At 44.8% G+C, this 54,541-nt stretch carries 61 protein-coding genes, 1 tRNA gene and 1 pseudogene (2 of these 63 only partly in view); 42 read left to right on the top strand and 21 right to left on the bottom strand.

Annotation, left to right across the window (positions count from 1 at the left end; translation table 11 throughout):
* Both EIZ58_RS24655 and EIZ58_RS24650 read right to left on the bottom strand, forming a co-directional pair.
* On the bottom strand, window positions 1-170 hold the 5' portion of the coding sequence (locus EIZ58_RS24655; protein WP_134703592.1) for a hypothetical protein. It extends 43 nt beyond the left edge of the window; 170 of the gene's 213 nt are visible here — the first part of the coding sequence; it begins with the start codon at window positions 168-170; its stop codon lies beyond the left edge, outside the window.
* A gap of 137 nt (window positions 171-307) precedes the next feature.
* Window positions 308-571, bottom strand: a complete 264-nt coding sequence (locus EIZ58_RS24650; RefSeq protein ID WP_134703591.1) for a hypothetical protein — start codon at window positions 569-571, stop codon at window positions 308-310.
* A 213-nt stretch (window positions 572-784) separates the two neighbouring features.
* Here EIZ58_RS24650 and EIZ58_RS24645 point away from each other — a divergent pair, with 213 nt between their 5' ends.
* Both EIZ58_RS24645 and EIZ58_RS24640 read left to right on the top strand, forming a co-directional pair.
* Entirely contained in the window at window positions 785-1,090 is a 306-nt protein-coding gene (locus EIZ58_RS24645) for a hypothetical protein (protein ID WP_134703590.1), read from the top strand.
* A gap of 65 nt (window positions 1,091-1,155) precedes the next feature.
* A complete protein-coding gene (locus EIZ58_RS24640; RefSeq protein ID WP_167577936.1) occupies window positions 1,156-1,455 on the top strand; it encodes a 3D domain-containing protein in 300 nt (99 codons plus the stop codon).
* Here EIZ58_RS24640 and EIZ58_RS24635 read toward each other — a convergent pair.
* Window positions 1,430-2,080 (bottom strand): M23 family metallopeptidase, encoded by a 651-nt coding sequence (locus EIZ58_RS24635; RefSeq protein WP_134703588.1) that lies wholly within the window; start codon window positions 2,078-2,080, stop codon window positions 1,430-1,432. The genes EIZ58_RS24640 and EIZ58_RS24635 overlap by 26 nt on opposite strands.
* A 241-nt stretch (window positions 2,081-2,321) precedes the next feature.
* On the opposite strand from EIZ58_RS24635, the gene EIZ58_RS24630 reads away from it, so the two are divergent.
* The 6 genes from EIZ58_RS24630 to EIZ58_RS24605 all read left to right on the top strand — a co-directional run bounded on the left by EIZ58_RS24630 (window position 2,322) and on the right by EIZ58_RS24605 (window position 9,970).
* Window positions 2,322-2,459 (top strand): anti-repressor SinI family protein, encoded by a 138-nt coding sequence (locus tag EIZ58_RS24630; protein ID WP_134703587.1) that lies wholly within the window; start codon window positions 2,322-2,324, stop codon window positions 2,457-2,459.
* 125 nt (window positions 2,460-2,584) lie between these two features.
* Complete coding sequence (locus tag EIZ58_RS24625; protein ID WP_134703586.1) at window positions 2,585-2,842, top strand: DUF3243 domain-containing protein; 258 nt, start codon at window positions 2,585-2,587, stop codon at window positions 2,840-2,842.
* 100 nt (window positions 2,843-2,942) lie between these two features.
* Window positions 2,943-5,681: a response regulator gene (locus EIZ58_RS24620; RefSeq protein WP_134703585.1), complete on the top strand. Its 2,739-nt coding sequence runs from the start codon at window positions 2,943-2,945 to the stop codon at window positions 5,679-5,681.
* A gap of 8 nt (window positions 5,682-5,689) precedes the next feature.
* Window positions 5,690-6,553: a CheR family methyltransferase gene (locus EIZ58_RS24615; RefSeq protein ID WP_205672327.1), complete on the top strand. Its 864-nt coding sequence runs from the start codon at window positions 5,690-5,692 to the stop codon at window positions 6,551-6,553.
* A 1-nt stretch (window position 6,554) separates the two neighbouring features.
* On the top strand, window positions 6,555-8,486 hold the full coding sequence (locus tag EIZ58_RS24610; protein WP_134703583.1) for a PAS domain S-box protein: 1,932 nt from the start codon (window positions 6,555-6,557) through the stop codon (window positions 8,484-8,486).
* A gap of 101 nt (window positions 8,487-8,587) precedes the next feature.
* Window positions 8,588-9,970 (top strand): MATE family efflux transporter, encoded by a 1,383-nt coding sequence (locus EIZ58_RS24605; RefSeq protein WP_134703582.1) that lies wholly within the window; start codon window positions 8,588-8,590, stop codon window positions 9,968-9,970.
* A 95-nt stretch (window positions 9,971-10,065) separates the two neighbouring features.
* On the opposite strand, the gene EIZ58_RS24600 is transcribed toward EIZ58_RS24605, so the two are convergent.
* Window positions 10,066-10,272, bottom strand: a complete 207-nt coding sequence (locus EIZ58_RS24600) for a hypothetical protein (protein WP_134703581.1) — start codon at window positions 10,270-10,272, stop codon at window positions 10,066-10,068.
* Window positions 10,273-10,454: 182 nt separating this feature from the next.
* Between EIZ58_RS24600 and EIZ58_RS24595 the strand changes: the two genes are divergently transcribed.
* Window positions 10,455-11,936 (top strand): alanine/glycine:cation symporter family protein, encoded by a 1,482-nt coding sequence (locus tag EIZ58_RS24595; RefSeq protein ID WP_134703580.1) that lies wholly within the window; start codon window positions 10,455-10,457, stop codon window positions 11,934-11,936.
* A gap of 50 nt (window positions 11,937-11,986) precedes the next feature.
* Here EIZ58_RS24595 and EIZ58_RS24590 read toward each other — a convergent pair whose 3' ends face one another.
* Window positions 11,987-12,628 carry a spore coat protein gene (locus tag EIZ58_RS24590; protein ID WP_134703579.1) on the bottom strand — a complete coding sequence of 214 codons (642 nt, stop codon included), beginning with the start codon at window positions 12,626-12,628 and terminating at the stop codon, window positions 11,987-11,989.
* A 126-nt stretch (window positions 12,629-12,754) separates the two neighbouring features.
* Between EIZ58_RS24590 and EIZ58_RS24585 the strand changes: the two genes are divergently transcribed.
* The 4 genes from EIZ58_RS24585 (at window position 12,755) to EIZ58_RS24570 (ending at window position 14,282) form a co-directional block, all read left to right on the top strand.
* A complete protein-coding gene (locus EIZ58_RS24585) occupies window positions 12,755-13,066 on the top strand; it encodes a hypothetical protein (RefSeq protein WP_134703578.1) in 312 nt (103 codons plus the stop codon).
* Window positions 13,067-13,135: 69 nt separating this feature from the next.
* Window positions 13,136-13,570, top strand: a complete 435-nt coding sequence (locus EIZ58_RS24580; protein WP_134703577.1) for a Dps family protein — start codon at window positions 13,136-13,138, stop codon at window positions 13,568-13,570.
* Between the two features lie 4 nt (window positions 13,571-13,574).
* Window positions 13,575-13,919 carry a DUF2512 family protein gene (locus tag EIZ58_RS24575; protein WP_134703576.1) on the top strand — a complete coding sequence of 115 codons (345 nt, stop codon included), beginning with the start codon at window positions 13,575-13,577 and terminating at the stop codon, window positions 13,917-13,919.
* A 288-nt stretch (window positions 13,920-14,207) separates the two neighbouring features.
* Window positions 14,208-14,282: transfer RNA gene (locus tag EIZ58_RS24570), tRNA-Gln, on the top strand.
* 39 nt (window positions 14,283-14,321) lie between these two features.
* Here the strand turns inward: EIZ58_RS24570 and EIZ58_RS24565 are convergent.
* Complete coding sequence (locus EIZ58_RS24565) at window positions 14,322-14,921, bottom strand: hypothetical protein (RefSeq protein ID WP_134703575.1); 600 nt, start codon at window positions 14,919-14,921, stop codon at window positions 14,322-14,324.
* A gap of 87 nt (window positions 14,922-15,008) precedes the next feature.
* Window positions 15,009-15,125, bottom strand: coding sequence for a GapA-binding peptide SR1P (locus tag EIZ58_RS24560; RefSeq protein ID WP_134703574.1), 117 nt, complete (start codon window positions 15,123-15,125; stop codon window positions 15,009-15,011).
* 215 nt (window positions 15,126-15,340) lie between these two features.
* On the opposite strand from EIZ58_RS24560, the gene EIZ58_RS24555 reads away from it, so the two are divergent.
* The gene (locus EIZ58_RS24555) at window positions 15,341-16,180 is read left to right on the top strand and encodes an alpha/beta fold hydrolase (protein ID WP_134703573.1); all 840 of its coding nucleotides are present in this window, start codon (window positions 15,341-15,343) and stop codon (window positions 16,178-16,180) included.
* Window positions 16,181-16,469: 289 nt separating this feature from the next.
* On the opposite strand, the gene EIZ58_RS24550 is transcribed toward EIZ58_RS24555, so the two are convergent.
* Window positions 16,470-16,574, bottom strand: a complete 105-nt coding sequence (locus tag EIZ58_RS24550) for a sporulation protein YjcZ (protein ID WP_134703572.1) — start codon at window positions 16,572-16,574, stop codon at window positions 16,470-16,472.
* A gap of 155 nt (window positions 16,575-16,729) precedes the next feature.
* On the opposite strand from EIZ58_RS24550, the gene glcT reads away from it, so the two are divergent.
* From glcT to ptsP, 3 genes are all read left to right on the top strand, one after another.
* Window positions 16,730-17,575: a glucose PTS transporter transcription antiterminator GlcT gene (glcT, locus tag EIZ58_RS24545; RefSeq protein WP_134703571.1), complete on the top strand. Its 846-nt coding sequence runs from the start codon at window positions 16,730-16,732 to the stop codon at window positions 17,573-17,575.
* 102 nt (window positions 17,576-17,677) lie between these two features.
* Window positions 17,678-18,358, top strand: a complete 681-nt coding sequence (locus EIZ58_RS24540; protein ID WP_134703570.1) for a PTS sugar transporter subunit IIAB — start codon at window positions 17,678-17,680, stop codon at window positions 18,356-18,358.
* 19 nt (window positions 18,359-18,377) lie between these two features.
* On the top strand, window positions 18,378-20,111 hold the full coding sequence (gene ptsP, locus EIZ58_RS24535) for a phosphoenolpyruvate--protein phosphotransferase (RefSeq protein ID WP_134703569.1): 1,734 nt from the start codon (window positions 18,378-18,380) through the stop codon (window positions 20,109-20,111).
* A 52-nt stretch (window positions 20,112-20,163) separates the two neighbouring features.
* On the opposite strand, the gene EIZ58_RS24530 is transcribed toward ptsP, so the two are convergent.
* Entirely contained in the window at window positions 20,164-20,343 is a 180-nt protein-coding gene (locus EIZ58_RS24530; RefSeq protein ID WP_134703568.1) for a small acid-soluble spore protein H, read from the bottom strand.
* 162 nt (window positions 20,344-20,505) lie between these two features.
* Between EIZ58_RS24530 and EIZ58_RS24525 the strand changes: the two genes are divergently transcribed.
* Window positions 20,506-20,610, top strand: a complete 105-nt coding sequence (locus EIZ58_RS24525; RefSeq protein WP_134703567.1) for a sporulation protein YjcZ — start codon at window positions 20,506-20,508, stop codon at window positions 20,608-20,610.
* A 46-nt stretch (window positions 20,611-20,656) separates the two neighbouring features.
* Here EIZ58_RS24525 and EIZ58_RS24520 read toward each other — a convergent pair whose 3' ends face one another.
* Complete coding sequence (locus tag EIZ58_RS24520) at window positions 20,657-22,027, bottom strand: aldehyde dehydrogenase (RefSeq protein WP_134703566.1); 1,371 nt, start codon at window positions 22,025-22,027, stop codon at window positions 20,657-20,659.
* A 145-nt stretch (window positions 22,028-22,172) separates the two neighbouring features.
* Between EIZ58_RS24520 and EIZ58_RS24510 the strand changes: the two genes are divergently transcribed.
* From EIZ58_RS24510 to EIZ58_RS24500, 3 genes are all read left to right on the top strand, one after another.
* Complete coding sequence (locus EIZ58_RS24510) at window positions 22,173-22,757, top strand: peroxiredoxin (RefSeq protein ID WP_240689370.1); 585 nt, start codon at window positions 22,173-22,175, stop codon at window positions 22,755-22,757.
* Between the two features lie 23 nt (window positions 22,758-22,780).
* Window positions 22,781-24,178: an MFS transporter gene (locus tag EIZ58_RS24505; RefSeq protein ID WP_240689368.1), complete on the top strand. Its 1,398-nt coding sequence runs from the start codon at window positions 22,781-22,783 to the stop codon at window positions 24,176-24,178.
* 110 nt (window positions 24,179-24,288) lie between these two features.
* On the top strand, window positions 24,289-24,753 hold the full coding sequence (locus EIZ58_RS24500) for a CBO0543 family protein (RefSeq protein WP_134703563.1): 465 nt from the start codon (window positions 24,289-24,291) through the stop codon (window positions 24,751-24,753).
* A 24-nt stretch (window positions 24,754-24,777) separates the two neighbouring features.
* On the opposite strand, the gene EIZ58_RS24495 is transcribed toward EIZ58_RS24500, so the two are convergent.
* Window positions 24,778-25,671 carry a DMT family transporter gene (locus EIZ58_RS24495; RefSeq protein ID WP_134703562.1) on the bottom strand — a complete coding sequence of 298 codons (894 nt, stop codon included), beginning with the start codon at window positions 25,669-25,671 and terminating at the stop codon, window positions 24,778-24,780.
* Between the two features lie 244 nt (window positions 25,672-25,915).
* Between EIZ58_RS24495 and EIZ58_RS24490 the strand changes: the two genes are divergently transcribed.
* The 8 genes from EIZ58_RS24490 (at window position 25,916) to EIZ58_RS33815 (ending at window position 37,086) form a co-directional block, all read left to right on the top strand.
* Window positions 25,916-26,272, top strand: coding sequence for a DUF4870 domain-containing protein (locus EIZ58_RS24490; protein ID WP_134703561.1), 357 nt, complete (start codon window positions 25,916-25,918; stop codon window positions 26,270-26,272).
* 1,351 nt (window positions 26,273-27,623) lie between these two features.
* Window positions 27,624-28,487 (top strand): class II fructose-1,6-bisphosphate aldolase, encoded by an 864-nt coding sequence (gene fba, locus EIZ58_RS24485; RefSeq protein WP_134703560.1) that lies wholly within the window; start codon window positions 27,624-27,626, stop codon window positions 28,485-28,487.
* Between the two features lie 99 nt (window positions 28,488-28,586).
* Entirely contained in the window at window positions 28,587-31,556 is a 2,970-nt protein-coding gene (locus tag EIZ58_RS24480; protein ID WP_134703559.1) for a PD-(D/E)XK nuclease family protein, read from the top strand.
* On the top strand, window positions 31,553-35,032 hold the full coding sequence (locus EIZ58_RS24475) for a UvrD-helicase domain-containing protein (RefSeq protein WP_240689400.1): 3,480 nt from the start codon (window positions 31,553-31,555) through the stop codon (window positions 35,030-35,032). The genes EIZ58_RS24480 and EIZ58_RS24475 overlap by 4 nt, the downstream gene beginning before the upstream one ends.
* Before the next feature lie 25 nt (window positions 35,033-35,057).
* On the top strand, window positions 35,058-35,618 hold the full coding sequence (locus EIZ58_RS24470; RefSeq protein WP_240689367.1) for a DUF1802 family protein: 561 nt from the start codon (window positions 35,058-35,060) through the stop codon (window positions 35,616-35,618).
* A gap of 40 nt (window positions 35,619-35,658) precedes the next feature.
* Window positions 35,659-36,612: a bile acid:sodium symporter family protein gene (locus tag EIZ58_RS24465; RefSeq protein ID WP_134703556.1), complete on the top strand. Its 954-nt coding sequence runs from the start codon at window positions 35,659-35,661 to the stop codon at window positions 36,610-36,612.
* Window positions 36,613-36,668: 56 nt separating this feature from the next.
* Window positions 36,669-36,920 carry a hypothetical protein gene (locus tag EIZ58_RS24460; protein WP_134703555.1) on the top strand — a complete coding sequence of 84 codons (252 nt, stop codon included), beginning with the start codon at window positions 36,669-36,671 and terminating at the stop codon, window positions 36,918-36,920.
* Between the two features lie 4 nt (window positions 36,921-36,924).
* Window positions 36,925-37,086 carry a hypothetical protein gene (locus EIZ58_RS33815; RefSeq protein ID WP_167577935.1) on the top strand — a complete coding sequence of 54 codons (162 nt, stop codon included), beginning with the start codon at window positions 36,925-36,927 and terminating at the stop codon, window positions 37,084-37,086.
* Between the two features lie 118 nt (window positions 37,087-37,204).
* On the opposite strand, the gene EIZ58_RS24455 is transcribed toward EIZ58_RS33815, so the two are convergent.
* Window positions 37,205-37,894 (bottom strand): tetratricopeptide repeat protein, encoded by a 690-nt coding sequence (locus EIZ58_RS24455; protein WP_134703554.1) that lies wholly within the window; start codon window positions 37,892-37,894, stop codon window positions 37,205-37,207.
* A 126-nt stretch (window positions 37,895-38,020) separates the two neighbouring features.
* On the opposite strand from EIZ58_RS24455, the gene EIZ58_RS24450 reads away from it, so the two are divergent.
* The 3 genes from EIZ58_RS24450 to EIZ58_RS24440 all read left to right on the top strand — a co-directional run bounded on the left by EIZ58_RS24450 (window position 38,021) and on the right by EIZ58_RS24440 (window position 39,956).
* Window positions 38,021-38,653, top strand: coding sequence for an S-layer homology domain-containing protein (locus EIZ58_RS24450; RefSeq protein ID WP_134703653.1), 633 nt, complete (start codon window positions 38,021-38,023; stop codon window positions 38,651-38,653).
* A gap of 89 nt (window positions 38,654-38,742) precedes the next feature.
* A complete protein-coding gene (gene nfsA, locus EIZ58_RS24445) occupies window positions 38,743-39,492 on the top strand; it encodes an oxygen-insensitive NADPH nitroreductase (protein ID WP_134703553.1) in 750 nt (249 codons plus the stop codon).
* 17 nt (window positions 39,493-39,509) lie between these two features.
* A complete protein-coding gene (locus tag EIZ58_RS24440) occupies window positions 39,510-39,956 on the top strand; it encodes a GNAT family N-acetyltransferase (protein WP_134703552.1) in 447 nt (148 codons plus the stop codon).
* A 40-nt stretch (window positions 39,957-39,996) separates the two neighbouring features.
* Here EIZ58_RS24440 and ric read toward each other — a convergent pair whose 3' ends face one another.
* From ric to EIZ58_RS24425, 3 genes are all read right to left on the bottom strand, one after another.
* Window positions 39,997-40,701, bottom strand: a complete 705-nt coding sequence (gene ric / locus EIZ58_RS24435; protein ID WP_134703551.1) for an iron-sulfur cluster repair di-iron protein — start codon at window positions 40,699-40,701, stop codon at window positions 39,997-39,999.
* 86 nt (window positions 40,702-40,787) lie between these two features.
* Window positions 40,788-41,897: an ethanolamine utilization protein EutH gene (gene eutH, locus EIZ58_RS24430; RefSeq protein WP_134703550.1), complete on the bottom strand. Its 1,110-nt coding sequence runs from the start codon at window positions 41,895-41,897 to the stop codon at window positions 40,788-40,790.
* Window positions 41,898-41,999: 102 nt separating this feature from the next.
* On the bottom strand, window positions 42,000-42,542 hold the full coding sequence (locus EIZ58_RS24425; RefSeq protein ID WP_134703652.1) for a peroxiredoxin: 543 nt from the start codon (window positions 42,540-42,542) through the stop codon (window positions 42,000-42,002).
* 154 nt (window positions 42,543-42,696) lie between these two features.
* Between EIZ58_RS24425 and EIZ58_RS24420 the strand changes: the two genes are divergently transcribed.
* Both EIZ58_RS24420 and EIZ58_RS24415 read left to right on the top strand, forming a co-directional pair.
* Window positions 42,697-43,242: a hypothetical protein gene (locus EIZ58_RS24420; RefSeq protein ID WP_167577934.1), complete on the top strand. Its 546-nt coding sequence runs from the start codon at window positions 42,697-42,699 to the stop codon at window positions 43,240-43,242.
* 6 nt (window positions 43,243-43,248) lie between these two features.
* A complete protein-coding gene (locus EIZ58_RS24415) occupies window positions 43,249-43,455 on the top strand; it encodes a cysteine-rich CWC family protein (protein ID WP_134703548.1) in 207 nt (68 codons plus the stop codon).
* On the opposite strand, the gene EIZ58_RS24410 is transcribed toward EIZ58_RS24415, so the two are convergent.
* Window positions 43,439-43,705 carry a hypothetical protein gene (locus EIZ58_RS24410; protein WP_134703547.1) on the bottom strand — a complete coding sequence of 89 codons (267 nt, stop codon included), beginning with the start codon at window positions 43,703-43,705 and terminating at the stop codon, window positions 43,439-43,441. The two genes, EIZ58_RS24415 and EIZ58_RS24410, sit on opposite strands and share 17 nt — an antisense overlap.
* Window positions 43,706-43,744: 39 nt before the next feature.
* On the opposite strand from EIZ58_RS24410, the gene EIZ58_RS24405 reads away from it, so the two are divergent.
* Window positions 43,745-44,047 (top strand): hypothetical protein, encoded by a 303-nt coding sequence (locus EIZ58_RS24405; RefSeq protein ID WP_134703546.1) that lies wholly within the window; start codon window positions 43,745-43,747, stop codon window positions 44,045-44,047.
* A 752-nt stretch (window positions 44,048-44,799) separates the two neighbouring features.
* Here EIZ58_RS24405 and EIZ58_RS24400 read toward each other — a convergent pair.
* Window positions 44,800-46,158 (bottom strand): MATE family efflux transporter, encoded by a 1,359-nt coding sequence (locus EIZ58_RS24400; protein ID WP_134703545.1) that lies wholly within the window; start codon window positions 46,156-46,158, stop codon window positions 44,800-44,802.
* Between the two features lie 81 nt (window positions 46,159-46,239).
* The gene (gene spoVB, locus EIZ58_RS24395) at window positions 46,240-47,790 is read right to left on the bottom strand and encodes a stage V sporulation protein B (RefSeq protein ID WP_134703544.1); all 1,551 of its coding nucleotides are present in this window, start codon (window positions 47,788-47,790) and stop codon (window positions 46,240-46,242) included.
* A gap of 124 nt (window positions 47,791-47,914) precedes the next feature.
* Between spoVB and EIZ58_RS24390 the strand changes: the two genes are divergently transcribed.
* The 3 genes from EIZ58_RS24390 (at window position 47,915) to EIZ58_RS34580 (ending at window position 50,117) form a co-directional block, all read left to right on the top strand.
* Window positions 47,915-49,345 carry an amidase gene (locus tag EIZ58_RS24390; RefSeq protein WP_134703543.1) on the top strand — a complete coding sequence of 477 codons (1,431 nt, stop codon included), beginning with the start codon at window positions 47,915-47,917 and terminating at the stop codon, window positions 49,343-49,345.
* Window positions 49,346-49,427: 82 nt separating this feature from the next.
* Window positions 49,428-49,898: a hypothetical protein gene (locus EIZ58_RS24385; RefSeq protein WP_167577933.1), complete on the top strand. Its 471-nt coding sequence runs from the start codon at window positions 49,428-49,430 to the stop codon at window positions 49,896-49,898.
* Window positions 49,899-49,919: 21 nt separating this feature from the next.
* Window positions 49,920-50,117, top strand: a complete 198-nt coding sequence (locus EIZ58_RS34580) for a hypothetical protein (protein WP_240689365.1) — start codon at window positions 49,920-49,922, stop codon at window positions 50,115-50,117.
* Window positions 50,118-50,221: 104 nt separating this feature from the next.
* On the opposite strand, the pseudogene EIZ58_RS35240 reads toward EIZ58_RS34580, so the two are convergent.
* Together EIZ58_RS35240 and EIZ58_RS24375 are read right to left on the bottom strand one after the other, a co-directional pair.
* Window positions 50,222-50,359, bottom strand: a pseudogene (locus EIZ58_RS35240) (Gfo/Idh/MocA family oxidoreductase); the annotation flags it as partial.
* Window positions 50,360-50,603: 244 nt separating this feature from the next.
* Entirely contained in the window at window positions 50,604-51,518 is a 915-nt protein-coding gene (locus EIZ58_RS24375) for a C40 family peptidase (RefSeq protein WP_134703540.1), read from the bottom strand.
* A 154-nt stretch (window positions 51,519-51,672) separates the two neighbouring features.
* Here EIZ58_RS24375 and EIZ58_RS24370 point away from each other — a divergent pair, with 154 nt between their 5' ends.
* The 3 genes from EIZ58_RS24370 (at window position 51,673) to EIZ58_RS24360 (ending at window position 53,373) form a co-directional block, all read left to right on the top strand.
* Entirely contained in the window at window positions 51,673-52,341 is a 669-nt protein-coding gene (locus tag EIZ58_RS24370) for a 3'-5' exonuclease (RefSeq protein WP_134703539.1), read from the top strand.
* 63 nt (window positions 52,342-52,404) lie between these two features.
* Window positions 52,405-52,791, top strand: coding sequence for a lecithin retinol acyltransferase family protein (locus EIZ58_RS24365; protein WP_134703538.1), 387 nt, complete (start codon window positions 52,405-52,407; stop codon window positions 52,789-52,791).
* A gap of 84 nt (window positions 52,792-52,875) precedes the next feature.
* Window positions 52,876-53,373, top strand: a complete 498-nt coding sequence (locus tag EIZ58_RS24360) for an acyl-CoA thioesterase (RefSeq protein WP_134703537.1) — start codon at window positions 52,876-52,878, stop codon at window positions 53,371-53,373.
* 51 nt (window positions 53,374-53,424) lie between these two features.
* Here the strand turns inward: EIZ58_RS24360 and EIZ58_RS24355 are convergent, their stop codons facing one another.
* Complete coding sequence (locus EIZ58_RS24355) at window positions 53,425-53,904, bottom strand: CarD family transcriptional regulator (RefSeq protein WP_134703536.1); 480 nt, start codon at window positions 53,902-53,904, stop codon at window positions 53,425-53,427.
* A 223-nt stretch (window positions 53,905-54,127) separates the two neighbouring features.
* On the opposite strand from EIZ58_RS24355, the gene EIZ58_RS24350 reads away from it, so the two are divergent.
* On the top strand, window positions 54,128-54,541 hold the 5' portion of the coding sequence (locus EIZ58_RS24350) for a PstS family phosphate ABC transporter substrate-binding protein (protein WP_240689363.1). Its footprint extends 579 nt past the window's final position; only the first 414 of its 993 coding nucleotides appear in the window; the start codon lies at window positions 54,128-54,130; its stop codon lies beyond the right edge, outside the window.

Below are 54,541 nucleotides of genomic sequence, written 5' to 3'. Positions count from 1 at the left end.
TTTCGTAGAATAGGCTTGCCGTCTACTTTGGGGATGATCAGTTTTCCTTTGCTTAACTTACTTACAATCTTGCCTCTTTTAGCCGCTTTTTTTATGCTTTCTCGTTCTTTTTTAAGTTTTTTTAGTTTCTCTCTTCTTTGCTTTTCCTGTTTATCATTTTTTTCCGTCATATTATCCTCCTAAGGGCATTGCTTAACTAATATTATAATCAAAATCACAATGTGAATATATTACCATAAAAGGGATGGAACTCATAAGAGGGACGAAGTAAAAGGCTCTCTACTTCTCGAGAGCCTTTTATTATGGTTTAACCGTTTATCCGATTATAAACATCGTTTTCCTGTTCACTTAGATCTTCCATAAATCTTCCTAGCTCCAGAGCTTTTTCCCAAGTCAGTTCTTCTTTCAAGCGTACGTTTCCAACCTGATGAAGGACCCTGCATTCCAACCCTATATCTTCTAACCCTTCTTTGATTTGTAGAGCAACGCTTGGATGCCAGGTTTTCGCCATCTCAACCCAATCTTGCGTATCATGATTCGATACGGAAATGATCCAATTCATCTTCTCCATTATCATCCCTCCTAGGAGTAGTATGTCCATTACGACAATCCTAATCGACAAGAAGTCGGAATTAATTCATTGAATTTTTCGATAAATGGGCCTATTCTACAAAAAAAGTGGAATTTCTCCTTCGTCAATCGACACCATTTCTGGAAGGATGTTGGTAAAATCTAAACTAGCTTTTCCAAATAGAGACGATCTAACGTCACCAGGAGGGATAACTTGGATAAACGTGTCGTTTGGTTCATGATGTTCATTTGTTTCGGACTTGTTGGGAGTATGGGAGCCGCAGGGTATAACATGCACGATAAACAAACGGAAAAAATTATGGAGTTGGAAAGGAAATTTGAAGCAAAGAAGCAGGAGCTTCAAGAGCTTCAACAAAATGTAACGGAAAGCCATAAGAAAATAGATGAATATGAGATGCAAATTGCAAAGCATGTAGGTGAAATCAGCGAATTGAAGGAAACCATTAAGAATCAAGATAAGACCATTCAGGAGGTTAAAAAGAATCAGGCAAATTTTTAGCTAGCCGAACGAGTAAGAAAAATTCGATACAGCTTGCCTCTCGTTCGGCCAAGGAAGGCCCATGGTTGGATTTTACAGCAACATGGTATACCCCAGCAGGAGGGGTCGGGAATGGACTAACAACAGCCAGTGGTTTAAAGGTTTCAGAAGAGGTCGTTGCTGTTGATCCATCTGTTATTCCATTAGGAACAGTGATTGAGGTAAAATTTGAAGACGGCAGTATCGAACGTAAGATTGCCGCTGATACGGGCGGTGCTGTAAAAGGTCAGAAGGTTGATATCTTCTGTTGGAATCATCAAGAAGCGATTCAAAACGGAAGGCAGAAAGTTCAGCTTCGCATCATTGGGCATGCTCCTCTAGGCTAAGCTCAGCAATTTGTTCGAAAGGATCATGGTAAAAGAATTTTTGTGGATTAACAGGTACTCCGTTTAGCAAAAAGGCCAAATGTAAATGGGGGCCTGTAGAAAAACCTGTACTTCCAACAAAGCCGATGACGTCACCTTTCTGAATGGGATCGCCTTCTTTGACATTGAGTTCCTTCAGATGACTATAGGAGGAAACGAGTCCCATGCCATGATCAATCATCACGCGTTTTCCTGAGAGATAGAGCTCTTCGGCCATAATGATCTTTCCTGAATTGGCTGCAAGAATAGGCGTCCCTTGTGGAGCGGCTATATCAATGGCGTTATGGCGTGAAGCCCGTTTTCCGTTTACATAACGCGTGTAAGCATAAGGGGTGGTAATTCTACCCTCAACAGGCATAAGGAATAGGCCCTGAAATAAGGGATCAGCATGCAACGCTTGGGTTACCTTTGCCACTTTCGCATGGTCAGAAGCAATTTTCTCCTTGTTCTTTGTCATTTGTTCTTGTTGTTCGCTTACTTGAATATATTGAGCAGATTCTATCATTTCAGCATGTGCTGCAGGAATGGACAAGGGCAAGCCCAATAAAAAAGGCATAACGCTGCAAATTCTTGTGAAGTTTTTCATCTACTATCTCCCTCATTATTGCTTGGCTCAAGGCCAAGCTTTTTTCCATTCTTTATTTTGGTCGGTATAGGGATGTTCATCCATTTTAGAGTTTAGTTTTTATTTAAAAAAAATTTTTTTCTCTTCAAATTGTGACAAAATTCCAATAAATATTATGATACATTACTATTAATACTTCCTTCGGTCAGCTGAAAAAAGTCGAGTCTAGTTGAATTATTATTAATGGGGAGATGAGTGGAAGATGGATCAGGTGCTTGATCAAGAATGGGTAGAACTACTGATAATGGCAAAAGAGTTGGGTTTGACTACAGAAGAAATTCGGGATTTCCTTCAATCATCCACTGCCTTTATCTCCGGCGAACAGAAAATGGCAATCTAAACTGACCTGATTCGTTCTCTCCTCAGATTGGCCAGCTACTACCCTGGAATAGGATTGCTGAGAATGGGTATCATAATATTGACACATACGCTCCCTCCCTGAAAAATTTAAGGAGGTTTTAATTAATGTCAGTATTAGATAATTTTAACGACTGGAAATCCTTCTTAAATGAGCGTATCGATCAAGCTCAGTCTGCAGGTCTGGATGATACTACGATCTCAAACATTGCCTATCAGATGGCAGACTACCTTGCGGACAAGGTAGAACCAAGAAACGATGAAGAACGCCTTCTGAAGGAATTATGGGAGAGTGCAAGTCCAGAGCAACAGAAGACGTTGGCTTCCGTTCTTGTACAATACATGGACAGAAGACCAGGACAGTAATGAAAAAAGCCTCCTTTGGAGGCTTTTTTCTATTTGGGGGAGGAATTGGAAAACAAAAGGAGAAATAGTTTGATTGACCAAATAAATAAGGGGAAAAATCATGTCATTTAAAACAAGATTGTTTATTGGGTTTGGGTTCATCATCATGTTGATGATTATTTTATTGTATTCGATCATCAGTATGCTGAATAACCAAAATCGAACGATGAACGAGATCGTGGAGGATCGCTACCGTAAAATTCACTTGGCCCATGAGGTTCGATATGGTGTTAGTACCATAGGAAAAGAGATTAACGAGAGTGTTTTTCTCTCTAGTAATCGATCCGCCAGTCAGCGCTTAGAATTGATTGAGGCAGGTAAGCAGCAGGCAGCGTACGCTCTACAGGAACTCAAACAAATTATCGTGATTCCTCAAGCCAAGCAAATGTTAACGAGATTAAACGGAGAGTACCTAGCGTATGTGGCTACTGTCGATCAACTCATGATCCTGGATGGAACGGAACTAAATGAACAGATTCAAGAAAAACTGAAACTAGCGGAAAGTCAGAGAATAAACTTAATCAACACCGCTGAGAATATTGTGGAGTTTCAGGAACAAGTAATGGACCAGTCACTTCTTGATTTCAAGGAAGCGTATAGGAATGCGGTAAAATTAATTATCCTGGTCTCAGGTTGCGGCGTCTTAGTTGGCATTTTGATAGCCGTGTGGATTGTTCGCGGGGTGACAGCACGCCTCTATCGCGTGAAAGACGTCATGGCAAGTATTGTGACGGGGGAAGAGCAGCTTCCTCGAGCGGAGGTCTCTGTCAAAGACGAGATCGGTGAAATTGCCATTGCGTTTAATGAAATGGCGCAAGCTCTCGAGGATCATACAAGACTCGAGAGGGAGTATCAAGAGGGTATTAAAGAACAAGGCTGGCTGAAGGCTAAGCTTGCCGAGTTTTCGGTGCTCACTCAAGGTTTGAACGATCGTAATGTTCTAGGGTGTCAGTATTTGTCGGCATTAATCCCAACAGTGAACTCTTGCTACGGTGTTATTTATGTTAAGGAAAAGAAGAATCATCGTTTGTTTAAATTAGCTTCCTACGCGGATCCGAAAGCTTCAGAGAATGAAAAAGTCATGGATACAATTGGTTTAGGAGAGGGGCTCATCGGTCAGTGTGCAGTAGAAAACAAGTTTGTCTACATCGAGAATTTACCCGAGAACTACATTCGGATCAAATCAGGTCTAGGCTCTGCCAAACCTACCAGCTTGTTTATTTTGCCAATAGCTTTTGAGGGAGAGGTTTTGGCTGTTATTGAGGTTGCTTCTTTTAATAAGATGACCTCCCTCCATCAGTCTCTTCTTGAACAGGCTTCCTATCAGCTGGGCATTGCTTTTAATCGGATTGAACAATATACGCAGGTTCAAGAGCTTTTAAAGGAATCTCAGACTTTGAACGAGGAATTGCAAAGTCAATCTGAAGAATTACAGTTACAGCAGGAAGAGCTTCGAACGATGAATGAAGAGCTCGAAGCCCAGTATAAGAACTCTGAGCAAAAAACGAAGGAGCTAGAAGAGATCAAGCTTGCTTTGGAGGAAAAGGCCAGAGCGGTGGTTCTGGGGTCGAAGTATAAGTCCGAGTTTTTAGCAAATATGTCTCATGAGCTCAGAACACCGCTTAATAGTTTACTGATCTTAGCGCATATGCTGTTAGAGAACAAATACGGAAATCTAACCGAAAAACAACTCGAGTATGTGGGGACCATTTATTCCTCAGGCAATGATTTGCTCCAGCTTATCAATGATATTCTGGATTTGTCTAAGATTGAATCCGGGAAGATGGATATACAGCACGGAGAAGTAGACCTAGCAGAAATAATGGAGTTTGCAGAACGGCAGTTTCTTCCGGTAGCCAGACAAAAAGGGATCGACTTTACAATTGGGATAGACGAATCTCTGCCAGGGATCATTTATACGGATGAACAGCGACTCTGTCAAATATTAAAAAACTTGTTATCTAACGCGTTTAAATTCACAGAGAGAGGTAACGTGCATCTCCAAATTGCAAAGGCTTCTCAAAGAGGGGACCAGCATGGCTTTTTACAGCATGAGCTGTTGTTAGCTTTCTCTGTTACAGATACCGGTGTGGGAATTAGTCCTGATAAACAAGATCTTATTTTTGAAGCGTTTCGTCAGGCTGATGGTACTACAAGCAGAAAATACGGGGGAACTGGGCTCGGGTTATCTATATGTAAAGAACTAGCTCAATTGTTGGGAGGCTTTATCGAGGTCCAAAGCGTTGAAGGAAAAGGGAGCACGTTTACCTTCTTCCTGCCTAGTCAACCAGCTGAAAGCGTCATTGAGATTACCTCAAGCGAGAGAGAATCGGCTGTAGGGTGGACCGCTCACGTAGAAGAGCAAGCTCTTTCTCTTTCTGAAGAGCGCACCTTGGAGGTAGAGGTATCCCACGTTAATGAAGTGCTAAAGGGTAAAAAGGTTATGGTTGTAGACGATGATATGCGCAATATATTTGCTCTTAGCAGTGCACTTGAGGGTGCAGGCATGGACGTGATATTTGCCGAGAACGGACGCGAAGCTCTTGAGCTGCTAATGGAACAGCCAGATGTGGGTATTATCCTTATGGATATTATGATGCCGGAAATGGATGGATATGAGGCCATGCAAGCGATTCGGCATATTCCGGAATATCGAGGGTTGCCTATCATTGCATTGACCGCCAAGGCGATGAAGAACGATCGGCAGAAATGTATGGATGCAGGAGCCTCAGATTATATTAGTAAGCCTGTTAATCTCGACCAGTTATTTTCGTTGTTGAGAGTATGGCTTTATCAATAGGTGAATTTATGGAAGAACATAACCAAGGCTGTAGTGAGTTGGAAAAACTTGAAATGGAATTGTTGTTGGAAGGAATCTATCGATACTACGGGTTCGATTTTCGGAATTACGCTTTTTCGTCGATCCGAAGGAGGGTTTGGCATCGCATTCAAGCAGAAGGCTTGCGAACTGTAACCTCCCTGCTAGATCGAATTCTGCATGATCCTCACATGATGGAAAAGCTGTTTTCGGACTTCTCTATTAATGTAACTGAGATGTTTCGTGATCCTAGTTTTTTCAAAGCGTTTCGTAGGCAAGTGGTTCCCCAACTGAGGGAATTACCGTTAATACGAATTTGGCATGCTGGCTGCTCCACAGGGGAGGAAGCTTATTCGATGGCTATCTTACTCCATGAGGAGGGTTTGTATCATAAGACAAGGATCTATGCTACGGATATTAATGATCGGGTATTGGAAAAAGCGAAGCTAGGTGAGTTTCCAATCAATCGTATGCAAGGATACACTAGCAATTATGTTAAATCGGGTGGTCATAAATCTTTTTCAGAGTATTATCAGGCGCATCGGGATTTTGTTCGTTTTCATCCGTTCCTGGCAGAAAATATTGTTTTTGCCCAGCATAATCTAGTTACAGATGGATCCTTTAATGAGTTTCATGTGATTATTTGTCGTAATGTCATGATTTATTTTAATCGAGAGCTCCAGGAACGAGTTCAAGAACTTTTTTATGAAAGCTTATGCTCTGAAGGCTTCCTCGGGTTGGGAAGCAGGGAAGGACTATCTTTTACCCGGTATGCGGAATATTACGAAGAGGTGGATAGCAATGAGAGGATCTATCGCAAGATGACATATAAATCTAGGCAGAGGCGAGGATGATATGGATCAAATTGTAAACATCTTAATGGTAGATGATCGACCGGAAAATTTAGTGGCTTTGGAGGCAGTTCTTTCGTCCCCTCCATACCGTTTAATTAAAGCCAGTTCGGGGGAAGAAGCGCTCAAGTGGGTCCTTAAGCTAGAGTTTGCTGTTATTCTATTGGATGTGCAGATGCCGGGTATTGATGGGTTTGAGACAGCGAGGTTAATTAGGGCGAGAGAGAAATCGAAAGATGTGCCGATTTTATTTATTACAGCGTTAAGTCAGACCCTCGATCACGTGATGCATGGATACTCAGTTGGTGCCATAGATTATATCTTTAAGCCTTTTCATCCGGCTGTCTTGAAAAGCAAAGTGGCGGGCTTCGTTGATATTTATCTCAACCAGAAACAGCTGAGGGAGCAAAAAGAACTGCTGAAATCCAGAACGGAGGAGCTTGAGATAGCTTACAGTCACCTGCGGAGGAGCGAAGCGTTGGCCCGCGCAATTGCCGACTCTTCTCTCGATACGATCGTAACCCTTAGCGAAACGGGAAAAGTTCATACGATTAATCCAGCTGCACTTCAGATGTTTGGTTATTCAGAAGCGGATCTAGCAGATTTATATATTTCAAACCTGCTGCCTGTGTTAACGCTGCAATCCCTATTCGAGTTTAAGGAGGGAGTCACCGTAGAAAGCGAGGGGCTCCGTAAGGACAGGAGCTTGTTTCCTGTTGAAGTACAAATCTGTGGGGCTACGGTTCAAAATGAATCTGTACTGGTTTGCTCCATTCGAGATATCACGGAACGTAAGAATCAGTACCAGATGTTAAAGCGTTTAGTTGAAGAGCGTACGCAGGAATTAACGTTGAGCAACCAGACCTTGCAAAAAATGGTGAATCTGGTTCAGGAAAGCGAGCGGCGTTATCGAGAGCTGGTTGAAGAATCTCCGGAATCCATCTTTGTGCGGCTAGTTGATGCTGAGCACTTTACATTTGTAAATGAAACCGGCCTTAAGCTGCTGGGAGCTAAATCCAAAGAAGACGTGATTCCAAGAAGTATCTTTGATATTATTCACGCGGATTATCATCATCAGGTATATTACTTGAACGGTGAGATAAAAAAAGGAAAAAAGCCTGGTGTGCTCGAGGAGCAATGGGTTCGTTTAGATGGAGAAATCATCGATGTTGAGATAAAGGCTATCCCGTTCCTTTACTTAGATGAACCATCGTTACATATCGTTGTTCGGGATATTACAGAGTTGAAAAGAAGCAGAGAAATCATCCAGCATTCCGATAAGTTAACGGTAGTAGGAGAGTTAGCTGCGGGTATCGCTCATGAAATTCGTAACCCGCTTACAAGCTTGAGAGGGTTTGTGCAGTTGCTAGGTTTAGGCCATGACTTCGGCAAAGAATATAGTCATATCATGTTATCGGAGATCGATCGGATTAACTCGATCGTGAGTGAACTCCTTCTTCTGGCTAAGCCGAGAAATCTCGATTTTGCCCATCGGAATCTAAGGGAAATGCTCGACGATGTGATTACGTTGCTCAACGCGCAAGCCAATCTCCATGGAGTGCAAATCGTAACCTCCTATATAGAGCAATCTAATTCTATTATCTTTTGTGAAGAAAACAAGATAAAGCAAGTTTTTATTAATATCTTGAAAAATGCGATAGAAGCCATGACCGATGGAGGCCAAGTGACCATTGAAGTTGTTCCTACCCACCAAGAAGTTTGTATCTCTTTTGTGGATGAAGGATGTGGCATTCCGGAAGAACTTTTGCCTAAGATTGGTCAGCCATTCTATACAACGAAGGAAAAAGGAACAGGATTAGGGATGATGATTAGTCATAGCATCATTCAAAGTCACCAAGGAACGCTCAATATACATAGTCAGCTAGGGAAAGGGACGGTTGTAGAAATTACTCTGCCTGCGACGACGGAGGCTTGAGGAACGCTTTCCAGTATACAAATTTGTAGGTATTCTTGTATAATGTCAGATATGCCCGACCTAGTAAGGTCGGGTTTTTAGTGAGGAAAGGATCTATTTATATGAATCCAACAGGAACATGGAAACAAAAAACAAGACAATTTGGTACGATCTTGCTGCCCATCCTGATCACGCAGCTTGCGCTTTTTGCCATGACTTTTTTTGATGTGGTGATGTCAGGGCATGCGGGCCCGGAGGATTTAGCAGGAGTCGCGATAGGGTCGAGTATATGGGGGCCTGTGTTTACAGGTCTTAGCGGAATTCTCCTTGCCATCACACCGATCGTTGCTCATTTGATTGGAGCACAGAAGAAGGAAGAAGTTCCGTTTCAAGTGAACCAAGGCATCTATCTAGCCACAGGTCTGGCTTTAGTGGTCATTCTTGCTGGTTTTTTTGTAATTGATCCTATTTTGCATGCAATGAGTCTTGAAGACTCAGTCCGAAGGATTGCCACACATTATTTGATGGCCTTAGCCTTTGGGATTGTTCCCGTTTTTATTTACAGTGTGGTTCGATGCTTCATTGATGCTCTTGGGCAAACAAGAATAACAATGTATATTACTCTCTTATCTGTGCCTGTTAATATTGCTCTAAACTATGTACTGATCTTTGGTAAGTTTGGTTTTCCCAGACTCGGGGGTGTGGGGGCGGGTTACGCTTCTTCTATTACGTACTGGTTGATTTTACTGATCTCTTTTATTGTCATCTTTAAGATAAGCCCATTCAAGGAATATCAGATTTTGAAAAGATGGTCAGGAGTTTCCCTCATAACTTGGGGCGAACAGCTGAAAATTGGAATCCCGATCGGATTTGCTATTTTCTTTGAAACAAGTATTTTTGCGGCTGTTACCTTATTGATGAGCGAGTTTAATACGGCCACGATAGCGGCACATCAAGCGGCCCTTAATTTTGCTTCTTTTGTCTACATGATTCCGATGAGCATTGCGATGGCCCTGACTATAGCGGTTGGCTTCGAGGTGGGGGCAAGGAGATATGATGATGCAAAGAAGTATTGTGTTCTTGGGATTGGGGTTTCTTTGGTCCTGGCTTTATTTACTGCTTTAGGACTGTTCGCATTTAATGAAGAGGTAGCCCGATTGTACACGACGGATGCAACGGTTCTCGAGTTGACGAAGGTTTTCTTGGTCTATGCTATCTTCTTCCAATTATCAGATGGAATTGCTGCTCCCATTCAAGGCGCTCTAAGAGGGTATAAAGACGTCAATATCACTTTAATTATGGCTTTCATTTCCTACTGGGTACTAGGTCTCCCTGTTGGCTATGCTCTTGCCAAATGGACTAGTATCGGGGCTTACGGTTATTGGATTGGCTTGATAGCTGGACTCGCCTTTGGGGCGATATTATTATCTATTCGATTAGTAAGAATACAAAGAAGACAAAGAAGACAACTTCATACGATACAAGAGCCTAAGCTTGTTGGATGAAAAAAGGGGTATCCCACGTAGTCGCAGGCGGTCTTACCGGCCTTTTTGGGACACCCTCAACATGAGTAGTTGCATGGATTTATCACAGGCAACGCTTATCGGACGTTATTATCTGTCAGGCTTGGATTGCTTCCGGCTTTCTTAGCCTGGGCCTGTGATTCCAAGCTCCCTGTAATGCTTGAAATTCTTTGGATATCGGCCTGAAGTTCATCGGGAGAGTTCACATGTTCCTTAATATCTTTCGCGATCCCTTCAAGTTGATCTGCTAGCCTGTGAATGAGGGAGATATCAAATGGTTTCATAAAAAATGTCCTCCTTATCTTTTGCTCATGGTATGTACTCGCCATTTAATATAGCCAAAAGTGACAAAAATCATAAATCTGATTAATAATTTTCGCAATTTACTAATAAGATAGAGTTGGGGAACTTTGGTGCTATAATATATTTCAGATAATTACTAAAAACATTGAAGGGGGTACAATTTTTGGAAGCGCTTATAAATGGTCTTAATGACCTTATCTGGAGTCAGGCATTGATTTATCTTTGCTTGGGAACGGGGATTTTTTACACTCTTGCGACTCGGTTCCTTCAATTAAGACACCTAAAAGATATGGTGAAGCTCATGTTTCAGGGCAAGAGCTCGGATGCAGGAGTATCCTCATTTCAAGCCTTATCTTTAGCCCTTTCTGGAAGAGTAGGAACAGGGAACATCGCAGGAGTAGCTACCGCTATTGCATACGGTGGTCCTGGTGCTGTGTTTTGGATGTGGTTAATTGCCTTTCTAGGATCCGGTTCAGCGTTCGTAGAGGCTACCTTAGGACAGGTATATAAAACGAAGCAAGACGGGCAATTTCGTGGAGGTCCGGCGTACTATATTGAAAAAGGCTTAAAAATGAAGTGGTATGCGGTGTTATTTGCCATTGTAACCGTGATTGCAACGGGGGTATTGCTCCCTGGCGTACAAGCAAACAGTATCGCAGCTGGGATGAATAATGCATTTGGTATTAGCACGACAGTGACAGGAATTGTTTTAATTCTCGTGTTAGCAGCTATTATTTTTGGTGGTATTAAGAGAATAGCGGGCGTTGCCCAAGTTGTCGTACCTTTTATGGCAATTGGTTATATCATTGTTGCACTTATTGTTGTTATTGCTAACTTCTCCCAATTGCCAGACGTCATCTCCTTGATTTTTAGTAGTGCATTTGGAACAGATGCGGCTTTTGGGGGAATTTTGGGTGCGGCCATCGCGTGGGGAGTCAAGCGCGGAATCTACTCGAATGAAGCGGGTCAAGGTACGGCTCCGCACGCTGCAGCGGCAGCAGAAGTTTCCCATCCGGCTAAACAAGGCTTGGTTCAAGCGTTCTCCGTCTATATTGATACCTTGTTCGTTTGTACCGCAACAGCCTTTATGATTTTGGTCACGGGCATGTACAATGTCAAGCCAGATGGTATGGATCCGATTGTGAATAATCTCGGGGATTTGAAGCCAGGCCCTGGCTACACGCAACAAGCAGTTGAATCCGTCATTCCTGGTTTCGGTGCGCCCTTTGTAGCGATTGCCCTATTGTTCTTTGCTTTTACTACGATTATGGCCTATTACTACATGGCTGAGACCAACCTAGCCTATATTAACCAGAAGGTCAAACGTGTGTGGACTGAACATGTACTAAAAATTGCAATCTTGGTTGTCGTATTCTACGGAAGTGTGAAAACGGCTGAATTTGCTTGGACGCTAGGGGATATCGGGGTAGGTGGCATGGCTTGGCTTAACTTGATTGCCATCCTTCTTCTGACGAAGCCAGCCCTTAAAGTGTTAAAAGATTATGAAATGCAGAAAAAAGAAGGAAAAGACCCGGTGTTTGATCCTGTGAAACTCGGCATCACGGATGCGGAGTTCTGGGAAAAAGAATACCAATATCAGCCCGATCCAAAAGCAACGAAGTCAGGGAAGAGCATATCTTCCTAATAATAACAAAAAGGTGACCCTCGAAATAGGTAGGGTCACCTTTTTGTTATTTAGCTAGACAAATACTTCATGGTATTCATATTGTTCGGGTCATGCGTCATCATACGGGGGTCGATATGATTCTGACCTCCAAAAGTCATTGGATTCATTTGTTGTTGTTGACCATAGCTATTTACCATCGTATTGGTTGTCATTTCTTTCATTGTTGGAACTTGATAGTATCCTTGTTGGTTCATATATTGCCATACTTCATAAGCCATTTCGGAGCAGTTGATTGCACCTTGCTGCAACATTCTCCGCAGCTGGGGATCGGCACATTCTAGGGCAGCCATCATTTTGAACACGGTGGAAGATTTGTAGCTAATAAGCATCCCGCTGGATACATCGCGGTCGTCCATTTGCTGCATGGAAGTATTAGGTGCTTGGGTAGCAGGGTTGTTTAAACCGTATGTAGGTGAGAAGTTCCGGGGAGCGCGATAAGGAACCGCTTGGCTCATCCCTCTTTGATTTAAGGTTTGTACCATCATGTTGTATTCATTCAACATAAACTGAAGATGCCTGTCAATCATCTGGACGAGTTGCTGATCCTGAGCATGCGGACGGTAAAGCTGAAATTGGTTGATGCCGTTAATGGTATCCGTGAGAACTTCATGCATTTCCATTACTTCATGTGCTCCATATTGCGCTGTCATCTTTAGAATTCCTCCTCCAAATTTTCACAGTGAGGTGATACCCCAGAGCTATTATCGACGCTAATGTAGGTGGATATACTTCGAAAGGTTAGTTTGGGGAATATTACTTTAGAGGGGGTGAATGAAGTGAAAAAAGAGGCTTCATATGAAGAGGTTATTCAGCAGATAGTGCGTATACTTGACGCCGATGGTGCTTTTACAGAAGGAAACAAAGAGGAGCGGGCGCAACAATTGTTAAGCCAAGTCACTCAAGAGGGAAGAGCAGATTTTAGTCCCACTCGATATGGGGTCACTAGAGAAGAAGACGGCGTTCAGCTTCTGTCCGTATTTGAGAAGGGACACAATGTTTATTGGGATCAATTGCTTGAAGAGCTTCCGCTTCCACAGCAGCAGATGGAGCAAAAATCACCTTACATTCCGATTATTGAGGAAGTTTAGTTCGAGTGAGGTTAGAAGTTTCGACTATGGGTAGGATAAGAACTGGAAAAAATACAGGAGGATTAAGGTATGAATCTAACAGATGTCCTAAATAAGCAAATTGCCAATTGGTCCGTCATGTTTATTAAGCTACACAACTATCATTGGTATGTAAGCGGAGACCAATTTTTTACGCTGCATACGAAATTCGAGGAATTGTACAATGAAGGGGCATTACATATCGATGAGTTGGCAGAGCGTTTGCTGTCCATTGGAGGAAAGCCCGTGGCAACGATGAGAGAGACGTTAGCTGCAGCCTCTATTCAGGAAGCATCAGGAAATGAATCCTCTCGCGAGATGGTGGAATCTGTAGTTTCAGACTTTACTCAAATGATCTCGGAGCTCAAGAATGGCATGGAAATCGCAGAGTCAGTCAATGATGAAACAACGGGGGACATGCTTTTAGCCATCCACTCGGCATTGGAAAAGCATGTATGGATGTTAAATTCCTTCCTGGGCAGGTAAGTGAATGTACAACCTCGTAGGGAAACTTCTCTTGAATGGGCTTGTTATCATTCCCTTTTTACTGTGGTTTTCGGATGCTTCATTCGGAGTGGCTGTCGTAACCTCAATTGCCTTTTCGGTTCTATCCTTCTTGCTTGGTGACCAAATCCTGTTAAGGATGACTAATAATACAACAGCTACCCTAGTGGATGCAGGATTCGCGTTAGCCTTCTTCTGGCTAGCAGCCGTCGTCACCAACTGGTCGTTGACTTTAGGTGAGATCCTGACCTTAACGATTTTGTTAGGGAGTATCGAATGGATGTTTCATCGTTATCTTCGGAAGGCCAGCAGAGATCGAATGGAAACCTAAATAAGTTCTAATAGCTGATCCCATCTTGAGGGATCAGCTGCTTAGAGTCTATACTAGTAATTGATCGAAATACGGATGACCCAGCCAAAGAAGGCGAGTGTGGGGACGGTGCAAAGGACAAAGATTTCTAATAAGCTAGGAATGTCTTTATCATTTTCCATGAATACACACCTCCTGTTTGCCTAGTCATAGTATGCCCGTATCCTAAACTTCAAAAAGGCTTTATATATTGGGGATGACAGGAAGGTATAATTTGCTCAAGAACGGTACAAAATAATACTAATTGAATGGCCCGTAGCCAAGCGGTAAGGCAACGGACTTTGACTCCGTCATGCCCTGGTTCGAATCCAGGCGGGCCAGCCATACATAGTTAAGCAAAGAGCAAGGCCCATGGCCTTGCTCTTATTTTGTTGGTGTGACGGTTTTAAGGATAGCCCATAGGCGAGAGGTAATCCCTTCAGCACTTTCCTTCAAGGGCATATGGATAGTGTAGACAAACGTTTGTCCTGTAGGTAGTGTTTTTGCAAGATAGATCAGATTAACAGGATGTTCCTCTGACTCCACTAATAGATAAAACGGGGCATCATGGAAGTAAGGTTCAAAAATCTGTTCGGGATGAAGGTCATGAACTTTTCCAGTTGGCATTAGCGAGTTCATGAGCTGCTCTTTATATGAAGCGACTTGAATGGATGGATCTAGCTTTTCTATCCGAGCAAAAAAATCAGGATCAATATCTGTCAACAGGACGTCTTTTCCTGGTTCTTCAAAGTCGAGCGAAAACCGCTCCATCACATACAGGGTGTAATCAAAGGAACCGTGTTTTAAGGTAGCTTTTTCTTCCTCCTTCATCCCTTCCATTGTGAACTCTATCTTTTTTTCCTGTGGAAGATGTTCCCCGGCTGTAGAACTAGGGGGTTGCTGAGAAGCCTGTGGACTTGTTCCGCATGCTATTAGACTTCCAGAGAGCAAAAGAGTGAGTCCTAAAGTCATCCATTTTTTCATTCGTATTGACCTCCTTGAGTAGCTTCATCGTTTAAGACGGAGGTCATCTTCAAAAAGTTTCAGAAAACAAAAAAGCAAGCCACAAATTTAGGCTTGCTGACGAGACTTATCTTGGCATCCACATTTTACATAAAGCGTGCTTACTTTTTCATCTTGCATGAAATCAACGGTGGTATCACAGTCTTGGCAAACTAAAATGGTCATGTGATCAGCTCCTTTTTATTTTAAATAGTATCATCTATTTTTTATTAGTATGTCATATTTAAATTATATATGGTAATTTTGATGTTGAAAAGACTGCGTTTTTTGTTTGGGTAGGACCTTTTTTGTCCCTTTTCTTTCAAGTAAAGCCTATGTAACTCACTTGAAACCGAAGTTTAATACACTAAACGAGACATTAGGTGAGGGGGTTACTCGGTATGAATGACTTGAAAGTTAGAGCGAATGGATTAGACTTTCATCTGGTTGATTACGGGGGAAGTGGAGAGGTTGTTTTTTGTGTACATGGTCTTACAGCAAATAGTCGTTTTTGGGATGCCGTAGCCCTTGCATTAACAACTAGTTATCGGGTTATCGCTATCGATCTCAGGGGGCGGGGGGATAGCTGCAAGCCTGAAGAGGGATACAGTTTGGATGAGCATGCCAAAGACTTAAACACTGTATTGGAGGTCTTATCGATCGACAGGGTGATCTTCATGGGGCATTCTCTTGGAGCAATCATTGGCTGTTGTTTCGCAGCAAATTATAAAGAAAAAGTCTCCCATCTGATATTAGTGGATGGAGGGGCAGACTTTGAGCCCTTGGTCATTGATCTTTTGCAATCTTCACTGGATCGTTTGGATCGGATATTTCCAAGCCTAGAGGATTATCTTCAATTTATGAGGAAATCCCCATTCTTTTCTGATTGGAATCGGTATGTAGAGCAGTATTTTTTAGCCGATGTGATGGAGTTAGAAGAAGGGTCCGTACGATCCAAGGTAACGAGAAATGTAGTTGCTCAGGAACTTCAGGCACTTCAAGAGGTATCCATCAATCGTTTTCATGAGCATATTAGGGTTCCAATCCTCATTTTATGGGCCCCGCAATGCCTGCTTCATCCCACCGCTTATTTGATTACAAAGGAAAAAGGGGAGGAACTTGCAGGTCGGCACCCGTTCAGTCGATTTAGCGAAATCACAGGGAGTAACCACTTCTCTATTGTATTTTCCAAGCATGAAGCTCTTGTAAGAGAGGTAAAGGAGTTTCTATCATTCCCATAGAAAAGTATAAGAGGACAGTCAAAGGTTGACTGTCCTCTTCATGTTTATTAGGAATTTTTACCACAAAGAGTTCGAGTACAAGCCCAAACCCATTTCCAACTTATGAAAGCCCTACCTCTCTTCCATCCTTACGGCTCCGATGACCGATCCAGGGGAAAACATGGAGATTTATAGGGTTGTTACAAATAAAAGATTAAAGTGAAGTCGAGATTTAATTATATATGAGATGTATGATAAAGTCAAATCAAAAGACCGCATGACAAACGCGGTCTTTGATTAACCAGCTAAATTAAACGAAGAACCCAGGACGAGCTACAATTACCAACAGGATATAAAGAACCAAAATAAACCCGATTCCTGTGCCTAGACCAGCACCAGCAAAAGGTACACCCATGAGAAATTCCCTCCTTTTCATTCAATTAATACATCATATGTCCAAAAGCGATTTCTGCTTGTACAGATGCCCAGATTAGAGGGACTTGGGTGCTAGTGATTAAGCCCGTTGACAGGTCTTTCTTCCGTTCGTTATCATGGGGGAAGAGGGTGGTGATGGCCTTGTCCTTTTTAATTAAGAAAGTGCTCAACAATAATGTGCTGATGGCGGAAGCGTCTCATAGGGATGAGGTCGTTTTAATTGGTGCAGGAATTGGCTTCGGGAAGAAAAAAGGTGACCTTATCGCAACAGATTCGATTGAAAAAATGTTTGTACTAACAAATCCGAGGGAACAAGAACAATATAAGAAAATCCTTTCTCACATTGATGAATCGTTGATTGGAGTGATCAGTGAAGCTCTCGTCCATATTGAAAAAAAGCTCGGCATAGAGCTGAATGAACATATACATATCAGCCTGACCGATCACATTGGCTTTGCTTTGAAGCGAATACGGGAGGGGCTAGATATAGAGAACCCTTTCCTCTTGGAGACCATGCATCTCTACCCTAGTGAGTATGCTCTAGCCGAGGAGGTCGTGAAGCTGATCTCAGCTAAAACGGGGATCTTGCTTCCGGAAGGGGAGGTTGGATTTATCACGCTGCATATACACAGCGCTACATCGAATAAATCCCTAACGGAAGTCAATCACTATTCCCAGCTTGTCCATACCCTAATACAGATTATAGAAGATGGATTAGACATCCGAATCGATCGATCGAGTATTCATCATATACGATTGATTAGAGAGCTTCAGTATACGATTCAGAGGGTAAGCTCAGGAGAGCAAGTGAAAGAAGCAGAAAAACTGGCCATGCTATTGAAGGAAGAATATCCTATATGTTATAATGTTGCTTGGAAGATCATGAAGGTGATCCAGTATTCCTTGAAGCAGCAGGTTTATGAATCAGAGATTGTATACTTAACCCTGCATTTGCAAAGGTTTTCTGGCAAGTTTATATAGTGTTTCTGCGTGTTACTGATTCGATCAGGCATGAGCGGAAGAGATGTAGATTGTCTACATTTCTTTCCTCATGCTTTTTTTGTGTTCTAAGGAGGGTTCATCTTGCTAGAGAAAAGCATCTTGGAAGCCATGGGCGGAAAAGCCAACATCTTGAATGTGAGTTCTTGTTCGACACGCCTGAGATTTGAAGTAATAGATCCCTATAAGATTGACAGAGTCAAGCTTAAAGAATTGGGGGCTCAAGACGTGTTGCAGGTGCATGGGGAATGGCATGCTATTTTTGGTCCTCGATCCCATATCATTAAAGAACAACTTGAGCGTGTGAGGGTTACTCAACCTCATGTTCAATACGACGAAAAAATAGCAATTCCGATTCAAGGCACGATCTTGCCGCTGGAAGTGGTGCCGGATCCCATATTTTCACAAAAACTGATGGGAGAGGGGTTTGCTGTCGATGCTGTGGAAGGATTAGTGGTCTCTCCGGTTAATGGAGTTGCAGCGAGTGTTTTTCCTTCTAAACATGCGATTGGTCTTGAGTCCGATGGGGGACGAGAAATTCTAATCCACTTCGGAATCGATACCGTGAAACTAGGAGGACAAGGGTTTGACTTGCTTGTCAGGCAAGGGGATCGCGTTCGGATCGGTCAACCCTTGCTCCGTGTGGATCTGTTTAAATTGAAGGCTCTGGGATTTTCTTTAATAAGTCCCATCGTTTTTTCGAATCTTAAAGAAGGAGAGTATGTAGCGATTGTAGAGTCGCGGGTTGAGATTAAAACATACTAGGGAAAGGTGGAAGTTGGCTATGGGAGTAAATACTGTTGAAATATCAATGAAGGGGATTGCAGCATCGGCTGGAATCGCCATGGGGAAGGCGTATCTGCTTGAAAGTCCTAATTTGACGGTCACCCAAACCCCAATCACGGATCCAGAAGCGGAGATTGGGCGACTCACGCAGGCCGTTGAAACTTCAAAAATAGAATTGGAGAAAGTTAAAGAACACGCTTTACATAAACTAGGGCCGGATAAGGCTGAAATCTTTGCTGCTCATCTCCTTGTTCTTAGTGATCCTGAGCTCATCGATCCAGTTAAAGATAGCATTCGAAATGAAGGCTTGAACGCTGAGCTTGCCATGAGCAATGTGGCGAACATGTTTATCGGAATGTTTGAGCAGATGGACAATGAGTACATGAAAGAACGTGCCGCAGATATCCGTGATGTGACGAATAGGGTCATTGCTCATCTTCTTGGGGTTACGATTCCGAACTTAAGCTTAATCTCTGAAGAGGTCATCCTGGTGGCCGAAGATCTGACTCCATCGGATACCGCCCAATTAAACCGTCAGTATGTAAAAGGATTCGTAACCAATATCGGCGGACGGACGTCTCATTCTGCGATTATGGCACGTTCGATGGAGATCCCTGCTATCGTTGGAACTAAGACCATCACCAGGGAAGCGGAACCAGGGATGATGATCATCGTTGATGGTAACCAGGGACAGGTCATTATTAATCCCTCGGAATCCGTTGTTGCTGAGTATGAGCAAAAGAAACAAGCGTATGAAGCCCAAAAGGCAGAATGGGCCAAGCTAAAGAATGAGGCAACGGTAACGAGTGATGGAGAACACGTGGAGCTGGCCGCCAATATTGGGACTCCGGAAGATGTACAGGGGGTCTTGGACAACGGCGGAGAGGGAGTCGGGCTGTATCGTACAGAATTTTTGTACATGGGAAGAAACCAGCTTCCAACTGAAGAGGAGCAGTTTGAATCTTATAAAACAGTACTTGAAAGAATGCAGGGTAAGCCGGTCGTAGTCCGTACCTTAGACATTGGCGGGGATAAGGAGCTTCCCTACTTGCATTTACCTAAAGAGTTAAACCCTTTCCTCGGATTCCGAGCGATTCGCCTATGCTTGGAGGAAAAAGAGATTTTCCGGACGCAATTGCGAGCCTTGTTAAGAGCAAGTGTTTACGGCAATTTAAAGATTATGTTCCCGATGGTTGCTACAGTGGAGGAATTCCTTGAGGCAAAAGAGATGCTACTTGAGGCAAAAGAGGAGTTATTGAGTCAAGGGGTTAGCGTTTCGGATGAAATTGAACTTGGAATCATGGTGGAAATTCCTTCTGTGGCCATTCTAGCTGATCAATTTGCTGAACTTGTGGATTTCTTCAGTATTGGAACAAACGATTTGATTCAGTATACGATGGCAGCTGACAGAATGAATGAAAGGGTAGCCTACTTATATCAGCCGTATCATCCGGCTATTCTTCGTTTGATTGATCACGTGATCCAAGCAGCTCATAAGAACGGAAAATGGGTAGGAATGTGCGGAGAGATGGCAGGCGATCCGATTGCGATCCCGATTCTGTTAGGGTTAGGTTTAGATGAATTTAGTATGAGTGCTACTTCTATCTTGCCTGCAAGAAGCCAAATTAAAAAGTTATCCAAACAAGAGACCTCTGGGTGGAGAGACAAAATGTTGGCGATGCGAACTTCTGACGAAGTTGTCGCGTTTGTGAAGGGAAACATGGAGAACTAAAAGCAAAAAGAAGCTGAGGCTTAACGCTCAGCTTCTTTTTGCTTTGTGACGACTAATGTTCAATGAGTTGTGCAACGGGAACTTCTTGCTCGTTCTGTGGCTCATCTAACGGAAAGATTCGCGCAGTTTCATTGTTTTCATCTACGTGTTGAATGTACACCGGAGTTCCGTTAAATGTAACATGACGCATAACCGGCGATTCCGCAATCTCGTTTGCACGTTGAATATTCATGATCCATGCCCTCCTTTGGTTGGTTTGACCACAATAATACTCTTTGCACCAAAGGAAGGGAGTATACATCATTTTCCAGCTTGGAGATAGGCATCCGTACAATCGCCTGTCTAGGTCAGGGCATATACATGTGTTAGAAAGTTAAGAAGGGAGGAGAAATGTATGGGAGCTCCTGTAGCAGGTGGATTATGGGGTGGCCTTGCGTTCATCCTAGTCCTCTACATCTTGCTCGTAATCGTGGCCCAGCCTGGTTTTGTTGGCTACTAGCAAGCAAGAAAGAACAGTCCGAGGAGGGACTGTTCTTTCTTTTGTTTTATCGGACAAACCACCGTAGTTTTTTTAATCCGTTTTTTACTTGAGGGTAGCGCAAGGGAATGTCAAATCTAGTGGTTTGCTTGAGTATGCTTTTTTCATGGGAAAAGGTATCAAAGCTTCCTTTTCCATGATAGGCTCCGATGCCGCTTTCGCCTACACCTCCAAAGGGGAGGTGAGGGGAAGAGAGGTGCATCAGCGTATCGTTGATACACCCCCCACCAAAGGAAATGGATCCGAGGACGAACTCTTGGGCCGTGGGGTCTTCCGTAAACAAATATAATGCTAAGGGCTTTGGTCGCTGATTGACTTCAGCAATAACCTCCCCTAGCGTACGGAAAGTCAAGACAGGCAGGATCGGTCCAAATATCTCGTCTTGCATCACCTCGTCCTTCCAAGAAATATGTTCAAGTAAAGTGGGCTCGATCAATAACGTTTGACGATCGGCTCTCCCTCCCACAATAATCTCTCCATTAGACAAGAAGTGCTGAAGTCGTTCAAAGTGCTTTTCACTGACTATTCTTGTGAAATTCTGCTCCTCGAGTATTCGGTCCCCATAGATTTCTTCGATCGCTTTTTTCATTTTTTCGAGGAGCCGCTCTTTTATACTTTCTTGGACGTAAAGATAGTCGGGAGCTACACAGGTTTGACCCGCATTAATAAATTTTCCCCAGACGATCCGTTTGGCAGCTAGGGATAGGTTTGCATCCTCATGGACAATGCAAGGGCTTTTTCCACCTAACTCGAGTGTAACTGGCGTTAAGTGTTTGGCTGCCGCAGTCATCACGATTTTACCCACAGGAACGCTACCAGTGAAAAAGATATAGTCAAACTTTTTCTCCAGTAAGGATGTGCTTACCTCGATGCCGCCCTCCACTACGGAAATGTATTCTGGCAAAAAGACCTTCTGAATAAGCTCTACTAGCAGGGCAGAGGTACGTGGAGTAAGCTCAGAGGGCTTAAGCATAACACAATTGCCCGCTGCTATGGCCCCAATGATCGGAGCGATGGCTAAATGATAAGGATAGTTCCAGGGAGCAATCACAAGGACAACACCGTAGGGTTCAGGGTAGATCATGCTCTTGGAGCCGATGGTCATGAAGGAAGCCTTCACGGCGCGAGGCTGGGCCCATCGATCAAGGTGCTTGAGCATAAAATTAATTTCTTCAATAAGCACGCCGATTTCCGTGACGAAAGCTTCATATTCCGATTTATTCAAGTCTTGTTTAAGAGCTTCATTGATTTGCGGTTCGTAGTTTAAGACCATTGCTTTAAGCTTTTTCAGAGCTTCCTTACGAAAGGACAAGTCTTTGGTTTTTCCTGAATGAAAAAACTGACGCTGTTGATCGATTCTTTCTTGATAAGCGTCCATCGTGACCTCCAGATCTTAAAAATTACTCTAAGGGTTTGGGCTTATATTAGAAATATTATCCATCCTTGTCAAGTTTAGATGGACACTCCCGTGATGAATGCCTAGTGCATAAACTAGGATTAGATATGAAAGGAAGGGAAAAGCCATGGATAATCAGCAGCCGTTTTGTGCCACGCGAGATGACGAGGCTCCGCTATTTACAGCCCCGGCTCTTCTAGTGAATCAGGAAATGAAGAAGTTGAAGCTAGAGAATTGCAGAGGGTCTTGGGTGGTGCTTTTCTTTTACCCAAGTGATTTTACCTTCGTCTGACCAACCGAACTAGCAGCGGTCGCTGCTCTCTATCCTCATTTTCAAGCGGTCGATACGGTAGTATGGGGTATTAGTACAGACAGTGTTTTTTCCCATAAAGTATTCAAGGATGTATCGCCTAAAGCTAAACAGATCCAATTTCCTCTTCTCTCCGATCGAAATCTGCAGATTAGTCGTGCTTATCGAGTTCTAGATGAGAAGGCTGGGGCTGCGTATCGGGCCACCATTGTTATTAATCCGGAAGGGATCATCGTTTCCAAGCAAATCTATCCGCAAGAGGTAGGAAGAAATATCTACGAGATCCTCCGATTGCTTCAGGGACTTTACTATGAAAGAAAAACGGGGAAAGGTGTTCCTGCCAATTGGGTGCCTGGGATGCCAGGCATAGACACGAACTTTACTGATGTAGGAACAATCTAAAGCGGCTAGGCTCTCTACCATGTATGGAGCCTTTTTGTTATGATAACGGAAAATACGTTAAAGGTTGGTGGGAGATGGAGAATGAAGTTAATCCCAATATAGAACGAAAAGTGATTCCATTATGGAGTCTTACGGTATGGCTTGTCGTGATGAATACGACGATGTTTAATGTCGCCTTGCCCAGTGTAATCGGAGATTTTCAGCTTACCCCAACGATTGGTTCGATCATTGTTTCGGGCTACTCTATTGCCTTTGCGATTGCAACCATTACCTATAGCCGTCTATCAGACTTTATCCCAATACGCATGTTGCTCATTACGGCCCTGGTGATACTGGGTGTTGCATCGATGATTGGGTATATCGCCAATACGTTTTCCCTGCTGGTTACCGCGAGGCTTCTTCAAGCAGTAGGGGCAGGAGCCGTTCCAGGGCTAGCTATGGTGTTGGCTGCGCGTTATATTTCACTAGCTCGAAGAGGAAGAGCCATGTCGCTCATTTCCTCTGCTGCATCATTAGGTTTTGGCTTAGGTCCTGTTGTTGGAGGATCCATTACACAGTGGTGGGGATGGAATGCTCTGTTCCTAGTAACGACCCTAGTCTTGTTCCTGCTTCCATGGTTTAAACGCTGGCTTCCTGTAGAAGAACAAAAGCCTATTCAATTCGATCTTTTAGGTGCGGCCCTCACGGCCTTTGGAGTAGCGATAGCACTGGTATACTTAGTAACGTTTCAGAACTGGCTTCTTATCCTTAGTCTGGTGACTTTTTATGTACTCTGGAAGCATATCCACCGACCATCACAACAAACGCCTTTTATCCAGCCACAGTTGCTGCGACAAGGGTCTTACTTGAAATTATTGTTTATTGGCTTTTCGGCTTTCTCTACGCATTTTGCCATTTTGTTTCTTATGCCGATCATGCTCGCTGTCTTATACGGAAAAAGTCCTGCTGCTATCGGTCTTATTATATTTCCAGGCGCAATGCTTTCTGCTTTTGCAGCCATCTTTATTGGGAAGGCCATTGATCGATGGGGGAATCAACCGTTATTGCGGTTGGGTCATCTGTTACTCGGGGCCTCAACTCTTGCTTTTGCCTGGTTGTCGGTTTATTCGCCTCATATGATTTTAATCACTTATATGCTGACAAGTATCGGATTCACCTGCATGACTGCCAGTTTATCTAATGAGGTCTCTCGCATACTGGATAAACCGATGCTGGGTTCTGGCATGGGATTGATGCAGCTCATTCAATTTTTTGGAGGGGCCTTCGGAGTCACCGCAGCGGGGCTGTTCTTGGATGTTCAAAAGGAGCTATCACCGGAGGTCTTATACCGGAATGTGTTTATGAGTTTCTCCGTCTTAATCTTGTTCTCCTTTGGATTACTTTCTTTGTACTTGAAGAAACAGCACAGGGTTTCCGTCTAGTCCATTTACGAAGGACTGGGCTAATCACAATAGCGATTTATGTCGAACTAATCATAGGAAGGTTGGAGGTAGGTTGGAAATACTAGTAAAAACGAAACAGGAGTTTACATATGCTGTTTTCCATTACCACCTTTACCCTTGCTTGGCTCGCCTATATTCGATTTGCCGATAAAACAAAATTCCATAAGCTTTATCCAACTGTTTTATTAGCGATGTATTTAGCTAGTTCGGTGGATCTATTTGGCAGTCATCATTACAAGCTGTGGGATTATAGAGAGGAAGACAAAGAAGGAATAGAATATTTGCATCATCTCCTTCAGCAGCTGGGCATATATCCTGTTGTGACCTATTTGTTCTTGCAATATATTCCCTGTGAAGAAATCAATTGGAGGTTGCTGCGGTATATTTTCTACTGGACACTTCTTTCTCTAACAGTAGAATGGTTAGCGATCATCACAGGTAATATGTACTATTCTAAATGGTGGACCCTAGGCTATTCCTACTTGGCAGATTGGATTCTTTTTTTGATATTCTTTTTTCATTACCGTTGGAGAAAGAAACATGAAAGTGGTTGAAAAGGAAAAAGGCAGGGGTTACCCTTACCCTGCCTTTGTTTCGGGCTGCAACGTGACTAATAATACACCTAACAGGATAAACCCTCCACCTACGAAGAAATTAACACCCAGGTGTTCGTGCAGCAGCAACCAGCCTAAGAACGAGCCTACGATGGGCTGAAAGAAGAAAAAGAGCGAGCCAACACCGGCGTCCATTAGCTCAAGACCCTTATTCCAGAGGAAAAATGCACCTGCCGTAGAGACGATGCCTAGATATAATACACCAAGAATGATCAGTGGTTCATTGTAATGAATGGCTTCTCTTCGGATCTCCCAGAGCATGACCGGTGTCGTAAAGAGCAAGGCAAAAAAGACAGCATAGGTGGTAACGGTAAGCGATGTATGCCGCTGAGTAGCTATCTTCGCATAGATAGACAATAGGGCCCACGTGATGGCTGCTCCCACTAAGATCAGGCTACCTAATAGCGAGCTGTCCACGTTTTGCTCCCATCCGATCACAATGACGACACCTAGTGTGGCCAATGCGAGAGAAACGAGTTTGCGAGTCGTGAAGGCTTCCCCTAAGATCCACCGCGCAAAAACAACGATAAAGGCTGGTGTTGCAGACGTAATGAGAGCGCCAGTATGGGCATCAGACAAGCGCGTGCCGATAAACTGAAAGCTGATCGAAACAAAATACCCAATAAAGCCAATCCAAGCAAATAGATACCAATCTTTTTTCTCAATTCTTAATCGCGTTGTTTTTCGCTGTTGTACCTGTAAAAGGATAAACAGGACAAGGAAAGCGACAATATAGCGGAGCCAGACTAACGTAAGGGGTGGAATGAAGTCCAAAACATATTTACTGACAACATACATGCCTCCCCAAATACTAGCGGCCAATGATAAGCATATAGCTCCTAAAATGGTATTTTTCATGATTTATTCCTCCGTCTAAGGTAAAATGATGTTCCTACGGCTAGACGGGGAATCCCTATGCGAAGTCCCCGTCGTTTTACATGTGGGGATGGTCAATTTCAAATAATGTATAGTAGTACATCTTCTTTCTCCTTTCTGAAAAGTTCAACAATTCCTTTATTATAGCATTGTAGGGATGATCTTGTCATTTTCTGCCTAAAGAAGAATACAATAGCACAGAACGAAGAATAAAGGAGGCGGCGCCATGAGTGATGAGAACAAGGAAAAAACCTCCACAGGGCTAGACCCTAATGTTGCTGGATTTTTAAGTTATTTATTCGGAGCGATTACAGGTGTCATATTTTTATTGGTGGAAAAAGAAAATAAGTTTGTAAAGTTCCATGCGATGCAATCGATTTTGGTCTTTGTCTTTCTTTTTATCCTTAATTTTGTGCTAGGATTTATCCCCGTCCTAGGTTGGATTGGAAACATGGTCTTAGTGCCGGTGAGCCTGGTTTTATGGATTTTCCTCATGATTAAGGCTTACAAGGGTGAATGGTATCACCTGCCGATTGTAGGAGAGATTGCCGCAAAACAAGCGGAAGTACAAGTGAAGAGCTAGATGTTCTTAAGTCCTGCACAAGTGTGCAGGCCTTTTTAGATGGGGTNCTTAAGTCCTGCACAAGTGTGCAGGCCTTTTTAGATGGGGTGGAATGCGTGGCTTGATGCCCTCTAAGCTTCGCGAGGCGTGGATCGGGGCATCAAACCCGTTGTTTGATGCCCTTTGAGCTTGACGAGGCGTAGATTGGGGCATCAAAACCGAAGTTTGATGCCCTCCGTGCTTGGCGAAGCGCGGATCAGGGAATCAAACTGGTTGTTTGATGCCCTCTGAGCTTCACGAGGCCCAGATGAGGGAATCAAACCCGACGTTTGATGCCCTCCGTGCTTGGCGAAGCGCGGATCAGGGAATCAAACTGGTTGTTTGATGCCCTCTGAGCATGGCGAGGCGCGGATCAGGGAATCAAACCCGTTGATTGATGCCCTCCGAGCTTGCCGAGGCGCGGATCAGGGAATCAAACCCGACGTTTGATGCCCTTCGAGCTTGCCGTGGCGGGGATCGGGGAATCAAACCCGTTGTTTGATGCCCTCTAAGCTTCGCGAGGCGCGGATCAGGGAATCAAACCCGTCGCTTGATGCCCTCTGAGCTTCACGAGGCCCAGATGAGGGAATCAAACCCGACGTTTGATGCCCTCCGTGCTTGGCGAGGCGCGGATCAGGGAATCAAACCCGTCGCTTGATGCCCTCTGAGCTTCACGAGGCCCAGATGAGGGAATCAAACCCGACGTTTGATGCCCTCCGTGCTTGGCGAGGCGCGGATCAGGGAATCAAACCCGTCGCTTGATGCCCTCTGAGCTTCACGAGGCCCAGATGAGGGAATCAAACCCGACGTTTGATGCCCTCCGTGCTTGGCGAGGCGCGGATCAGGGAATCAAACCCGTCGCTTGATGCCCTCTGAGCTTCACGAGGCCCAGATGAGGGAATCAAACCCGACGTTTGATGCCCTCCGTGCTTGGCGAGGCGCGGATCAGGGAATCAAACCCGTCGCTTGATGCCCTCTGAGCTTCACGAGGCCCAGATGAGGGAATCAAACCCGACGTTTGATGCCCTCCGTGCTTGGCGAGGCGCGGATCAGGGAATCAAACCCGTCGCTTGATGCCCTCTGAGCTTCACGAGGCCCAGATGAGGGAATCAAACCCGACGTTTGATGCCCTCTAAGCTTCGCGAGGCGTGGATCGGGGAATCAAACCCGACGTTTGATGCCCTTCAAGCTCACCGCCGGCCGGATCGTGGCACCAAACCCATCACTTGAAGCCCCTACTCACCCTCTAAGGACATAAAATGTCCCGTATTTACATATTGCGTCCCGTTAGGTATAATAAAGGTATAAGATATTATTACATAAGGAGGCAGCTATGCCACTAGTATCGATGAAAGACATGTTGAACGAGGCTGTCAAAGGCCATTATGCGGTAGGGCAGTTTAATTTGAATAACCTAGAGTTTACCCAGGCCATTCTACAGGCGGCACAAGAAGAAAACTCGCCGGTGATCCTTGGTGTGAGTGAAGGGGCAGCTCGTTATATGGGGGGCTTCAAGCTGGTTGTGGCCGTGGTCAAGGCACTCATGGAAGAATATAAGGTGACGGTTCCAGTAGCTATTCACCTGGACCATGGTTCATCGTTTGAGAAGTGTGTGGAAGCGATGTATGCAGGCTTTACCTCTGTTATGATCGATGGCTCCCATCACCCGCTGGAGGAGAATATTCAAATCACGAAACAGGTGGTTGAAGTAGCCCATGCGCTGGGCGTGTCCGTTGAAGCGGAGCTTGGCCGCATAGGCGGACAGGAGGACGATCTGGTCGTGGCGGATGCCGATGCGATGTATGCCATCCCATCTGAATGCGTACAGCTTGTCCAAGCTACAGGCGTGGATTGCTTGGCTCCAGCCTTAGGTTCCGTACATGGACCTTATAAAGGAAAGCCTAATCTAGGATTTGATCGCATGAAAGAAGTTCAACAATTGACGAATGTCCCGTTAGTCCTTCATGGTGGAACAGGTATCCCTACCGAAGACATTCAACGAGCGATATCACTCGGAACGGCGAAGATTAATGTTAACACGGAAAATCAAATGGCTTCAGCAGCGGTGGTACGTTCGGTATTGAGCCAGAAGACGGATCTATATGATCCGCGTAAATACTTAGGCCCTGCGAGGGATGCCATTAAGGAAACGGTTAAAGGGAAAATGAGAGAATTTGGTTCGTCGAACCAAGCTTAATGGCAAAGAGCGTGGATTCCAATAGGATCCACGCTTTTTTGCCTTGTCTTTTGGTATACTCAGGTATAGAGGATTTTTCAAAGGATCGGGGGACGAAAGATGAACCAGTTCGTTATCAAGCGCTCGAGGTTGACTGAAATTGCTTATCCGAACCGCTTAAAAGGCTGGCGTAAAAAACAAGACAGTATGCCTTATCCGATTTACTACTTGCTCCCTGCAAAAAAATGGCTGCGAAGGGCTCGCCTGAGGCAGTCGGGTTTAGCTTTTGCTACGTTTGACGACTTGGCCAAGCTGATATTGGATTGCGCGGGACTTAGCTTTACCGAAACAACGGAGCACCAGCGTAAGATTTTTATGCAAGAACTGGCGCTGCGTCAATACACCAATGGAGACCATCGCGAGGAAAAGAAGCATGAGGCGATCGCCTATGCCAATACGTATGGACAGTTAAAGCGAATGGGCATCTCGCTCGATCAGCTTCCTGCCCGATTACATGCTATGAGACCTCTATTAGAGGAGTATGAGGAAAAATGGGTAAATCAGGGTTTCTTAGATCCCGAGAACCTGAGTCTCGAAGCTGTTGCCAGAGCTAGAGAATTGTCTGAACTGCCGATCGGACATCTCGTTGTGGATGGCTTCTATGATCTTAGTCCCTTACAATACCAACTCCTTCAAGCGGTGGTGGATCTCAAGATCCCTGTGACTATTTATTTACCGGATGTGCCGGGGGCGGAGCTGGTACAAGAAACGAGACATCACCTTTCGCAGATGGGATTTTCTGCTAGCAGCGGTCCTAAGTCTAACTTGAAATTAAAGCATCAGAGAGTGAAGCAAGCGTCCTCCGTAGAGGAAGAAATTCATGGGATGCTAGATGAAGTAGTTGAACAGGCAGGGCAGAGGGGCTGGGATTCGTTTGGTGTTTTACTCCTTAATGAGCAGGAGTATAGTCAGCCATTTCAACGGATTGCCAAGCATCGAGGGATCCCTCTGAAGCAACCCTCCTACATATCCTTTCAAGAAACGCAATTCTATCGTTTCCTGATTACGAGTTTAAAAGAAAACTATGCTCGAGAAGACAAATGGGGCAGGTTGGGGTTGTTTGATTTGTTCTTGCGACTCTTATATGTTTCACCGCAAGAATATACCAAGATGAAGCAAGGTTTTCTCGAAAGCGGGGTGTTGCCTGAAGAGCTTCAACCGCTATTCGATCCTTTCTTATTTCTTCATCAGTCCTTGTCTGAAGAGGGGACCCTCGAGAGCTATCTTCATTTCCTTCTCGAATTTCTTCAGCAGCAAAGGTTTGCTGAGCATTGGAAAAAGCGATTGGATGCCGAGAATACGGAGTTCTTGCAAAAGGTATGTACGGAATGGAAAGCCTATGACCATCTTATTCTTATGCTTACCTCCAAAAGAGAAGAGCTGCAGGATCGGGGTCTGGGGTCTTATCCTGTTTATTTGGATACGTTCTTAGCGTGGATGGAGGAATTGCTGCAGAGTACGAAGATCTACCAAGACCGTACGCCAATCGCAGGGGTAAGTTTGTATACCCTTCGCGACGCTGCCCTTTTCTCTGGAAACCATTTATACGTATTAGGCATGAATGATGGGGTGTTCCCTTCTCCCCATCAGCTTCAGGGATATGTTCAGGAAATCGACCTTGATCGAATGGAATTTCCTTTTGCCAGGCCAGACCGCCGAACCCATCTAGCGAAGCAAGACCTGCTTTTTAAACAACTCGCTTATTTAAGTCCGTTTTTGACCCTTTCCTATGTGGTAGGAAGCGATCAAGAAAACCCGCTGTTAGCATCCAAATATGTAGGCAATCGCAAGCGCCAGGTGGGTAGTCGAGCGCGGAAACGGACCTATACCTTCCAAAACAAGCAGCGTTTGAAAAGAAAGCAAATCCCTTCTACTCATACGATATGGAGTACGGCTTCTCGCTTCAGTAGAAAGAAGGGAGGGGAGTATCTATACTACAGCCAGACCGATTGGATGGAGAAGCTAGCTTATCATTTGGGCCGGGGAAGACAGCTCTCCAAAGTGCCGGATACTCTGCTAGAAATGCGAACACACCTTCAAAGGCTAGAAGATGGTAGAGAGACATTAACCCAAACATGGCAAGAAGAGTTGTTTAAGGATACCGTCGCTGTGACGGCATTAGAAAGTTATGCTGCCTGCCGCTTCCGCTATGCGATGGAGAGGCTGCTCGAAATAGAGGAACCGAGGGAACGTCTTGAACAGGTAGATGCAAGAGAGAAAGGCTCCTTGCAGCATCGGTTTATTCAGCGCTTTTATACCGAGCTTGGAGTCGTGGAGAAGCCTTTCTCTGTTTTTCGGGAAGAGGGGCTGGAGCCAGTGGCGGAGAAGCAGCTGGAAGAACTCTTTGCCACGCTTTGGAAGGAAGTAGAGGAGAAAAATAAGGAGTTAAGCCCCATCGTCCTGCTAAAGGAGAAAGACAGCTGGTGGAAGACCTTCAGGAAATGGTGGTCAGCTGAGCGCTACCACTTCTGGAATAATCCCGGGCTCGAGGGCATGAGAATTTCCCGCTTCGAAAAGGAAATTCGTCTTCATCTAGCTATCGACGAAGAGACGAACATTACCGTGGAAGGAAAGCTCGATCGACTAGACCGAGATGAAGAAGGGTTTGTCATTTACGATTACAAGTCAGGAAAAGCATCGATGAACCTTCATACCGAAGTGAAGCCGGGGTTAAAGTTGCAGCTTCCCTTGTATTTGTTAGCGGTGCAAGAAGAGTTTCAAAGCCTGTCTCCACACGGAGCTTCCTATGTTTCATTAAAGGATCCTGCCAAACGGGCAAAGAACGGCATCTGGGATCACGAGAAAGCTACCCGCTTCAATGTATCCAAGCAAGCCCAAAAAGTGAAGGAGTTAGACGCTTCTGTTTTTGTAGAAGAGCATCAATTGCGAGATCGGGTCCACACGTTATGGAAGGGGATGCATCAAGACTTTTCAGTCGCTCCCTTAGATTGTCAGCCGTGGTGTCCCTATAAATTGGTTTGTCGGGTGACGAAAACGCAAATAGAGGAGGGAGAAGATTCTTGGACATGAGTTTTGCTTTCGAGAAGCGGGGGCGGCTTGAGGCGGAAGGGTTCAATCCAGAGCAAGTATCAGCGATTCTGAGCGAAGAAGAACTGGTCGTCATTTCAGCTGGAGCTGGTTCGGGGAAAACAAGAGTGCTTACGGAGCGTTATGTGTATCTCTGTGAGCAGCGGTTGGCCGAGCTCATGGCTCATGAGCCTTCGCCGATTTCCGCACAGGTTGAAGAAATTGTGGCCATCACCTTTACTAAAAAAGCGGCTCGTGAAATGCGGGATAGGATCCGCAAGAACCTGTTGGCAAAGAAGAAAGAAGCCGCCAAATTATATGCGGGTCCGTCCCTGAAAGTAGCCGAGCAATTTTGGGATGAGCAAATCGAGGCCCTTGGCAGTGCCGCCATCACGACGTTTCATAGTTTTTGCCAGAAGATCATGCAAGACTACTCTTTTGAAGCGGGAGTTCTTCCTTCCTTTTCCGTACTGGATGAAGTGCAAGCGAGATTGTTGCAAGCGGATATCCTTGACTCTTTATTCGAAGAGCAAGCGAACTATCAGGAATGGTCCCCCTTATATCGCTTTTTTAATGAGCATACGTTAAAAGCGACCGTTAAGGAAGTCTATGGACAGCTTCAGGAGCTAGAGGACGAGGTCGATCTGCTTGATCTTTTTAATGCCGAAGTCATGGTGAAGCGGGCCGTGGAGCAAGAAATTTTGCAAAAGCAGAGGTGTCTTGATGAATTCTATCAGAAGGCTCAAGACTATATTTCTCCCCTTCAGCAGTTGTTAGGAGAGCTAAGTCAAAAGAAAGCCAGCAGTGCTACCGGTCATATTGAAAATATTCTTGGAGTTCTAGAGAACACAGGCTTCAACAGAAACCACGATGTCGAAGGGCAATTTGCAAGGGTCACGCAGGTGATGCCTACTCTGGCAGGAGCTTGGAAAAAGTCCGCACCAGCGCTCTACGGCTTCTTAAAAGAGGTTTGGTCGCCTGTGAGGGAGTTTTGGAAGAGCCATCCCGTTCGAGCAGTTGAAACACTGCGCGAATTGGAGTTGATCGTGGAGCTTTTTGGCCGTATGATGAAAAGTTTTCATGACCGGTACGATAAGGCCAAGAGAAACCAGGCTGCTATGGACTTCGCGGATCTACAGCGAAAGGCCGTGGGGGCACTGGGAAAAAACAGCGTGGCACAGGAATGCAGGAGAAAATACAAGCATTTCATGATCGATGAATTTCAGGATACCAATAGGTTGCAAATGAGCATGCTTGGGCGCATTCAGCCCGATTTTCGCTTTATTGTAGGGGATGGCAAGCAAGCCATCTATCGTTTTCGAGGCGGCGATGTGAGTTTGATGAAAGTGTATGCTGCCCAAGCAAAAGCGAGGTCAACCGGTCCAGCCTTTATCGATATGCCGAACAATTACCGTACGTGTAAAGGGATTATTGATTTTGTCAATCTTGCCTTCGCCTCGATCCTGGGGGAACAGGAAAGTGACTCGTCCTATCGCATTCCTTATTCTCCTTTAATTGCTGCCCGTTGCTCGGAGCGAGAACAAGAAGTACGTGTGGAATTACTGAAGGGGAGATTGGATCAGGAATCGGATCAAGTGGACGAGTATCAAATGCTCGTTTCCCGAATGGTAGACATGGTGGAGAATCAAACGCCAGAGGTTCAGGTTCAGGGCAGTTGGACTGCGCCGAAATGGAAGGACATGGCCATCTTAATTCCGAGCCGAACTCCCTTGACTCAGCTGGAGATGGCGCTACAGGATCGTAACATCCCGTACGTGGTCTACGGGGGAATTGGCTTCTATGAAAAGCAAGAAGTCCTTGATTTTCTAAGCTTATTACGTTGGATGAGCCGCCCGTGGGAATCCCTCTACATCCATGCCTTACTTAGAGGACCCTTATTTGGTCTCTGCATGAATGATTTTCTTGAGATTAAAAAATGGTCAAAAGGCGTCCCGGTTTCTTCTTTTCTATATGAAGGTCATTTCCATGATGCTGGCATAGAAGAGCACTTAAGAGAAAAGCTCGAGCGTTTTTATCGCTTCTATGAGCAGTGGGTGCCTTATTTTCCCCAAACGGATACTAAAGAAGCGCTATTCCAGCTTTTTGAACAGAGCGGCTTTCGTTACAGCTGTTACTTGCAGTCCAACGGCTTGCAGCGCATTCGAAATGTAGAGAAGCTCATTGGGATCTTAGCTGACTTGAAGCTCTATTCCTTTGACCAGATGCTAACCGAGACGGACCGGGTTATTGCTTTGTCAGAAAAAGAGGGAGAGGCCGATGTGGAGCTGGATGAGGGGGATGCCGTCCATATTATGACGGTTCATGCGTCAAAAGGGCTGGAGTTTCCCATCGTGTTCTTGCCCAATCTTAGTCGCAGCATTCAATCCGACCGCGGAAGCATTCGATTCCACAAGGAGTTTGGCCTGGCAGTCAAGTATAAAAAGGAAAAAGAACAAGAGCCTCACATTGAAGAAGAATTTTCTACTCCTTTGTTTGAGGCATGGAGTAAGCAGGCTCGGGATCAAGCGTTAGAAGAGTCGAAGCGATTGTTTTATGTAGCCACCACGAGAGCCCGCGATTATTTAGTTTTATCTTCTATTCATAAAGAAAAAGACAAGCCGGAAGAAGCGGATAAAACATGGTACCAGATGCTGCAAACAGCCTTATCTCAATCGGAATCGCTAGGGGAGCGCATCTTGGTTCGGGAAAATGAAGTCCATTCACATAAAGCCAAGATGGTAGAAGAGATCTATGAGGGGCCAACCTTATCCCTTGAGCCAGAGCCACCGATCGTTTTTTCCGTGAGTGAAGTGATGGACTTTATGAACGATCCCCAGTTATATTATCAGAAGCACGTCTTGAAGATGAATCCAGAGTGGCTGCAAGAACAGGATTCCACGCCAAACACGCCTTACTTCGGGATCGATGCCTCTCAATTAGGAGGACTTGTGCATCGCATTTGTGAGTGCTTAGACCAGGGCTGGCCCAAAAGACTCGCCTTCAAAGAAGCACTGAGCCGTCTGGAAGATCAAGAAAATCTGAAGCTATATGAACGGGAACTCGAGAAGCTCGTCCGTTCTTACCAAGGAATCGATCCCGAGCTGTTAGGGACGCCGATGGAAAATGAGTGGAGCTTTACCTGCGAAGTCGAAGGGATTCACTTATTAGGCACCATTGATAAGGTGGTTCGAACGGAACGCGGAATCTGCGTAATCGATCTAAAAACCAACCGAACCCAACAAAGAGAAGATCTGATTGAAAAGTATAAGCCACAGCTTTACCTTTACAAGCTAGCCTATGAGCAAATCAGGCAGGTTGAGGTAGCTGGCATGTCTCTACTCTTTCTCCGCGATGGGGTGGATGGGCTAGTGGACGTTCCGCATGAAGCTAGTTTTGAACAGGATGTTCGTCAGGCTGTCGTGATGATGGCGGATTTAAAGAGGAGAAGAGCCAATCGAGCAGAATATGTAGTAAAATAAAAAACAAAACATGGAGGAAACCAAAATGAAATTAGCGTTAAAAGAGTGGGGAGTTGCCGTAAAAGCTTTGGAAGAGGGTCAGCAGATTATCCTGCTTCGCAAGGGTGGCATTCATGAGGAAACCAAGCAGTTTGAGTTGGTAGATCAGCGATTCCTGTTATACCCCACCTTTGAACATCAAAAGGTAGAACTCGTTAAACCTCAATATGAGCCGGACTTCTTTGATTCCCTGAACCAGTGGGATTCGAGGAACTCCACGGTTCAAATTCGAATCGTCGCCGAGGTGGTGGAAGATATCGAAGTCTTTGATGAAGAAAAGGTACGTACCTTATCTCCCTATCACATCTGGGTGGATACCGTTGCCGAAGAGCGATTAAACTGGAAGAAGACACAGCCGCTTCATGTATTAGTCCTACGCATCTTTAAATTGAAAAAGCCGGTTACGTTGCCGATTGAGGAGGCTTACCTTGGTTGTAAGTCTTGGCATGAGCTTTTGCAAGAGATTGATACGCAAGAAGCTAAGCCTGTGCTTTCCGATGAGAAGTTTGAGGCGAAGCGGAAAAAGATTCAAGCAGTATTAAGCTAATTTATAGAGAAGAGAGAAGACTTATTGGAGTGGAGAAGAGATGTTAAGTAAAGTCAATCGAGCACTAGAGAAGAGTATGCCTCTGATCACTCCTGTCAGTGTTCTCGTGGGAGTTTGGCTAGGGGAGAAAATCATGGGTTTAGCTTTCTTAGTCCCTTTTATTTTTGCTTTTATGACCTTTGCCGGCAGTTTGAGTGCTGATTTCAAAAGCTTGGGGCGGGTGATATCCCACCCCTTCCCGATTTTGGTTGCCCTTTTTGTTTTGCATTTTCTAATGCCCTTATGGGCTTGGTCCTTTGGACACCTGGTATTTAGCGGCGATGCACTGACCATTACGGGATTAATTTTAGGAATGGTCATTCCAACAGGGATTACCAGCATGATCTGGGTAGTGATTTATAAAGGAAACATCGCTTTAGGGCTTTCTATTATTATCATTGATACCTTGCTATCTCCTTTTATAGTTCCTTATAGTCTGTCCCTTTTCGCCGGATCCATGGTTCAAATTGACATGAGCGCGATGGTCATGGGGTTGCTCGGGATGATCGTGATTCCTTCTCTCTTAGGAATGCTCTTTAATCAGGTGTCAAAAGGAAGGCTTCACCGTTCCTGGAGTCCTCGTTTATCTCCTTTTTCCAAGATTGGCCTTGGTGTGGTGGTTACGATTAATAGTGCCACAGTCGCTCCTTATCTGACTCAACTGGATGGCAGGCTCGCCACGATGGCAGGTATGGTATTTTTCATTGCCGCCTCCGGCTATTTTGTTAGCTGGCTCATTGCCAAGCAATTGAAATGGGACCGAGAAAATGTGATAGTTCTCGTATTCTGCGGGGGGATGAGAAATGTCAGTGCAGGTGCCGTAATTGCGGTTTCTTATTTCCCGGGTGCAGTAGCCGCGCCAATTATCTTGGCTATGGTATTTCAGCAGATCTTAGCTTCTTTAGCAGGTCATCTAGTGGCTCGCAATGAGCAGAAACTAACCGATGCTGCATGATGCTTGTGGAGTAGGAGAAAATGAAAGGTGTAGGATGTAAAAAGGAGGTTTTTACCATGAGGATACGACTTGGCGATGTAACCATCACGCAAGGCATTACAGACCACATGACGTTTGGCGAGCTTGATCCTTTCATTCAGCGCTTTACGGAAGGGGACTTCGGTGACTTTAACGTCTTGAACCAAAAGGACAATCCAGGCGAGAGCTATACAGGTCGCTATGAGTGGAAAGAAGGAGTACAGGTTCTTATCGATCATGATATTAAAGAAAAGCTAACGATTATATCACTGCCGAATGAGTTGGAGTAAGCCAATGAAGGAAACTAAAAAAGCCCCTTTCAACCCAGATGATGTTTACGGGATCTTGGAGCAAGAGCTTGAGGTTGATTCTGACGTGAACGAGGACCGCTTCCGGGAAAAGCAGCTAGATGCCTCCCTGGAAACCTTCCTTGAACAGCTCGAAAAGAAAAAGTAAGCAGGAGCTCATCCACTCCTGCTTTTTTTTACCGCATAGGAAATAATATGTTACTTTAAATTGTTAAAGTAAACATAATTTCCTATCGGCATAAAAAGCTTCCTTTTAAGGCGGTCTGCTACACTGAAAATGCTTCGATAGAAGCTTTTTTTATGCGACTGAGGATCGCCCACTTTCTTTGCTTTTTACGCATATATTTGGGCAGGCTTTTATAGATTTCCAGCGCCTCGTTAAAGGCTTTCGCGGCTTCGGCCCTCTGGCCTAAACGCGTGTAGAGTGTTCCTAAACGATAGTAGGTCTCGGCTGAGGAAGAATGGATCTCCTGAATCTTTTGAAGGTAGGAAAGGGCTTTTTCTATGTCGATAGGGCTATAGATTTCTCCTAATTCTAGATAAGGTTCTCCATACTTGACTAGAGGATTCCTTTCTAAAGCCTTAAGGATTAGAGCCTCTCCCTCCTTGATCCTCTCGGTTTTGACCAGACAAAGCCCTAGCTCATAATCAATTTCTGCTGAATCTTCGATAACGGCTTGGACCTCCTGCAGATAAGGTAATGCCTTTTGATACTGTCCTTTTTCCATATAAAGACGGGCCAGCTCTAGCTTGTTACTCGTATGATGCGGATTTAGGCGAAGCTCTTGCTGCAACTTCGAGATTCTTCTCATCTGCCGGAGGGGCTTCGTGATGCTAGGCGATAAGCCAATAAACCTTCTATCTAAGAAGTAGAATAGAATGAGAAGCAAGAGGATAGCCAGAAAGGGATTGCCTGTGATCCACCATAAGAAGGAAAAAAGAAAAAATTTACCCAAGCTTGTGTCACCTCCCTATCGTTTCCCTCTCTACAGCTTAGTGATAAGGAGCGCAACATATACCTGCAACCTAACTTGTTCCTGTTACGTCAAGAAGGTAAAGGGGATGAAAGGTAGGGGAGATATATGAAAAAACATGTAGGATGGATCGCACTCACGCTGGCCCTGTTAGTACCTGCTCAACCGTCCGTGTGGGCTTTTTCCGATTTACAAGAAAGTCAAGTAAAGCAGGAGATCGTGTCTTTAAAAGAAAGAGGGATTGTTAAGGGCTATAGTGATGAGGTATTTGCACCGCTAGAATCTTTAACCTACGCACAGGCGGTACAGTTAATAGTTAAGGGCTTTGACCTGAACCTGGATCATATCCGTTTTATTAAGCAACCTTTAGCGAGTGATTATTACACCGCCATTCCGAACGATGCTTGGTATTCATCAGCATTTGTTGTGGCGCATCACCATGGGTTGGACATAGATCAAGCGGTTCGTGCGGACGAGGTCATCACCAGGGAGCAATTCGCTGATTTATTGATGAAGGCCGTCCTGAAGACAGGAGAATATGCTTTTATTGAGATCTTCATGCTAATCGGGGATGAGGAGAAGATTGATCCTTCTAAGATGGATACGATTCAAAAACTCTTGATCACAAAAATGGCGGCATTAGACGATAGCGGCAACTTCTATCCGGATAAACCGATTACCCGAGAAGACGCTGCGGTGTGGCTTTACCGAGGATTAGAGTTTATACAAAAACATTCCTAACGTATAGCGATCGCTTCGGCCATCGCTTTTTTTTATGGGATAAATTATACTAAATGGGATTGATTGCAGTTTAACAAAAGGAGAAGAGCATGAACCCAACTATTGATCTACTACGTAACCATCGTTCGATTCGAAAGTTCAAGGATGAGCGACTATCTACCGAACAGATTCAAGCCATTGTCGCCTCCGCTCAAGCGGCTTCCACATCAAGCCATGTCCAAGCCTATACGATTATCGGCGTTACGGATAAAGAGAAGAAACAAAAACTGGCTGAGCTAGCTGGAAACCAAGCTTATGTGGCAGAGAATGGCCATTTCTTTGTGTTCTGTGCTGATCTCTATCGTCATCAACAGATTGGGGAATGGGCGGAGGTTGAGATAGAGGAATCCCTACAAAGTACAGAAAAGTTCATGGTGGCAGTAATCGATGCTGCACTTGCTGCCCAGAACGCAACCGTTGCGGCTGAGTCCATGGGGCTTGGTGTTTGTTATATCGGTGGAATCCGCAATAACTTGCAGGGCGTGCAAGAAGTGCTCCAGATTCCTGAGCTCGTCCTGCCTTTGTTCGGCTTAGCGGTGGGAATTCCCGACCAACAGCCGGACCTTAAGCCGAGACTACCGCAAGAAGTCATTTACCATGAAAATAGCTATAAAGCAGCTGAAGCAGAGGTCAAGCCTTATCTCAATCAATATGACGAAGTGATGCAGCACTATTATGATGTCCGAACCTCAGGAAAACGCAAGGATCGTTGGTCGGACCTTGTTATGTCTACCCTCAAAGGTAAAAGCAGAATGTACATGAAAGACTTTGTGGAAAAGCAAGGTTTTAACCGAAAGTAAATGGGAGTGGATTGAAAATGGCTATTGTGATCCGAAAAGCTGAAAACAAGGATGTACCTGCTTTATATGATTTAATGAACGATTATATTGTCAATTTTTATCAGAGAGAACAGCCTTCGGAGGAAGCGTTGACAGGTTTGATTTTACATTTGCTTGATCAGCCCGGCTCAGGACTGCAGTTTGTAGCGGAGGTCGAAGGGGAGCTAGTTGGTTTTGCCACACTATATAATTCCTTTAGCACCTTGTCTGTGAAAAAAGCCGCGATCTTAAATGACTTATTTGTAGCGGAGCCCGCCAGGGGAAAGAAAGTCGGGGAGAAGCTGTTCGAGCATTGCATCCGGTATATTCGAGAAAACGACTATGCTTACATGTCGTGGGAGACTGCTCATGATAATAAAGCCGCCCAGGCCTTGTATGACAAGATGGGGGGCAAGAAGTCGGAGTGGCTCGCTTATAGTATATAAGGGAAAAAGCAGAGGAGGCGGTTGCTTCCCCTGCTTTTTTCTATTGGTTAAGGATACGAGGAAAAAGGATATTATTCTCCAGATGGATGTGCATAAACGTATCTTCTTCAAGCTCCATTAGCTTTTTAAAAGTCAGTTGATACGTCATGCAAGCTTCAGCCGGCAACTCATAATCATGCGTAAGCTGACGCATGACCTCTAGCAGATTACCCGCTCCTACGTGCTCGCTTTCGAGCTCCTGGATGCCGTCTTTTACATTCTGCAGAAGCTCGGGGGCCGGATTTTGTACGTATTGAAGAATGAGGGGGAAGATTTGCTGTTCTTCCTTTAAGGCATGCTGCTCCATCTCCAGTTTAAACTGGTGGAACACCTCATGGAGCTTAACAAGCTCCTCGCGCTGGGAACCGTGTACTCTTGCCACCTTCGTTACATATTGGCTAATCTCGGGTAAGTGTTGCATTAGATAAGCATGGTAGCGATTGACAATGGTATTAATAATCTCCTGCTCACTTGCCTTTGACCAATCTTGGTCGGACTGTTTAGTGTCCGCTTGTTGCTGATACAGATGATTGACTTGGCTAAGAAATGCTTCCACATCTAACCCTTTCTCCTTAGCTACCTCACCAATGGGGCGATTACCTCCGCAACAAAAATCAATTCTATGCTTTTTAAATAGAGTGCTCGATTGGGGAAAACGAGTCACGATATCTCCGGTTTTATCACTAGGTAAAAAAGTGGTCATCATCTTTTTTTCCTCCGATCATCGTAGTGTTTGTCTTTCTACTTTGATCTTAAACGGTTTGACCTTTTTTCTCGGTGATGATTATCACGTTACACCGAAATTTTTTGCTCGTCTTGTTCGGATATTCTCTGAGAACGCGTGACGGCGAGAGCGAGGAGAATCGCACTCACTCCACTGAAGAGCTTGCCTATGATCATGGCAAAAACCATCTCTTTATTCATTCCCGCGACAAAACCGAGATGCCCTCCCAATACAAACGCGCCGCTAACCGCGAATGCCGTGTTGATGATCTTGCCTCTCGGTTTCATGTCTTTCATCATAGCCAGCATGGGGATGTTATGGGCTAAGGAAGCCACTAGCCCTGCTGTCGCGATTTCACCAATCCCTAAGGCTGAGCCCAGCTTTTCCAGATGTCGCCGGAAAGCCTTTGTAATGATGAATACCATGGGGAAAGCTCCAGAAAGCATGATGGCAATCAGCCCAACCGTCTGAATCCCTTCAGAAATGGGGGCAAGACCCGGTATCAGCGTATAGCCCGTCATCGTCTGAACCATGATAGCCACGAGGCCAATGAGGGTAATCAGCTCGACAATCCGACCGAAATAATGAAAACCGCGAATCAAATGCTGGGGAATCTTCCACAGTCCAACAGCAATCACGAGTGAAAACAGAACCGTAGGGATGAGATTGATGGCCATCATCTTAAAGCTGAAGCCGGCTATGCCTCCTCCTACAAGGCAGCCCAGAGGAATGGTGATGATCCCAATCAGGATGCCTTTAGCAAAATAGACATGGTCTTCCTTCTGAATGATACTTAAGGCTACAGGGATGGTAAACACAATCGTAGGCCCCATCATGGTGCCTAAGAAAACCCAAGCGAATAGCTCAGCTTCCTTGGACCCGGCTAACACCTGGGCAAGCGCATAGCCTCCCATATCAACAGCAAGCAGGGTATTGGCAAACATCGCTGGATCCGCACCGATCCAAGAGTAGATCGGGGTGATGACGGGCGTAAGCACACTTGCGAGGACTGGAGCTAAGGAGACAATGCCGATCATAGCTAAGGCTAATGATCCCATCGCCATAAAGCCATCCGTAAACCGGCTGCCCAATCCCCATTTGTTCCCAAGCCACTTATCAATGGCTCCGGTAATACTAAAGATAATCATAACGAAAACAATGACATCATTGATTCCCATAACGGATACCTCATGGCGATATATTGTTATTAATATATTGAATTGTAACACAAATGAAAAAAAACGGAAGGATAACCTCCCGTTTTTTCTATGTACAGTGTCTTACTGAATGGTTTCCATTCCTGGCTTCCAATTCGCAGGGCAAAGACCGCCTGTCTGCAGCGCTTGGAGGACACGAAGGGTCTCTTCCACCGAGCGGCCGACGTTCTCATACATAACAAGTTGATATTTCAACTCACCGGACGGATCGATGATGAACAGACCTCGTTGCGCTACCCCTTGTTCTTCTACGAGCACACCGTAATCTTTAGCCACCTGATGGTTCTGGTCTGCACCAAGAGGATAGTTGAGCTTTCCTAGTCCATCCTGGTCACGCGGAGTGTTAATCCACGCACGATGGGAGTATTTTGAGTCTGTTGAAATGCCTAGGATCTCTGTCTCTAGTCTCGCAAAATCAGGATAGGCATCACTAAGAGCCGTGATTTCTGTAGGGCATACGTAACTAAAATCTAAGGGATAGAAAAACAGAATCAGCCATTTCCCCTTATAGTCAGAAAGGGATACGGTTCCAAAATCTTTTCCATTACCTTCAGCAACTTCAATTGTAAAATCGGGTGCTTTATTTCCCACGAGACGTTGTGCCATTTCTCCATCCTCCATGTGTGTGATCATGTTGCCCCCATTATGTAACTCTCATATTAAAAAGTCAATACAACATTCTTTTTGAAATGATTGAATATCTATGTAATGATATCGTAAGAGGATGATTATCAAGGAAAGACGGGGAAAGCCAGTCATGATGATAAACAAAAGTGCTGATTGGGAAAAAATCGGGGAGGGCCGCAGTGCTAAGGTGTATAAGCTTCCTGGTGTGCCTAGAGTCATCAAGGTTTTTCACTCGGGAAAAGAACATGCAGCCGCTGCAGAAATTGCTGCGTACGAGGTAGTGGGAGGTCTTGAGCCTTATTATCTAAGGATGCATGATTACGGCAGCAATTATATTGTGTTAGATTTCTTTGATGGAAAAACGATCCACGAGATGCTCGTTGAAGGAAGGTTTATTCAAGAATCGATTATTAAGCACATCGATAAGGCTTTAGCTATGGCTCGGCAATATGGATTAAACCCAAAGGATGTTCACATTAAAAATATCCTTGTGCAGGACCAGACCGTGAAGCTGATTGATTTAGCCCGTTTTTCAGGGGAAGGGGTTTGTACCCGCTGGGAGGATTTAAAGAAAGCTTACTATCATCTATACGTAAACCCTTTATTCCCCAAAAAGCTGAGTGCCGCTTGGATCGAACAAATCGCTAGCCAGTATAAACAAGGAAAACTTTGGGGGTAGGTCGGGATGATTCCTGAAAACGTGTGTCCTCTATGTGGTCAAGAGAATCGCTGTGGCAATCTCGCCCAGACAACAGCCCCTTGCTGGTGTTCAAAGGAGAGTTTTCCTCAAGAGCTTCTTGACTCCGTTCCGGGTGAATGGGTCAGAAAAGCTTGTATATGTAAGAGGTGCCTTGAGGAGTATAAGTTGCGTAAAACTAGAGTCTGCGAATAACTACCGACACATCACCTTGTGAAGTGATCCAGTAGCCATATTTGTTTTTCTCTAGGTGAGCGGGGGATTGGCATAGTAGGACACAACCGTTATCGAACGTAAATTGAAGCTGGGCATCCGGTGTGATGGTAACGTCGTTTAAAATGGTCGTGGTTTTTAATGTAAAATGATGAGGTTGAGATAGCGAAAGAGTAATAGGATAACCTAATAGTGTATCGATTAACTCTTGTAAAAGCGGTTGGATACTCACACGTAATCCTCCTTAATTTAATAGAATAGGACTGACGAAATGACTGAAAATCTTGTCCATCCAGAATGCAGGCAAGCAATGAGAAGGCTGATGCAGTTAAAGAAACCAAGTTTTACAGATTTTGTGGAACTCAAAACATACGGAAATGACGCTTACTCCGCAATGGGGTGGGATGAACTCCAATGTTATATTAACGAAGAAACAATTGCAATAGTTGAGCAATTTGAGGAAGAGGCCAACATCCTATGCGCCCTGCGCTGGGTTGCCCGAGGTCTCCCGGTAACTTATGCCATCCGCAAGGCTAGAGCGGATCATTCGATGTATCGGTATAGGAGTCCATAGGTGGGCGGGCGATGTTAGGGGGGGGATGGTGTGAGGGCAGGGGAGGGGATAGTGCTTGGGGGCCATTTGAGTGAATCATTCGGCGGTCTATGATGCACAGAATTGGGCTTGGGAGCCATTTGAGTGAATCATCCGGCGTCAATGATGCACTGATTTTGGCTCGGGAGTCATTTGAGTGAATCATCCAGAGTCTATGATGCCTTGATTTTGACTCGGGAGCGATTTGAGTGAATCATAGGTCGTGCATGATGCCTTGATTTTGGCTCGAGAGCCATTTGAGTGAATCATAGGTCGTGTATGATGCCTTGATTTTGGCTCGGGAGCCATTTGAGTGAATCATTCGGCGTCTTTGATACACTGATCTTGGCTCGGGAGCCGTTTGAGTGCATCATAGGTAGTGTATGATGCCTTGATTTTGGCTCGGGAGCCATTTGAGTGAATCATCCGGCGTCAATGATGCACTGATTTTGGCTCGGGAGCAGTTTGAGTGCATCATAGGTAGTGTATGATGCCTTGATTTTGGATTGGGAGCGATTTGAGTGAGTCATCCGGCGTCTATGATGCCTCCATTTTGGCTCGGGAGTGATTTGAGTGAATCATCCGGCGTCAATGATGCACTGATTTTGGCTTAGTAGCATTTTGAGAGTATCATCCGGAGTGAAGGAGGGCATCATACTGTCTCTCTCTCCCTCATGCCCTCAACCGCGGCGAATGGGGCCCCGATCCGTCCCGCCTCACACACCCCCCACTCCTCACGCGGTCACCTGACCCTGTTCCTCCTTAAAGATCTTCTTCTTTCTCCAATCGCCAAGCAAGAAGTAGCTGCTCGCACAGATCGAGCTCACAATCAAGCTGATGCCCACACCGTAGGGAATCCCCTCTTCTCCCATCCATTCCGAGAACAGGTAGACGAGTGGAAAGCGGAGGAGCCAGAAGGATACCAGATTCAGCATAAGAACGGTCAACATAGCTCCGGAAGCTCGGATCACTCCGTTTAGCACAAAATTGATCCCAAGGAAAACATAGAAGAAAGCAACTACTTGCAAATAGTAGGTTCCAAATACTAAAGTTTCAGGCTCGTCAATAAACACACTGATAAGAGTCCCACTTAGCATGTAGACCAAACCAGCAATCGTGAGCATCATCGTGACGATCACGGCAATGCCAAGCCAAGCAATGTGGTTGACGCGGTCCCATCTTTTCGCTCCGATATTCTGGCCGGCCATGCTGTTGACGACGGAACCCAAGGTGTAGGCTGGGATCATGATGATACTTTCAATTCGGTTCGCTGCGCCGTATCCTGACACCACGATTTGCCCGTAGCCTGCGACTACGCTCATGACAGCCGTCATCCCGGCAGAAATAGCCATCATTTGAAGTCCTGCGGGAATCCCTAGCTTCATAATCGTTTTCAAATAGAAGAAAGAAGGAAGATAAGGGCGAACGAAGGGAGCTTTTCCGCTTCGAATACAATATACGATACCAAATAAAAAGGCGGTTCCTTGTGACAACACAGTAGAGTAAGCTGCGCCATTAATCCCTAAGCCGAGGGTATGAATAAACAGCGGATTAATTGCAGCATTCAGGATGACGGCTATCCAAACAAAACGAAGCGGGGTTCGACTGTCTCCCATCGCTCGCAGAACCGTTCCAATAAAGTTGTAGCCAAACAAAAAGAGGATCCCTAAAAAATTAATATGAAGATAAGCGCTAGCGAGAGGGAGAAGCTCGTCAGGTGTGCCTAACCATCGCAGGAGGGTGTCCGTTGACAGATACCCGACCAAACCAAGAACAAGGGTAAGGACAGAGAGCACCACGACAAAAGCGTTAAGCGACTCACTCAGACCCTGCTCATCTTTTTTTCCGCGCTGTTGGGATAAAACGGTTAACGTTGCTCCATTGATCCCGATGATAAAGGATAAAACAGCGAACAAAACGGAGCCGGATATGGCTACAGCACCTAAAGCATGGCTGCCGACTAGTTTGCCCACCCACATGCTGTCAACCAGCTGATAGGAAATCTGAAGAATATTGGTCAAGAAGATGGGTATGGAAAAAGCGATCATCTGTTTTAGCAAATTTCCTTCTGTAAAATCAAAAGGTTTACTCATTAGTAGCTCCTTACGACATGATATTCTACCATCATATCATAAAGAGTGTATGGGCTGAGGACGGGAATATGCTCCACTTGACTAGCGCGGGAATAGAAAGGCTACCTTAGGGCCTATCTTGGGAATGCGGAGGATATCTCGACGACGGACCACACGAAAGAACACGAGTAAACAGCTGTAAAGGAAAAGCGCCCCCGCAACAGACAAGCTAGTTTGTCCGATCAGACTTAGATCACTAAGCTTAGCAAACATCCACTTACCCAAGTATCCCATTAGTAAGCCTGCGATGACGATCTTCAGCATCTCTATTGTGTTCAAGCGGTATCCAATCAGTTTGACTTGGGAAAAGAAGTGAAGAAAGGTTTCTAGGACCACCCCGATGCTCATCGCTAATACGACTCCCATAATGCCGAGCTTCGGATTAGAGCATAAAGGATAAATCAAGAGCAAGCTTGTACAACGGGCGATCAGGTTATTGTACATAGCCGCTTTAGCGTATCCGAGGCCGACTAAGGTGGATTGCAAGGGAGCATGGAAGTAGTGAAACAAGAAAAAGGGTGCTAAAACCTGAAGCAGTACAGCAGCTTCAGAGGCATGATAAATCACCGTCATGAGCGGTTCAGCGAAAATGGTGAGGATCACGGTACTCGGCATCCCGACGATTAAAGCGATGCGAATAGCTTGGTAGACGCGCTCGTGGATAAGTCGGAAGTTTTTTTGGACATTTGCTTCGCTGATGGCCGGAACTAAGGCAACAGCTAAGGAATGGTTAATAAACCCAGGAAAAAAAAGTAATGGCATAACGAAGCCCGCCAGCAGGCCAAATTGCTTGGTAATCAGGACCGAGCTCATTCCGGCCTTGGCAAGGCCCTGTGTAATGAGGATCGGGGAGATCACGCGGGCAATGGAGTGAATAAAGCCATTGCCTGTAGTGGGTAGTCCCGTGTGGAGGAGTTCATAGAGTGTACTTTTTGACCCGGATGTTTCAAAGCTTCTTAATAAGGAGCCTTTCTTGAACATCAGGATCAAATATAATAAGGAAGCGGCTTCACCGACGACCGCGCACAAGATGGCACCTGCGGCAGCATATTCCACGCCATAAGGCAGAAGCCACTGAACAAAAGCATAGATCAAGCCAATTCGTACGACCTGTTCTAGTACCTGAGAGATGGCGATCGGATTCATCTGCTGTTTTCCCCGGAAATACCCTTTAATCACTCCTGACAAGGCAAAAATAGGGATAATGGGAGTCAAAGCGAGCAGAGAATAGTAGGCACGTTGATCGGTAAGGAAGTGGGTCGTAAAATGATGCCCAAAGCTCAAGGTTACCACTACAAGCAGGATGCCAATAGAGCCGGTGATGAGGAGGGAGACGGCTAGAATTTGCTTGACCTTTCCCTCTTGTTGCTGGGCTTCTGCCTCAGCCACCAGTTTGGAGATGGCCACGGGCAGTCCAAGGGTGGTCAGCGTAAGCAGAAGCCCCATGAGAGGCATGACCATCATCACTAGACCGATTCCTTCTGACCCAAGGATACGGGACTGTATGACACTGTTGATAAAGCCGAGAAGTTTCGTTATAAATGCGGCCGCTGTAAGGACAAGTGCTCCTTTGACCAAGCTTTGCTTTTTCATCCGTTCACCTTCTTGTCTTATATAGGACATGTATATGCGAAGGTTATTATTTTAGGAATATATAGACTCCTCTTTTCTGACATAGTATAAAGATAAGGTAGCTGCCATTAGAGGGGGGAGCGTTTTGAAGGAGACCATCCTGGATTGGGATGCGACTAAGCTGGCTCATGCCATTCAAGCGGGGGTAGTGACATCATTGCAAGCAACGGAAACCTATATCGATCATCTTCAACGGGTTAATCCAGAGTTGAACGCTATGGTGGAAGAGCGATTTGAACAAGCACGGATCGAAGCCGAGGAATGCGATCGGTTATTAAAGGAAGGGAAAGCGAAGGGAAAATGGTTTGGGGTGCCCATCAGTGTGAAGGAATCTTTTCATGTGAAAGGCATGAGAACGACCGGTGGCCTGATCCATCGGAGAGATTGGATCGAACAATCCGATGCGGCCGTGGTTCAGAGGCTCAAATCCGAAGGAGTTATTGTATTAGGAAAAACGAACACGCCAACCTTATGCTTCTGTCAAGAATCGGTCAACAAGCTTTATGGTCGGACCAATAACCCTTGGGACCTTACCCGGACAGCGGGTGGTTCAAGTGGAGGGGAAGCGGCACTTATCGCTGTGGGAGGGGCAGCCGTTGGCATTGGCTCGGATATTGGGGGGTCGATCCGGTTTCCTGCCCATTTTAATGGAGTGATTGGATTTAAGTCTGGGAAACATCAAGTGTCTCAAGAAGGGCATTTTCCTTTTGTCACAGAACCCTTACAGCAGGATATGTTAGGCATAGGAGCGATGGCGAAATCGGTGAACGATGCTGAGACAATGAATGGGATCATAACGAATACACCGGCCCCTCATGTAGACTTGAACAATTTCCAATTGTGTTTCCCACCTTTTCACACGTTCATCCCCTTAGGAGAGGACACCCAACAGCTGCTCCTAAACGTAAAATCGGCTTTGGGCACGAGTTTTTCCATCACGGAGGAATTTCCCTTCAAGCCTCAAACGCTGGCTCTTTTATGGCAGCAAGTAATGTCCATCGATGCGGGCAAAGGCATTTCGGACGCAGCCTTTCCGGAGAAAGGAATGTCTCCGATTCCGCTGTATCTCAAAGAAATCTTGTTTGAAAAGACCTCCTATCATCGTTTTTTGACGTGGGCTTTAATCGGTGCATCCTTATTTAGGCCTCGAGGTAAGCAAGTGAACAAGCTGGTGGCCACCTTAGAGGACATGAACCAATGGAGCGAGCAGAAACTCGCTAAACAGATTTTGCTGCTTCCTGTTTATCATCGGGGTGCCCTTCCACATGGACAGCTTTATGGTGAACTGTTTTCTATTCAGAAAACCTTTCTTCGTTACATCCCCTATGTGGCTCTCGCCAATCTGTTGGGACTGCCCTCGTTGACCATACCGATTGGAGTGGATCAGTCAAATATGCCGATTGCCCTTCAACTGGTGAGCCGAGTAGGAAATGAAAAGGCCTTATTCGACCTAGGTAGAATCCTAGAGTCCACCTTTCGAGGATATATCCGTTGTAAAAAATGGGATCCAGCATGAAACATTTACCATCATCTCTTCGTCAAAGGTAGCATGAAGAAAGAGGAGATGATTTTCGGTGAAAAAATGGTCCATGTTTCTAATGAGTGTTGTCATGGTTCTTTCGTTTATTAGCTCGGTTACCTCAGCGGCCCCTTCCGCGCAAAAGGTAGAGAAGCAAATAGGATACATTACGCAGGTGCAAAAGCAGAAAAATGGAAAATATAAAGTAACCATCGATTATATTCAGTGGTTTTCGGGGGAAGCGGCCAATCGTGCGATGAGAGAGGATGGGAAGTGCAAGGGTTTCGAGTCAGAGTGCTTCGCGCCGAATGATTTTTATATTCGTAACGTGAATCCTAAATTGCGTACGTTTGAGCTGTCTAAAAAGGCCGTCATTAGGCTTCAAACCTTCGGCCGTAAAGATGGAAATTTTTATTTTGATCAAAAAGTATCACTAGACAACTTTGCAAACCACTTCAATAAAAATAAGCAGCATCAGGCCCACATCCCATACTGGATTGAACTTCAAAGTGGAGTGATCGTAAAAGTAACAGAGCAATATGTTCCTTAAGTAGATAAAGGAGATTGAACAATGGATGAAGCCATTTGGTTTAGAGAGTTGCACGATTTAGAGCTGGAGGAAATACGCCAGCTAAAGATGTATATCAGACAAGGCATGTTCCCGGAGAGTGATTGGCATAAGAGACCATCCGAGGAGAATCCGGATGGGGTTACGATGGAAGAGTGGATTGAAATACTAGAGCGGGAGTTTAAACGGCTAGGCTTATAGAAGAAGGAAAAAAGCACCAGAAAGAAAGCCTGGTGCTTTTTTTCATTTATCTGGGTCTCAAAAAATGGAGTATAGAGGAGGACATAACATAGCATAAACTGAGAATGAGTCCACTCCGCTGCCAACTTTATTTCCATGCATTCATATAGGCTAGGACTCAGTGGCTTTTCTACTAAAATATGGTATCCTTTAGTTAGGGCCTTCAGAATCGGGTTATAGTGTTGTCGATCCTGAGTGGCCATAATGACGGCATCTCATAGTTTCGGCAGGCTAAACAGCTGGTCCCAAGAATCGAACTGATAGGCTTCGGGTATACTGTGCAGATCGGTAAACTGGGTTCAACGAGTCACGTCAGGTTTCTTTTATAAAATTATCTTATGTATATGATAAAATAAGTTGACGTACATTGTATACCCGAAACTTTAGCCTAATTGAAAAAAAGCCAAGCATGGAGTTTATATCTCCTGCCTGGCTACTCTCGCTGTATTATTTTTTGACCGTTCCCCCAAAGATGAAGCGGTGTTCCCAATGTGTTCCCGCAATGGAATCCGTTCTTACCCCACCGGAAGCTTTAGAATAGGTATGAAGGATTTTTCCATTTCCTAAATAGATTCCTACATGGGTAATTCTTTGGCTGGACTTGTTGATTCCTTTATAATCGGATGCTTTTGGCCCTTTATAGGACATGAAGAACATCAGGTCCCCACGCTTGAGGTTTTTCCAGTTCGTAGATGTTTGTCCCATTTTTTTCACGGCATCTGCCTGGGTGCGAGAATTAGAAGGTAGGGTAATCCCAGCTCCTTGAATAAATGCACGACGGACAAAGTCAGAGCAGTCAAACGTTCGGGTGCTTGATCGGTTCGAACCGAACTCGTATGGGGTTCCTAGGTACTTCATCCCTGCAGAGATAACCCTTTCCACGTTTACGGAAGAAGAGGGTGCGGTTGTTTGAGTCGTTGTATTCGACAGACGCTTGGCGCCTAGATAGTAGCGTGAGGCTACCGAAGAATTTAAATCCATTTGCTGGACGGTTTTATAAGGCTGATAGGCAATAATAAACTTTTGGTTGCCTGTATAGATACCGACAGCCAGTAGGTCAGAAGGGCTTGTCCCAAAAAATAACAAGTCACCTGGACGAAGATTGGCCTTGTTCGTAATTAAGCTTCCTTCTTTGCTCAATGCTGCTAAATTGCTAGGTACTTTTACTCCTTCTTTACCAAGGAGATAAGATACAAAATAGCCAGACGTGTGATTGTCTATTGGATGCCCGATATAGGTTTTGGCTCGGCTAGCCGCTTTCTCGCCCACTGTTAGAGCAGCCGCATCAGCTGCTGCGCCAAAGACGCTGGAAAACAGGAGACCTGTGGCAAGGATCATGCTCATCATCTTTGTTTTTTTCATACTAACCATCCTTTAAGCGAGTATTTGGGGTCAGGATGTCCCCGTCCGTTAGAGGGTAACATGAAATACCCCATCTGGGTATGGACCAAATTTTGCCTATACTGATAAAACCCTATGTTTAAAGGGAAAATAAGAGATAAACCACCAGCAAAGGATGATTGTTTTGAATGCTGTTGTATTCGATTTGGAGCTCGTTAAACGATATAGAAAAGGCCAATTAAGTGAAATCGTGGAAATTGGCGCGTGCAAGGTCGATTTAAAGTCGGGGACGATAACGGATCAATTTCAAATTTATATCAAACCCAAGAGTGGGTATGTGGCGAAGAGTACAAGGAAATTTATCAACATGACGAAGGAAGATCTAAAGCAAGCTGTCACCTTTAAAGAGGGGGTGGAGCGTTTTTCCAAATGGCTAGGGGATGGGTATTACCTCTGTTCATGGGGGAGAGACGATCGTCTTCATTTTATTAACGAATGCTTGCGCAATCGGATGCGCCTGGATTGGCTGATAAACTATAACGATATTCAACAGCAGATTGGCAAGTTATTAGGCATAACAAAAAATCAAGTGGGTCTAAAAACAGCATTAGATCTCGCTGGAATAGAACCAAAGGGAATAGCCCATAGGGGGATCGATGACGCGGTCAATACAGCGGAATTATTAATTAGATATCTAAGCGAAGTTAAATTGCAGAAAAACGCCCTCACGTCAAAGGAAATCGCCCAGCATAAAAGAGCCCAGCGGCTTCGCCAGCAAGAAAACCGCAGTCACCCCAAAAATCCACCGGAGAGAGGACGCATGAAACCGAAAGATAGCGCTTAGAAACTACATGAATTCATGATAGAATATCACTATCAGTGAAGTAGATAGATGGGGAAAAGTGAAATGAAAATTTTTGCTTGGTTAAGGGGTCAAAAAGAGAAAAAGATTGTGCCTCAGGTTGTTGACGCCCCTCCCCTTCCTCCCTCTGATTATTGCATAGCTGATCACTTGGTCGTAACACGATTAGGGAATTCTCATCATGGTCTTTACTCTGGTGAGGGAAGGGTGATTTTTTATAACTATTACTCTGGGGTTATTGTAGAGGCCGGTTTACAAGACTATGCAAAAGGAAATGCCATTAAAGTCGTCTACAGTCCAGTGAGTTTTAAGAACTCTACGGTCATGGAACGGGCAAGAAGTAGGATCGGGGAACGGGAGCATAATCTTTACCATAATAACAATTACAGCGAACAATTTGTAAGATGGGCACGAGGAGGAGGGTTATGGTAACTCTTCTTTTTTTTCGGCAAGAATCTCCATTTTAGTAGAGAGTATGGTAGAATGGTTGAAATCTCGCGAAAGGAAGATTTGAAAATGGAAGCCAAATCAATGAAGGAATCAAGATGTATTAAGATCAGCAATGTGTTTCCACCAGATACCAATAACCACAATACTTTATTTGGTGGGAAGCTGATGAGCATGATTGATGACATCGCGTCACTTGCTGCGAAGAGACATTCGAGAAAGGATGTTGTAACGGCCTCCACCGATTCTGTTGACTTTTTGCGACCGATTCATGCTGGTAACTCTGTATCTTTAGAAAGCTATGTAACTTTTACCGGTAGAACCTCAATGGAAGTTTTTGTGAAGGTTGTGACTGAGGATTTAAAGACAGGAGAAAAAAATATTGCAGCAACCAGCTTCTTAACGTTTGTTGCTTTGGATGATCAGGGGAATCCGGCGGAGATTCCGAGTATTTTCCCAGAAACAGAAGAAGAAAGGAAGCTTCACAGCTCCGGTCCTAGTCGTGCGCTTCGACGCAAAGAAAGAAGAAAGGCGAGTAGTGAATGGGCTCAGGATCTAACCCTATAAAAACGAAGAGGGTGTCCTCGCTGTACTTAGCAGGGGACACCCTCTTAATAGTTAATTATTGATTACCTTATCAAGCAAATGGGTGGCTTGCTCTCGTTCAATGCCTTTGACGAGAATCATTTCGCTGATGAGAATTTGTCTGGCTGTATTCAACATCATTTTATCGCCTGCGCCCAGGTTTTTTTGTTTGCCAATGCGTGAAAGATCTCGGATAACCTCAGCTCCTTCATAGATATCGCCGGTCTTCATTTTATTCATGTATATCCGTTGACGATGCAGAGGATTGCCGATAGTCTGAGATTCTCCATCATGAAAATAAGTCAGCACATTTTCCATGATATCGGCATCTACCACTTCACGGATTCCTAAATCAGTTGTTTTATTCTTAGGGATCATCACTTGCATATCTTTGAGAGGTATATTCATGACATAGTAAAGCTGCTTTTCTCCAAGGATTTCCTTTTCCTCGATGGCCTCAATCACAGCAGCACCATGCATTGGATAAAAAACTTTATCTCCAATCTCAAACATAAATCCACCTCCTCATATAATCACAACTTTTCAATTATAACACAAAAATGATTAAAAGTTAATATTTTAACATGATATTTTATTTTGTGTCAATCCATTTTTGGCACCGTTTTCATTGGGGTTACTTAACGCTTTTTTTACACTCGCTTTATTAAATTTCAACAAATGACGTGTATAGTTAGTCCTGTACCAAAAAAATAAATCGAGTGGGGTGCGAAACATCGTGAAAAAGATCAGGAAGGCAAGTAGTCTCGTAACGACGTTAGTACTAGCAGTTGCATTAATGACAGGTTGCGGAGGAAGCAGTCAGCCATCCAATGCACAACAAAATGGAGAACAACAGCAAGCTGGAAGCGAGAGCCAGCCTGAAAATAAACTAAGTGGTAGTGTTGTTGTCGACGGCTCTTCCACTGTTTTCCCGATTACCGAAGCGGTAGCGGAAGAATTCCTGAAGGTTCACCCAGAAGTACGAACCACGGTGGGGGTATCCGGAACTGGCGGAGGCTTTAAGAAGTTTGTAGCTGGTGAGACAGACATTAACGATTCTTCTAGACCCATTAAGAAAGAAGAAGCCGAATTAGCGAAGCAAAACGGAATTGAGTGGGTTGAGCTTCCAATTGCCTTTGATGGATTGTCT

The sequence above is a fragment of the Ammoniphilus sp. YIM 78166 genome (genome assembly GCF_004522215.1).
Lineage (GTDB): Bacteria > Bacillota > Bacilli > Aneurinibacillales > RAOX-1 > YIM-78166.
The sequence above is the reverse complement of the archived record's forward strand: the minus strand, read 5'-3'. Positions and strand labels throughout refer to the sequence as shown.

What these genes read in the sequence shown, in the direction of transcription:
- spoVB (WP_134703544.1), bottom strand. Translation starts at nt 47,790, where the DNA reads ATGAAAAAGCAAAGCTTGGTCAAAGGAGCACTTGTCCTTACAGCGGCC.
- EIZ58_RS24480 (WP_134703559.1), top strand. Translation starts at nt 28,587, where the DNA reads ATGAACCAGTTCGTTATCAAGCGCTCGAGGTTGACTGAAATTGCTTAT.
- glcT (WP_134703571.1), top strand. Translation starts at nt 16,730, where the DNA reads ATGGCCTTGTCCTTTTTAATTAAGAAAGTGCTCAACAATAATGTGCTG.
- EIZ58_RS24465 (WP_134703556.1), top strand. Translation starts at nt 35,659, where the DNA reads ATGTTAAGTAAAGTCAATCGAGCACTAGAGAAGAGTATGCCTCTGATC.
- EIZ58_RS24420 (WP_167577934.1), top strand. Translation starts at nt 42,697, where the DNA reads ATGATAAACAAAAGTGCTGATTGGGAAAAAATCGGGGAGGGCCGCAGT.
- EIZ58_RS24625 (WP_134703586.1), top strand. Translation starts at nt 2,585, where the DNA reads ATGTCAGTATTAGATAATTTTAACGACTGGAAATCCTTCTTAAATGAG.
- EIZ58_RS24580 (WP_134703577.1), top strand. Translation starts at nt 13,136, where the DNA reads ATGAATCTAACAGATGTCCTAAATAAGCAAATTGCCAATTGGTCCGTC.
- EIZ58_RS24375 (WP_134703540.1), bottom strand. Translation starts at nt 51,518, where the DNA reads ATGAAAAAAACAAAGATGATGAGCATGATCCTTGCCACAGGTCTCCTG.
- nfsA (WP_134703553.1), top strand. Translation starts at nt 38,743, where the DNA reads ATGAACCCAACTATTGATCTACTACGTAACCATCGTTCGATTCGAAAG.
- EIZ58_RS24600 (WP_134703581.1), bottom strand. Translation starts at nt 10,272, where the DNA reads ATGAAACCATTTGATATCTCCCTCATTCACAGGCTAGCAGATCAACTT.
- EIZ58_RS24525 (WP_134703567.1), top strand. Translation starts at nt 20,506, where the DNA reads ATGGGAGCTCCTGTAGCAGGTGGATTATGGGGTGGCCTTGCGTTCATC.
- EIZ58_RS24550 (WP_134703572.1), bottom strand. Translation starts at nt 16,574, where the DNA reads ATGGGTGTACCTTTTGCTGGTGCTGGTCTAGGCACAGGAATCGGGTTT.
- EIZ58_RS24610 (WP_134703583.1), top strand. Translation starts at nt 6,555, where the DNA reads ATGGATCAAATTGTAAACATCTTAATGGTAGATGATCGACCGGAAAAT.
- EIZ58_RS24405 (WP_134703546.1), top strand. Translation starts at nt 43,745, where the DNA reads ATGACTGAAAATCTTGTCCATCCAGAATGCAGGCAAGCAATGAGAAGG.
- EIZ58_RS24470 (WP_240689367.1), top strand. Translation starts at nt 35,058, where the DNA reads ATGAAATTAGCGTTAAAAGAGTGGGGAGTTGCCGTAAAAGCTTTGGAA.
- EIZ58_RS24450 (WP_134703653.1), top strand. Translation starts at nt 38,021, where the DNA reads ATGAAAAAACATGTAGGATGGATCGCACTCACGCTGGCCCTGTTAGTA.
- EIZ58_RS24475 (WP_240689400.1), top strand. Translation starts at nt 31,553, where the DNA reads ATGAGTTTTGCTTTCGAGAAGCGGGGGCGGCTTGAGGCGGAAGGGTTC.
- EIZ58_RS24355 (WP_134703536.1), bottom strand. Translation starts at nt 53,904, where the DNA reads ATGTTTGAGATTGGAGATAAAGTTTTTTATCCAATGCATGGTGCTGCT.
- EIZ58_RS33815 (WP_167577935.1), top strand. Translation starts at nt 36,925, where the DNA reads ATGAAGGAAACTAAAAAAGCCCCTTTCAACCCAGATGATGTTTACGGG.
- EIZ58_RS24555 (WP_134703573.1), top strand. Translation starts at nt 15,341, where the DNA reads ATGAATGACTTGAAAGTTAGAGCGAATGGATTAGACTTTCATCTGGTT.
- EIZ58_RS24560 (WP_134703574.1), bottom strand. Translation starts at nt 15,125, where the DNA reads ATGACCATTTTAGTTTGCCAAGACTGTGATACCACCGTTGATTTCATG.
- ptsP (WP_134703569.1), top strand. Translation starts at nt 18,378, where the DNA reads ATGGGAGTAAATACTGTTGAAATATCAATGAAGGGGATTGCAGCATCG.
- EIZ58_RS24605 (WP_134703582.1), top strand. Translation starts at nt 8,588, where the DNA reads ATGAATCCAACAGGAACATGGAAACAAAAAACAAGACAATTTGGTACG.
- EIZ58_RS24575 (WP_134703576.1), top strand. Translation starts at nt 13,575, where the DNA reads ATGTACAACCTCGTAGGGAAACTTCTCTTGAATGGGCTTGTTATCATT.
- EIZ58_RS24415 (WP_134703548.1), top strand. Translation starts at nt 43,249, where the DNA reads ATGATTCCTGAAAACGTGTGTCCTCTATGTGGTCAAGAGAATCGCTGT.
- EIZ58_RS24370 (WP_134703539.1), top strand. Translation starts at nt 51,673, where the DNA reads ATGATTGTTTTGAATGCTGTTGTATTCGATTTGGAGCTCGTTAAACGA.
- fba (WP_134703560.1), top strand. Translation starts at nt 27,624, where the DNA reads ATGCCACTAGTATCGATGAAAGACATGTTGAACGAGGCTGTCAAAGGC.
- EIZ58_RS24400 (WP_134703545.1), bottom strand. Translation starts at nt 46,158, where the DNA reads ATGAGTAAACCTTTTGATTTTACAGAAGGAAATTTGCTAAAACAGATG.
- EIZ58_RS24495 (WP_134703562.1), bottom strand. Translation starts at nt 25,671, where the DNA reads ATGAAAAATACCATTTTAGGAGCTATATGCTTATCATTGGCCGCTAGT.
- EIZ58_RS24425 (WP_134703652.1), bottom strand. Translation starts at nt 42,542, where the DNA reads ATGGCACAACGTCTCGTGGGAAATAAAGCACCCGATTTTACAATTGAA.
- EIZ58_RS34580 (WP_240689365.1), top strand. Translation starts at nt 49,920, where the DNA reads ATGGATGAAGCCATTTGGTTTAGAGAGTTGCACGATTTAGAGCTGGAG.
- EIZ58_RS24505 (WP_240689368.1), top strand. Translation starts at nt 22,781, where the DNA reads ATGGAGCCTTTTTGTTATGATAACGGAAAATACGTTAAAGGTTGGTGG.
- EIZ58_RS24385 (WP_167577933.1), top strand. Translation starts at nt 49,428, where the DNA reads ATGAGTGTTGTCATGGTTCTTTCGTTTATTAGCTCGGTTACCTCAGCG.
- EIZ58_RS24630 (WP_134703587.1), top strand. Translation starts at nt 2,322, where the DNA reads ATGGATCAGGTGCTTGATCAAGAATGGGTAGAACTACTGATAATGGCA.
- EIZ58_RS24635 (WP_134703588.1), bottom strand. Translation starts at nt 2,080, where the DNA reads ATGAAAAACTTCACAAGAATTTGCAGCGTTATGCCTTTTTTATTGGGC.
- EIZ58_RS24615 (WP_205672327.1), top strand. Translation starts at nt 5,690, where the DNA reads ATGGAAGAACATAACCAAGGCTGTAGTGAGTTGGAAAAACTTGAAATG.
- EIZ58_RS24360 (WP_134703537.1), top strand. Translation starts at nt 52,876, where the DNA reads ATGGAAGCCAAATCAATGAAGGAATCAAGATGTATTAAGATCAGCAAT.
- EIZ58_RS24440 (WP_134703552.1), top strand. Translation starts at nt 39,510, where the DNA reads ATGGCTATTGTGATCCGAAAAGCTGAAAACAAGGATGTACCTGCTTTA.
- EIZ58_RS24500 (WP_134703563.1), top strand. Translation starts at nt 24,289, where the DNA reads ATGCTGTTTTCCATTACCACCTTTACCCTTGCTTGGCTCGCCTATATT.
- EIZ58_RS24565 (WP_134703575.1), bottom strand. Translation starts at nt 14,921, where the DNA reads ATGAAAAAATGGATGACTTTAGGACTCACTCTTTTGCTCTCTGGAAGT.
- EIZ58_RS24650 (WP_134703591.1), bottom strand. Translation starts at nt 571, where the DNA reads ATGGAGAAGATGAATTGGATCATTTCCGTATCGAATCATGATACGCAA.
- EIZ58_RS24460 (WP_134703555.1), top strand. Translation starts at nt 36,669, where the DNA reads ATGAGGATACGACTTGGCGATGTAACCATCACGCAAGGCATTACAGAC.
- EIZ58_RS24620 (WP_134703585.1), top strand. Translation starts at nt 2,943, where the DNA reads ATGTCATTTAAAACAAGATTGTTTATTGGGTTTGGGTTCATCATCATG.
- ric (WP_134703551.1), bottom strand. Translation starts at nt 40,701, where the DNA reads ATGATGACCACTTTTTTACCTAGTGATAAAACCGGAGATATCGTGACT.
- eutH (WP_134703550.1), bottom strand. Translation starts at nt 41,897, where the DNA reads ATGGGAATCAATGATGTCATTGTTTTCGTTATGATTATCTTTAGTATT.
- EIZ58_RS24590 (WP_134703579.1), bottom strand. Translation starts at nt 12,628, where the DNA reads ATGACAGCGCAATATGGAGCACATGAAGTAATGGAAATGCATGAAGTT.
- EIZ58_RS24365 (WP_134703538.1), top strand. Translation starts at nt 52,405, where the DNA reads ATGAAAATTTTTGCTTGGTTAAGGGGTCAAAAAGAGAAAAAGATTGTG.
- EIZ58_RS24530 (WP_134703568.1), bottom strand. Translation starts at nt 20,343, where the DNA reads ATGAATATTCAACGTGCAAACGAGATTGCGGAATCGCCGGTTATGCGT.
- EIZ58_RS24520 (WP_134703566.1), bottom strand. Translation starts at nt 22,027, where the DNA reads ATGGACGCTTATCAAGAAAGAATCGATCAACAGCGTCAGTTTTTTCAT.
- EIZ58_RS24490 (WP_134703561.1), top strand. Translation starts at nt 25,916, where the DNA reads ATGAGTGATGAGAACAAGGAAAAAACCTCCACAGGGCTAGACCCTAAT.